Source organism: Ruegeria sp. L12 (assembly GCF_056531745.1).
On record NZ_JBQFMH010000017.1, the window covers coordinates 1 to 53,893 of the forward strand.

The 53,893-nt window shown below is 55.2% G+C and carries 45 protein-coding genes and 2 pseudogenes; 20 read left to right on the forward strand and 27 right to left on the reverse strand.

The genetic code is table 11. The features are described from left to right. From ACR0K9_RS18940 to ACR0K9_RS18960, 5 genes are all read left to right on the forward strand, one after another. Window positions 1-815, forward strand: an 815-nt coding sequence (locus ACR0K9_RS18940) for a type 2 periplasmic-binding domain-containing protein (protein WP_480825513.1), incomplete at its 5' end; no start/stop codon positions are given. A 52-nt stretch (window positions 816-867) separates the two neighbouring features. Beyond that, window positions 868-2,400: a phospholipase D family protein gene (locus ACR0K9_RS18945; protein ID WP_480825515.1), complete on the forward strand. Its 1,533-nt coding sequence runs from the start codon at window positions 868-870 to the stop codon at window positions 2,398-2,400. A gap of 75 nt (window positions 2,401-2,475) precedes the next feature. Then, complete coding sequence (locus ACR0K9_RS18950) at window positions 2,476-3,903, forward strand: alanine/glycine:cation symporter family protein (RefSeq protein ID WP_480581777.1); 1,428 nt, start codon at window positions 2,476-2,478, stop codon at window positions 3,901-3,903. Next, on the forward strand, window positions 3,887-4,828 hold the full coding sequence (locus ACR0K9_RS18955) for a glutaminase (protein ID WP_480581775.1): 942 nt from the start codon (window positions 3,887-3,889) through the stop codon (window positions 4,826-4,828). The genes ACR0K9_RS18950 and ACR0K9_RS18955 overlap by 17 nt, the downstream gene beginning before the upstream one ends. Before the next feature lie 34 nt (window positions 4,829-4,862). Continuing rightward, on the forward strand, window positions 4,863-6,206 hold the full coding sequence (locus ACR0K9_RS18960; protein ID WP_480825517.1) for a hypothetical protein: 1,344 nt from the start codon (window positions 4,863-4,865) through the stop codon (window positions 6,204-6,206). 52 nt (window positions 6,207-6,258) lie between these two features. Here ACR0K9_RS18960 and ACR0K9_RS18965 read toward each other — a convergent pair whose 3' ends face one another. Both ACR0K9_RS18965 and ACR0K9_RS18970 read right to left on the reverse strand, forming a co-directional pair. Continuing rightward, complete coding sequence (locus ACR0K9_RS18965; protein WP_480581770.1) at window positions 6,259-6,942, reverse strand: AIM24 family protein; 684 nt, start codon at window positions 6,940-6,942, stop codon at window positions 6,259-6,261. Between the two features lies 1 nt (window position 6,943). Beyond that, entirely contained in the window at window positions 6,944-7,822 is an 879-nt protein-coding gene (locus ACR0K9_RS18970; protein ID WP_480581769.1) for a bestrophin-like domain, read from the reverse strand. Between ACR0K9_RS18970 and ACR0K9_RS18975 the strand changes: the two genes are divergently transcribed. From ACR0K9_RS18975 to ACR0K9_RS18985, 3 genes are all read left to right on the forward strand, one after another. Then, window positions 7,803-8,750, forward strand: a complete 948-nt coding sequence (locus tag ACR0K9_RS18975; RefSeq protein ID WP_480825519.1) for a TAXI family TRAP transporter solute-binding subunit — start codon at window positions 7,803-7,805, stop codon at window positions 8,748-8,750. The two genes, ACR0K9_RS18970 and ACR0K9_RS18975, sit on opposite strands and share 20 nt — an antisense overlap. 236 nt (window positions 8,751-8,986) lie before the next feature. Continuing rightward, window positions 8,987-10,318, forward strand: a complete 1,332-nt coding sequence (locus tag ACR0K9_RS18980) for a DUF3300 domain-containing protein (RefSeq protein WP_480581765.1) — start codon at window positions 8,987-8,989, stop codon at window positions 10,316-10,318. A gap of 1 nt (window position 10,319) precedes the next feature. Then, window positions 10,320-11,210 carry a DUF2950 family protein gene (locus ACR0K9_RS18985; RefSeq protein ID WP_480581763.1) on the forward strand — a complete coding sequence of 297 codons (891 nt, stop codon included), beginning with the start codon at window positions 10,320-10,322 and terminating at the stop codon, window positions 11,208-11,210. 243 nt (window positions 11,211-11,453) lie between these two features. On the opposite strand, the gene ACR0K9_RS18990 is transcribed toward ACR0K9_RS18985, so the two are convergent. The 6 genes from ACR0K9_RS18990 to ACR0K9_RS19015 form a co-directional block, all read right to left on the reverse strand. Then, window positions 11,454-11,738: a hypothetical protein gene (locus tag ACR0K9_RS18990; protein ID WP_480825521.1), complete on the reverse strand. Its 285-nt coding sequence runs from the start codon at window positions 11,736-11,738 to the stop codon at window positions 11,454-11,456. Between the two features lie 90 nt (window positions 11,739-11,828). After that, window positions 11,829-13,493: a Na/Pi cotransporter family protein gene (locus ACR0K9_RS18995; protein ID WP_480825523.1), complete on the reverse strand. Its 1,665-nt coding sequence runs from the start codon at window positions 13,491-13,493 to the stop codon at window positions 11,829-11,831. Window positions 13,494-13,707: 214 nt separating this feature from the next. Next, window positions 13,708-15,060, reverse strand: coding sequence for a (R)-1-hydroxy-2-aminoethylphosphonate ammonia-lyase (pbfA, locus tag ACR0K9_RS19000; protein WP_480825525.1), 1,353 nt, complete (start codon window positions 15,058-15,060; stop codon window positions 13,708-13,710). A gap of 104 nt (window positions 15,061-15,164) precedes the next feature. Then, window positions 15,165-16,628, reverse strand: coding sequence for a phosphonoacetaldehyde dehydrogenase (gene phnY / locus ACR0K9_RS19005; protein ID WP_480825527.1), 1,464 nt, complete (start codon window positions 16,626-16,628; stop codon window positions 15,165-15,167). A gap of 3 nt (window positions 16,629-16,631) precedes the next feature. Continuing rightward, window positions 16,632-17,876, reverse strand: coding sequence for a phosphonoacetate hydrolase (gene phnA / locus ACR0K9_RS19010; protein ID WP_170744501.1), 1,245 nt, complete (start codon window positions 17,874-17,876; stop codon window positions 16,632-16,634). Between the two features lie 20 nt (window positions 17,877-17,896). Then, the gene (locus ACR0K9_RS19015; RefSeq protein ID WP_480536136.1) at window positions 17,897-19,084 is read right to left on the reverse strand and encodes a 2-aminoethylphosphonate--pyruvate transaminase; all 1,188 of its coding nucleotides are present in this window, start codon (window positions 19,082-19,084) and stop codon (window positions 17,897-17,899) included. 119 nt (window positions 19,085-19,203) lie between these two features. On the opposite strand from ACR0K9_RS19015, the gene ACR0K9_RS19020 reads away from it, so the two are divergent. Continuing rightward, entirely contained in the window at window positions 19,204-20,088 is an 885-nt protein-coding gene (locus tag ACR0K9_RS19020) for a LysR substrate-binding domain-containing protein (protein ID WP_480536135.1), read from the forward strand. A gap of 32 nt (window positions 20,089-20,120) precedes the next feature. Here the strand turns inward: ACR0K9_RS19020 and ACR0K9_RS19025 are convergent, their stop codons facing one another. The 8 genes and pseudogenes from ACR0K9_RS19025 to ACR0K9_RS19060 all read right to left on the reverse strand — a co-directional run bounded on the left by ACR0K9_RS19025 (window position 20,121) and on the right by ACR0K9_RS19060 (window position 31,416). Continuing rightward, the gene (locus ACR0K9_RS19025; RefSeq protein WP_480825529.1) at window positions 20,121-22,142 is read right to left on the reverse strand and encodes a putative 2-aminoethylphosphonate ABC transporter permease subunit; all 2,022 of its coding nucleotides are present in this window, start codon (window positions 22,140-22,142) and stop codon (window positions 20,121-20,123) included. Beyond that, the gene (locus ACR0K9_RS19030) at window positions 22,139-23,254 is read right to left on the reverse strand and encodes a putative 2-aminoethylphosphonate ABC transporter ATP-binding protein (RefSeq protein ID WP_480825531.1); all 1,116 of its coding nucleotides are present in this window, start codon (window positions 23,252-23,254) and stop codon (window positions 22,139-22,141) included. Before ACR0K9_RS19030 ends, ACR0K9_RS19025 begins: the two co-directional genes overlap by 4 nt. 132 nt (window positions 23,255-23,386) lie before the next feature. Next, window positions 23,387-24,406: a putative 2-aminoethylphosphonate ABC transporter substrate-binding protein gene (locus tag ACR0K9_RS19035; RefSeq protein ID WP_170744496.1), complete on the reverse strand. Its 1,020-nt coding sequence runs from the start codon at window positions 24,404-24,406 to the stop codon at window positions 23,387-23,389. A gap of 476 nt (window positions 24,407-24,882) precedes the next feature. Then, window positions 24,883-26,025: pseudogene (locus tag ACR0K9_RS19040) on the reverse strand (sulfatase-like hydrolase/transferase); the annotation flags it as partial. Window positions 26,026-26,186: 161 nt separating this feature from the next. Further along, window positions 26,187-27,026 (reverse strand): EamA family transporter, encoded by an 840-nt coding sequence (locus ACR0K9_RS19045; protein WP_480536127.1) that lies wholly within the window; start codon window positions 27,024-27,026, stop codon window positions 26,187-26,189. Between the two features lie 45 nt (window positions 27,027-27,071). Next, window positions 27,072-27,875 (reverse strand): helix-turn-helix domain-containing protein, encoded by an 804-nt coding sequence (locus ACR0K9_RS19050; protein WP_480825533.1) that lies wholly within the window; start codon window positions 27,873-27,875, stop codon window positions 27,072-27,074. Between the two features lie 236 nt (window positions 27,876-28,111). Continuing rightward, entirely contained in the window at window positions 28,112-30,574 is a 2,463-nt protein-coding gene (locus ACR0K9_RS19055; protein ID WP_480825535.1) for a GcvT family protein, read from the reverse strand. A gap of 86 nt (window positions 30,575-30,660) precedes the next feature. Next, window positions 30,661-31,416 (reverse strand): DeoR/GlpR family DNA-binding transcription regulator, encoded by a 756-nt coding sequence (locus ACR0K9_RS19060; protein ID WP_480825537.1) that lies wholly within the window; start codon window positions 31,414-31,416, stop codon window positions 30,661-30,663. 303 nt (window positions 31,417-31,719) lie between these two features. Between ACR0K9_RS19060 and ACR0K9_RS19065 the strand changes: the two are divergent. Continuing rightward, a pseudogene (locus ACR0K9_RS19065) lies at window positions 31,720-31,953 on the forward strand (transposase); the annotation flags it as partial. Window positions 31,954-32,317: 364 nt separating this feature from the next. Here ACR0K9_RS19065 and ACR0K9_RS19070 read toward each other — a convergent pair. After that, the gene (locus ACR0K9_RS19070) at window positions 32,318-32,917 is read right to left on the reverse strand and encodes an NUDIX hydrolase (RefSeq protein ID WP_480825539.1); all 600 of its coding nucleotides are present in this window, start codon (window positions 32,915-32,917) and stop codon (window positions 32,318-32,320) included. A gap of 1,013 nt (window positions 32,918-33,930) precedes the next feature. Between ACR0K9_RS19070 and ACR0K9_RS19075 the strand changes: the two genes are divergently transcribed. After that, window positions 33,931-34,155 carry a hypothetical protein gene (locus ACR0K9_RS19075; protein ID WP_480825541.1) on the forward strand — a complete coding sequence of 75 codons (225 nt, stop codon included), beginning with the start codon at window positions 33,931-33,933 and terminating at the stop codon, window positions 34,153-34,155. A gap of 119 nt (window positions 34,156-34,274) precedes the next feature. Here the strand turns inward: ACR0K9_RS19075 and ACR0K9_RS19080 are convergent, their stop codons facing one another. Both ACR0K9_RS19080 and ACR0K9_RS19085 read right to left on the reverse strand, forming a co-directional pair. Continuing rightward, on the reverse strand, window positions 34,275-34,544 hold the full coding sequence (locus tag ACR0K9_RS19080; protein ID WP_480825567.1) for a LysR substrate-binding domain-containing protein: 270 nt from the start codon (window positions 34,542-34,544) through the stop codon (window positions 34,275-34,277). Between the two features lie 93 nt (window positions 34,545-34,637). Then, the gene (locus tag ACR0K9_RS19085) at window positions 34,638-35,789 is read right to left on the reverse strand and encodes a glutathione S-transferase N-terminal domain-containing protein (protein WP_480825543.1); all 1,152 of its coding nucleotides are present in this window, start codon (window positions 35,787-35,789) and stop codon (window positions 34,638-34,640) included. A gap of 547 nt (window positions 35,790-36,336) precedes the next feature. Here ACR0K9_RS19085 and ACR0K9_RS19090 point away from each other — a divergent pair. Beyond that, window positions 36,337-36,696: a winged helix-turn-helix transcriptional regulator gene (locus ACR0K9_RS19090; RefSeq protein WP_480825545.1), complete on the forward strand. Its 360-nt coding sequence runs from the start codon at window positions 36,337-36,339 to the stop codon at window positions 36,694-36,696. Between the two features lie 149 nt (window positions 36,697-36,845). Here the strand turns inward: ACR0K9_RS19090 and ACR0K9_RS19095 are convergent, their stop codons facing one another. Continuing rightward, window positions 36,846-37,757, reverse strand: a complete 912-nt coding sequence (locus tag ACR0K9_RS19095) for a PLP-dependent cysteine synthase family protein (RefSeq protein ID WP_480825547.1) — start codon at window positions 37,755-37,757, stop codon at window positions 36,846-36,848. 126 nt (window positions 37,758-37,883) lie between these two features. Between ACR0K9_RS19095 and ACR0K9_RS19100 the strand changes: the two genes are divergently transcribed. Then, window positions 37,884-38,261 (forward strand): winged helix-turn-helix transcriptional regulator, encoded by a 378-nt coding sequence (locus tag ACR0K9_RS19100; RefSeq protein WP_480825549.1) that lies wholly within the window; start codon window positions 37,884-37,886, stop codon window positions 38,259-38,261. Window positions 38,262-38,610: 349 nt separating this feature from the next. Next, on the forward strand, window positions 38,611-40,590 hold the full coding sequence (locus tag ACR0K9_RS19105) for a bifunctional 2',3'-cyclic-nucleotide 2'-phosphodiesterase/3'-nucleotidase (RefSeq protein ID WP_480825551.1): 1,980 nt from the start codon (window positions 38,611-38,613) through the stop codon (window positions 40,588-40,590). A 292-nt stretch (window positions 40,591-40,882) separates the two neighbouring features. Here ACR0K9_RS19105 and ACR0K9_RS19110 read toward each other — a convergent pair whose 3' ends face one another. The 3 genes from ACR0K9_RS19110 to ACR0K9_RS19120 all read right to left on the reverse strand — a co-directional run bounded on the left by ACR0K9_RS19110 (window position 40,883) and on the right by ACR0K9_RS19120 (window position 42,932). Next, window positions 40,883-41,455 (reverse strand): TetR/AcrR family transcriptional regulator, encoded by a 573-nt coding sequence (locus tag ACR0K9_RS19110; protein WP_480825553.1) that lies wholly within the window; start codon window positions 41,453-41,455, stop codon window positions 40,883-40,885. After that, window positions 41,452-41,988 carry a dihydrofolate reductase family protein gene (locus ACR0K9_RS19115; RefSeq protein WP_480536617.1) on the reverse strand — a complete coding sequence of 179 codons (537 nt, stop codon included), beginning with the start codon at window positions 41,986-41,988 and terminating at the stop codon, window positions 41,452-41,454. Before ACR0K9_RS19115 ends, ACR0K9_RS19110 begins: the two co-directional genes overlap by 4 nt. Before the next feature lie 71 nt (window positions 41,989-42,059). After that, window positions 42,060-42,932, reverse strand: a complete 873-nt coding sequence (locus ACR0K9_RS19120; RefSeq protein WP_480825555.1) for a LysR substrate-binding domain-containing protein — start codon at window positions 42,930-42,932, stop codon at window positions 42,060-42,062. A 149-nt stretch (window positions 42,933-43,081) separates the two neighbouring features. On the opposite strand from ACR0K9_RS19120, the gene ACR0K9_RS19125 reads away from it, so the two are divergent. Next, window positions 43,082-44,602 (forward strand): trimethylamine methyltransferase family protein, encoded by a 1,521-nt coding sequence (locus ACR0K9_RS19125; protein ID WP_480825569.1) that lies wholly within the window; start codon window positions 43,082-43,084, stop codon window positions 44,600-44,602. 12 nt (window positions 44,603-44,614) lie between these two features. Further along, window positions 44,615-45,706: an aminomethyl transferase family protein gene (locus ACR0K9_RS19130; protein WP_480825557.1), complete on the forward strand. Its 1,092-nt coding sequence runs from the start codon at window positions 44,615-44,617 to the stop codon at window positions 45,704-45,706. Window positions 45,707-45,984: 278 nt separating this feature from the next. On the opposite strand, the gene ACR0K9_RS19135 is transcribed toward ACR0K9_RS19130, so the two are convergent. Genes ACR0K9_RS19135 through ACR0K9_RS19150 form a run of 4 tightly spaced genes read right to left on the reverse strand, consistent with a single transcriptional unit; the run spans window position 45,985 to window position 49,142 of the window. After that, window positions 45,985-46,782: an ABC transporter permease gene (locus ACR0K9_RS19135; protein WP_480536346.1), complete on the reverse strand. Its 798-nt coding sequence runs from the start codon at window positions 46,780-46,782 to the stop codon at window positions 45,985-45,987. Beyond that, window positions 46,779-47,531 (reverse strand): ABC transporter permease, encoded by a 753-nt coding sequence (locus ACR0K9_RS19140; protein ID WP_319546318.1) that lies wholly within the window; start codon window positions 47,529-47,531, stop codon window positions 46,779-46,781. The genes ACR0K9_RS19135 and ACR0K9_RS19140 overlap by 4 nt, the downstream gene beginning before the upstream one ends. A 9-nt stretch (window positions 47,532-47,540) precedes the next feature. After that, the gene (locus tag ACR0K9_RS19145; RefSeq protein WP_480825559.1) at window positions 47,541-48,305 is read right to left on the reverse strand and encodes a transporter substrate-binding domain-containing protein; all 765 of its coding nucleotides are present in this window, start codon (window positions 48,303-48,305) and stop codon (window positions 47,541-47,543) included. A gap of 39 nt (window positions 48,306-48,344) precedes the next feature. Then, window positions 48,345-49,142, reverse strand: coding sequence for an ABC transporter ATP-binding protein (locus tag ACR0K9_RS19150; RefSeq protein ID WP_480473252.1), 798 nt, complete (start codon window positions 49,140-49,142; stop codon window positions 48,345-48,347). 77 nt (window positions 49,143-49,219) lie between these two features. Here ACR0K9_RS19150 and ACR0K9_RS19155 point away from each other — a divergent pair, with 77 nt between their 5' ends. From ACR0K9_RS19155 to ACR0K9_RS19170, 4 genes are read left to right on the forward strand one after another with little or no spacing between them, the layout of a single operon-like run. Further along, window positions 49,220-49,876, forward strand: a complete 657-nt coding sequence (locus tag ACR0K9_RS19155) for a TetR/AcrR family transcriptional regulator (protein WP_480473254.1) — start codon at window positions 49,220-49,222, stop codon at window positions 49,874-49,876. After that, entirely contained in the window at window positions 49,873-51,057 is a 1,185-nt protein-coding gene (locus tag ACR0K9_RS19160; protein WP_480825561.1) for a pyridoxal phosphate-dependent aminotransferase, read from the forward strand. The genes ACR0K9_RS19155 and ACR0K9_RS19160 overlap by 4 nt, the downstream gene beginning before the upstream one ends. Next, window positions 51,054-52,658, forward strand: a complete 1,605-nt coding sequence (locus ACR0K9_RS19165; RefSeq protein WP_480825563.1) for a 5-guanidino-2-oxopentanoate decarboxylase — start codon at window positions 51,054-51,056, stop codon at window positions 52,656-52,658. The genes ACR0K9_RS19160 and ACR0K9_RS19165 overlap by 4 nt, the downstream gene beginning before the upstream one ends. A gap of 3 nt (window positions 52,659-52,661) precedes the next feature. Further along, window positions 52,662-53,444, forward strand: a complete 783-nt coding sequence (locus ACR0K9_RS19170; RefSeq protein WP_480825565.1) for a dimethylarginine dimethylaminohydrolase family protein — start codon at window positions 52,662-52,664, stop codon at window positions 53,442-53,444. Window positions 53,445-53,893: the final 449 nt, after the last annotated feature.

Here is a 53,893-nt window from a genome sequence, read left to right on the forward strand (position 1 = left end):
GCGTGTCCTGTCTTTCGATCACATCCGAGCGTGAAGAACGGGTGGACTTTTCTCATTCGTTTTTCGAGACGCACAAGGCCATCGGGATCAAGAAAGCCAGCTACCTCAGCTCTATTTGGCAGTTCCTGCTGAGCCCGCGCATTCTGACCGCAATCATCATCGTGCTGGGTGCAGCAGCACTGGTGGGCGGAGTGTTCTACCTGCTTGAGCACAAGATCAACGCAAAGCTCTACGCGATGAAATCGCGCGGCGGCAAGGTGATGGAGGCTTTGGTGATCGGCCTCCTGTTCGTGACGCGCGGTCCCATTCGCTATTACGAGTTCAAAACGCCGACGGCGCGGATACTTTCCGCTTTGTTGGCGGTTGGCAGCACAATCATGGTTGCTAGCATCACGGCCATTCTGGCCAGCGCATTCACACTGGAACAGATCCGATCCGAAATTCGTTCGCCCGACGATCTGGCTAAGGTGCGGGTTGCAACTTTGGCGGATTCAACGTCGGCAGAATACTTACAACGATCTGGCATTGCAGCGCGGACTTATGACACCCTGACCGAGGTAGTCACCAGCCTGGACACTGACCGCGTCGATGCGGTTGTCATGGATGCACCCGCCCTGAAATACGAAATCCTGCGCGGCCGCGAACAGGGCCGCTTCGAAAACCTCGAAGTGCTGCCCTACGAGTTCGAAGAACAGAACTATGCCTTCGCGCTGCTGGATGAAAGCCAATATGTCGAGGTTCTCAATCGCGCCCTGCTGTCTGTCCGCAAGAGCCCAGCATGGGATGCCGAAGTACGAAGGTATATCGGGAAGTGAGATCGACCGACCCCGCCGATTAGGGCTGGTGAATAAGGCTAAAGGAAGAAAAATGATGCCGAGAAAACTACTATGGGTATCGCTGGGACTGATCGCGCTGGCCGCCTGCTCGACGGGACCTCGTGAATTTGTTCAAACCCCGTCGCGTGCGGTCGAGACCCCGTCTAACAGCAGGTTGACGACTGCGGTGCGCAAACTGGGAGATCCGCGCGACGGGCGGTCGGGGGTCAAGCTGATTAGCAACGGCGAAGAGGCATTAGCCGCGCGTCTGGTGTTGGCGGCGCAAGCGGATGTGTCGATCGATGCGCAATACTACCTGCTGCACAACGACCTGACCGGGCAATTGTTTGCCCAAAGCCTGTTGGATGCGGCGGATCGCGGTGTGCGCGTGCGGCTGCTGCTCGATGACATGGACACATCCGGCTATGACGCGATGACGGCGGCGCTGGATTCTCATGAAAACATCGAGATCCGGCTATTCAACCCATTCTGGCGCGATCAGAGCCTGCTGGTTGCAGGTCTGACTGATTTCAAACGCATTAACCGGCGCATGCACAACAAATCCATAACGGCAGACAACACCGTTTCCATCGTGGGAGGCCGCAATGTGGGGGATGAGTATTTTCTGGCCAAGGAAGAGATGAACTATGCCGATTTGGATATCCTCGTGGCCGGGCCAGTGGTTAACGAGGTGTCCGATAATTTCGACGAATACTGGAATAGTGAATTTGCCGTTCCCGCTCATGCGGTGATTGGCGAACCCGAGACTCTGGGGTTGGCAGATGCCCGCGTGCGCCTGAATGCGCGTGTCGATGAAGCGCTGAAAACCCCGTATGCAGCGGCGGTCAAAAAAGCGGCGCAAGAGAACTTTACCCTTAAGACACTCAGGCTGAATTGGGTTCCGGCAAAACTGTATTCCGACCCGCCATCCAAGGCAGCCGGGGCCGATGCTGATCAGCCCATTCTGGCATCGCAAATGGTGCCCTATTTCCGGAACGCCGAAAGTTCGGTCAATATCGTGTCGGCCTATTTCGTCCCCCGTAAGAAAGGGGTCCAATGGCTGAGCGAGCTTGAGGGTCGTGGGGTCGAAGTGCGCGTTGTCACCAATTCGCTGGCGTCAAACGATGTGGCGCCGGTCTATGCCCATTATGCAAAGGAACGACGCGCGTTGTTGGACGGGGGCATCGAACTGTTTGAACTGCGCCCCGATTCCGACCAGGTCCATCAGAGGGGTGTGAACTGGGGTCAGTCGCGCGCGGGCCTTCACACCAAAGCCTTCACGATCGACGACCGTTATCTGTTTGTTGGCTCGTTCAACTGGGATCCGCGATCCGTCAATATCAACACGGAAATGGGCGTCTTGGTAGACTCTCCGGAATTGACGGCACGTGCGGTTCACGTGCTTGATGAAGCATTGCGGGAGAATACCTATTTCGTCCAGCTAGACGAGAATGACCGGGTTACTTGGAAATCCCTTCGCGAAGATGGAGCGATTTCGTTGTACCGAAGCGAACCAACTGGCAGCTTTTTCGACCATCTGAAGGCTGGAATTCTGGCGATCCTGCCAATCGGGTCGCAGCTGTAAATCCAACCGAACCATAAGACACGCCTGGCGACGACCAACAGGAGATTGAAGCTTTTGTTTAGATGAGGATTGAAGATGGAATTTTTTGTAGACGGCCTGAATGGCGTTCTCTGGAACTACGTCCTGATATACGGGCTGTTGGGTGCAGGCGTATATTTTACGATCCGGCTTGGGGCACCGCAGTTTAGGCACTTTGGCGAAATGCTGCGGGTCATAACTTCGGCGCCCAGCACCGACCAACGTGGCATAACACCGTTTCAGGCGTTGACGGTCAGCCTTGCGTCACGTGTCGGTACGGGAAATCTTGCCGGTGTCGCCGTGGCACTGACACTGGGCGGGCCGGGTGCCATCTTCTGGATGTGGATGGTCGCACTGGTTGGAATGGCCACCGCCTATTCCGAAAGCACGCTGGCGCAGCTTTACAAAGTGACGACAAAATCCGGCGAATATCGCGGCGGGCCCGCGTTCTATATCTCTAAAGGTCTGAATGCCCCCTGGGCAGGCGCTTTGTTTTCTGTCTGCCTGATTATCAGTTTTGGGCTGATATTTGTCGCCGTGCAATCCAACTCGATCGCGGAGGCCTTAAACGGAGCTTTTGGCATTGAAAAACTCTGGGTTGGTGTTTCGGTCGCCGCTGCTGCCGCTGTTGTCATTTTTGGTGGGATCAAGGCAATTGCGCGCGTTGCTGAAATTCTCGTTCCGTTCATGGCGTGCGGGTATCTACTGATTGCGATCATCGTGATGATCCTGAACATCACCGAAGTGCCAGCCCTGCTGTGGTTGATCGTTTCAAGCGCGTTGGGTCTGCAAGAGGCGACGGGCGGGATTGCGGGCGGCCTAATGGCTGCGATGCTCAATGGCATCAAACGGGGTCTGTTCTCGAACGAGGCTGGCATGGGGTCGGCTCCGAATATTGCCGCCGTTGCAACCCCGTCGCCGCACCATCCGTCAAGTCAGGGGCTTGTGCAGGCATTCGGGTGCTTTGTGGACACGATCCTTGTCTGCACTGCAACCGCGCTGTTGATCCTGCTGTCAGGTGTGATGAGTGGCAGTGAAGCTACGGGGATGCAATTGACCCAAAACGCGCTGGATGTTCATCTCGGACCTGTCGGCACGTATTTTATTGCGATTGCGATCATCTTCTTTGCATTCACGTCCATACTTGGCAACTATTCCTATGCTGAGAATGCGATGGTCTTTCTCGGCCTCGAGGGCAAAGCAGGTATCACCGCACTTCGCGCGGCCTGTCTGGGAATGGTTGTCTGGGGTGCGCTGCAGACGGTCGCGACGGTCTTTAACTTTGCCGATGCCGCTATGGGTGTGATGGCTGTTATCAACCTGACGGCAATCCTGCTGTTGTCCGGGACAGTATACCGACTGACCAAAGACTATTTCGGTCAGAGGAAAGCGGGACAGGAACCGGTCTTTGTTTATGAGGACTTCAATGGTTCAACCGATGGCGTATCCGAAAAAATCTGGAGCGAAGATGCCCAATCATCCTGACCCTTCCGAGATCCAGCACATTCTTGACGATATTCAGGTGCAAATGGCCGGAGATGCCAATCGTGGTGAGGTGGCAAGTTATATCCCCGAACTCGCGCGCGTACCGCTCAACCGTTTCGGGATCGCTGTTGCGCCACTGGATGGCCCCCCAATCACGGCCGGTGATGCGGAGCTGCCGTTTTCAATCCAGAGCATCTCGAAGGTGTTCGCGCTGGTTGTTGCGCTTGAACATGTTGGTGCCACGTTGTGGCGGCGCGTAGGGCGTGAACCCTCGGGTGATCCGTTCAACTCGATTGTTCAGCTTGAATTCGAACGCGGCAAACCGCGCAATCCGTTTATCAATCCCGGCGCAATCGTGGTGTCTGATGTGATCCTGGCCCATCAATCTGACGTGACAGCACCGCACCCGGTTCTGGATCTGTGCCGGCGGCTGGCAGACGCGCCTGACATATCTGTCGACGAAGAGGTCTTTGCATCCGAGGTCGCAACAGGCGACCGAAACCGGGCGCTGGCCTATTTCATGCAGGCAGAAGGCAACATCCAATCCGATGTGGTCGAAGTCACCGAACGCTATTTCCGGCAATGCAGCATCAATATGAGCTGCCTTCAACTTGCGACCGCCACGCGGTTCCTTGCAACAGGCGGCGTCGGACCAGTCGCAAAATCTGCGGGTGTCACGCCGGAACGTGCCCGTCGCATCAACGCCCTCATGATGACCTGCGGTTGCTATGACGCCTCAGGTGAGGTGGCTTTTCGAATAGGTCTGCCGTGTAAAAGCGGTGTCGGCGGAGGTATTGTCGCCATTGTCCCTGGGGTCGCTTCAATCACGGCCTGGAGTCCGGGGCTGGATGACAAGGGAAACTCGATATTGGCCACCAAGGCGATCGAACAATTGGCGCATAGATTAAATTGGTCGGTGTTTTGACCGGGGTTGAAGAACAAGGGGCAGGGGGGTGAACATGAATTTGAAGCGCGGTAGAGCCATAAGGCTGGTGCCTTTTTTGCTATTGTTCCTGCCAAATGTCACCTGGAGCGCAGAATATGAAGATCCCCCTGTTTTATCGGCGCAAGACGGGGCCAACAATATTCCCCTTGAGGCCAAGATTTATCGCGTGGAAGACCAAGTTCAGACTGATGGTTTCATGGCGACATACGTCATTGAAACCGAGTTCGGTCAGTTTTCAGCTTCGGGGCCCGGTATGCTCGCGGTTCGGCTGAACGAGATCAGAGCGCTTGCCGCGCTGGAGCATATGGAAACCGACGAGCGATTTGTTGAAGCAGCCCAGGATACAGCCGAAGACACGTTTGGAAATCTGCGCCAGCTGGTCAAGAAGCCAAAGGAAACTCTGAAAGGAGTCCCGGACGGTGTTGGTCGCTTTTTCAAGCGCACAGGAAGGTCCGCCAAAACGGGGCTGCAAAAACTGGGCGATACCCGGAATGGCCACCTACCTGGTGTTGATCCCGGCAGTGCATCTGCACTTCCCGGCGGCTCATCCGGGCAACAGGCGATACCAAACGACAGTCTTGCCGAAAGCGTGGCGCGCACCGGCGGAGATGTTGCCGTCAATATTCTTGGGTTTGACAAACAAAGGCGCCGTTTGGCCAAAGAACTGGGTGTTGATCCTTATACCACCAATCAGGCACTGGCGGACAAGCTGGATCAGGTTACCTGGGCTGCTTTTGCTGGTGGTCTTGGCGTCAACGTTCTGACCAGTCTTGTTCCTGGTGGGCTTGTCCTGACGTCTTCCTCGCGGCTCAGTGACTGGGTCTGGGATACGGCGCCCGGCGATCTTCGCGTCGGTGTCGAAGATAGTCTGTTGTCCATCGATGTTCCCCGCGAACAGGTCGATCGTTTCCTCCGCCACAGCTACTATACGCTCAGCATGCAGGTTGTGGTCGCAGATTCCTTGAAATCACTGGAGGGCGTGCAGGGCCGAGCCGAAATAATTCCTTTGGTTTTGAGCGTCGGATCGGAGGGTCAGGCCCGATTTCTGGTGCAGACGCTGGATATGCTCAGGACGTATCATCTCACCAGGACGTCATTGGCCGAACTGCGTGAGCAAGGTACCATTGTTGGCATCACAATTGACACAGGAACAGTGATCATGGCGCCGGTGGACCACCTGAGTTGGACGGCTGTACTTGATAACTTTGCGTCCAAAGTCGTAAGCAATGGTGATGTACCCGTTTCTTTGTATGTCTCAGGCGAGGTCTCCCGTATCGCAGGCGACAATCTTATGAAACTCGGATGGGATGTTGAGGATCACAGCTCGATTTCGCCAGAGGCCTATCCATTGCGGTAATCGGACAACCGAAGGTCATTTTGTCGGCCGCTACAAGACCAAGCGGGCCTTGCTACTCAAACAATGATCCACGAATATGATCGCCTCCGCTCATCTGGTTGTGCAGGTACTCGTTCCAATACGGTGTCCAGGAAACAAGGACCTTTCCCGAGCCTTCAAACAGCCTGAGCCGGGTCTGGCCAGAAATCAGGTTTCTGGGGAACCTTGCAGATCGTACGGACCGAAAGCGCAACCCGGACGTTCGGCCAAGAACCAGTCGTCCCTGAACCTTCAGCTCTCCGTCCGTTATGGATACCTCCTCGACCGGGCCGGGCGCGTTAATTGCCACTTTGCCTGCCCCGCGCAACCTGGTTTTCCAGGCAAGCAGACCATCACCTGCCCACCAGCTTGCAAGAAGCGGGTCGCGATGCAGACCAAGATTGACCGACGCTTCACTGGCCCAGTATTCGCCGGGCTCCAGGATCCACGTCTCGTTGGGTTGGACGTCGAACACATGAAAGCCTGCGAGGGACGGCTGCAGATATACTTTTCCCGTGCCCGAATAGTAGGGTCGTATACGGGACTCCCGTGTGAACATGCTCCGAAAAATATCACCTGGGCCGGGCAGTTTCGGAGTAAAAGAAACATCGCCGTGAAAGTTCGACAGGGCCCCACGTGCGGCTTGGACGGTTTCGTCTTCAAGCCCAATACATAATTGCCGCATCCCTTCGACATTCCTGACATCGAACCGAGCCATGTCAGAACCTCTCTCCGGGTGGTTCATCCCAGACCATGAGGCGGCTCCACAGAAGCTCAAAGGGCTCAGGCTGTAGTGCGGCTTGCCCTCGCAACGGACGATCAAGAGTGACAATGACGAAGAGTATGACACCAAGAAAAACAGCGGTGATGCTGCCCAGAACAATATGTTGGCGTACTCTGATCCGAAACATTGTCATCAACAGAACACTGATCCCAGCTCCAACCAGAACGGCCTGCCAAAGGACGTTCGGGATAGCGGTGCCCACACCAGCCAATCGCAATTGCCGGGCATCGGAGAAATCCTGAAACGACGAAATAACTTCGGTGTGAACAATTTGCTCTGATCGGGTTATCGGTGAGAACTCTGCCAGTTTCTGTCTGATGGATTCCGCGCGATTGTATCCACCATTCAGTATCCCACCTTGCCGGTGTGCCGGCCAATCACTGTGGATTGTATAAAGCACATAGTCCCTCAGGATAAGCTTCACCTCGCTCTGGTAAGGTTCGGGATAGACGTTCAATTGCGCATATAATGAACCCAGCGACGTCGCTTCCAGCAGAATGCTCTCTTTGGCCCGCTCCGAGTTCTGGTAGGCGGCGACGGTAAGAAGACCCAGCAACAAGCCGTAAAAAAGACTGAAACCAGACGTGACATAATTGATTGATGAGTTGAATTCGGGGCCGGTTCCCAGCAGAATTCGAAGAACGGGTTTGACGACAAACAACCCAATTGCCACCGCAGCCAGAGCCACGAGAACAAACCATATAGCCAGCCTGTCTGTAGGGATGTCGTAAACAAAATCAGGCATATCGAAGCGACTTGTTACAATTGCAGTGATAATACGATTGGTCCGAACAATGGTAAAACGCTTATTCACTCTTTTCTTGGCACTTTTCCCTTTATTGCCGTGCTCTGCAGCCGCTGAAGAGGTCAGAGTTTTTAGTATCGGGTCCGGGAGCGTATCTGGGAACTATTTCCCCGTTGCCCGAGCAATTTGCAATGTGTTTAACGCACGTGACGATTCTCGGCGCAGATGTAGCCCTGAACCGACTCCGGGAAGCGTCTACAATCTGACAATGATGAGGACCGGGGAGTTGGATTTTGCGATAGCGCAGTCCGACTGGCAAAAGGCGGCCTTCGACGGTACCGCAGTTTTCGCACAACAAGGCCCGATGAGTGATCTCCGTGTCGTATTGCCCCTGTTCAGCGAAGCCGTAACGATCCTCGCAGCGCCAGGTTCGGGTATTGAAACGATCCAAGACCTGCGCGGCAAGTCAGTGGATATCGGTCGATCCGCGTCGGGTCGGAATGCGACGATCCGAAAATTTCTGCAAGAGTTTGATCTTGAGCTGGACTTCTTCGGTTCAACCTATGAGCTTGAACCGAAGAACGCCTTGGACGAACTTTGCGAGGCCCGGATTGATGCGAGCATCTTCGTATTGGGGCACCCAAATGAACAGATCGGGCGTGTGCTGGCGAAGTGTGGCTTAACGCTGGTTCAGGTTGTCGGTCCAAGTGTTTCTTCGTTCCTGGAAAACAACCCGGTATATCAGAACGCGATGATAGACTTGGACCCGTATGGCTTTCCCGGACAGAAAGTGCAGACTGTATCTGTCATCGCTGCCCTTATTACGCGCGGAGAGGTTGAGAATTCCCTCGTGGCAGACTTGGCCGAAGCGATCAAAATGGAAGCTGCGAAGCTCACCGCTGAGCTTCCTGTTCTTGAGCCAGAGATGATCAGAGGAACAAGTTCTTCCGGGGGTGAAATTCCCAATCATCCCGGAGTGCTTTCTAACAGGAACTGAGGCGATAGTTGGCCTTTGTCGCTTCAATGCTTGCCTTCCTAGCTTGGTTGGAAAATGCATGAAGGCAAGGATCTGCCTTGACGATCGCGGTAAGTCAGCACCTGACTCATTGTCTTCCCCCCCAGTTTTTTTGAAAAAAGATCCGCGCATTTGTCCCGCTACGGCGATCCTTTTGCCCATTTGATTGCCAGAATCGGATTTTTGAGTGATCCTTTTAGAAATTGAAGGATCGCAATATGTTAAGATATCTAATTTTTGCGCTCGGTATTGGTGCATCTACTGCCCTGTTCGCACAAGAGGCATCCAATGACACCGCTGCGACTGATGATGCATCAGCGACTTCCGCCGACCTTTTAACTGACGCTGAGCTACAGACATTGGTCGCTCCGGTGGCTCTGTACCCCGACACATTGCTGATACAGATTTTTGTCGCCGCCACACAGCCGTTGGAGATTGTGAAGGCCGAGCGGTATCTGCTGGACAACGCTGAGCGCGATCCCGTTGAACTTGAGCCGGAAATCGAAGCGATGGGCTGGGATCCTTCCGTCAGTGTGTTGGCGACGGCATTCCCCGAAATCGTTGGTCAGATGGCAACCCATATCGATTGGACCGAGACAATGGGCACAGCCATGCTGGCCCAATCCGATGATGTGATGGATGCGGTTCAGGTCATGCGCGATCAGGCGATTGACAGCGGTGCCCTTGTTTCAGGGCCTGAGCAGACCGTCGAGGTGTCCAATGACGACACGGTAATCATCACCCCGACAGAACCCGAAACAGTGTACGTCCCACAATACAATCCTCAGACAGTCTATACCGGCCCGTCGACCGGAGACGTGGTGGGCGCGGCCCTGCTGACCTTTGGCACTGTGGCGCTGATTGACGAGATTTTTGACGATGACGATGACTGGTATGGCTACTGGGGATGCCGGAATTGCGGCGGGTGGGGCGGTGGCCCGATATACAGAAACCCGGACATCGACATAGACGTCGATGGCAACGTCAATATTGGCAATGAGATCGATCTGGGCGACCGTACCGGTATCGGATGGAACCCCAATCCAGACCGCCAACAAGAAGCCCGGGACAAGATTGCAGATCACAAAAGGCCGGAGGGTGGCCGCGGCGACCTGCCCGTCAATCGCCCCGAAGGTCGAACTGATGAACTCCGCGCGAAACTAAGCCGAGAATCCGGTGCTGCAGACATTAGCCGCGACGGCGCGGCGGCAGTTGCCGCCGGTGCAGGGGCAGGGGCAATCGCAGGCGGTGCTCTAGCAAATCGGGGTGGTGGGGACAAATCCCTGCCGCAGGTGAACCGCGGTAACGTCGATCGGGACAAGGCCGCAGCCAAGCAGCAGGCCATTGACCGCACCAAACGGCCGGATGCGGCGAAGAAGACTGTAAAAAAGAAGCCGCAAGCCGCCAAGAAACCACAGGCAAAAAAGGCAGCGGCTCAGCGCAAGCCCGCAGCGTCCAAAGGTAACGCGATGAAGAAAAAATCGTCAGGCGGCAAAGCCCGCAAGGCGTCCAATCGTGGGCACGCTGCCAAAGGCAAGAGGAGACGGTAAAATGCGTAAATCGGTTCTTTCTATTACACTTCTTGCCATGGCGACCGGACCGGCATTGTCAGACAGTGCTCTTTTCGAAACTCCGCAAACCGCATTGGACGCTTTTGTCCAAGCCCTAAAGGCCGACGACCAGAACAAGTTACTCGAGATATTCGGACCCGAGGCCGAAGATTTGATCGGAACGGGCGATCCAGCGGAAGATCAGCAAAGACGGCGGGACGTGCTTGGCATGTACGCTGAAGGATATCGCTTTCAGCCCGAGAATGATGGGGTCGTCCTTCTGCTGGGCGAAGACAGTTGGCCCTTTCCAATTCCAATACTGCAAGGCGAGACCGGCTGGCGATTTGATTTAGAGGCCGGGATTGAAGAGCTTTCGGCACGTGAAATCGGTTTGAACGAACTGGACGTGATCGAAACGCTTGAGGCCTATGTTGATCTACAGGCAGCGTTCCGTCTCGTGGATCACAATGGTGATGGCGTCATGGAGTTTGCCCGGACCATCATATCGGATCCCGGTGAGCGAAACGGCCTCTTCTGGCCGGATGAAGACAGTTTTGTCGGAGCAGCACTTGCCCGCGCCGCCGCCTCGGGGTGGAGCGACGGTGAGGCCGATTACGAACCCGAACCGTTCCTCGGGTATTACTTCACAATTTTGCAGGGGCAGGGGCAGAATGCTCCTGGCGGAGCATATTCCTACTTTGTAGGCGATCGGTTCGTCGCGGGACACGCCTTGCTTGCGGTGCCTTCGGATTACGGAGAAACAGGTATCCACTCATTTTTAGTGGGCGAAAACGGTATAGTCTACGAGGCGGATTTCGGTCCGGATACACTCGATATTATTGCTGACATCTCGACTTACGATCCCGATGCGAATTGGTCACCAGTCGAGTGAGTGTCTGGTGCTCGCGATTTTTCCAAATAGAAAGGATTCCGATTTGGGGGCATCCTCGGCGTATGAAGACCAGAGTGGCGGCTGCTGTTCCGTACACTTTCTGCGCCGTGAAACATTCTTTCAATTTCATGTTGGGGTAGCAGCGGACCCTTAGTTTCCCTCATGCAAACGTCTACATTGATGGAGAATTTGCACTTCGGATGTGAATCCACCCCGTCTTCAGAATTTGGTGCGTAAGCGAAATTATGGTAAATAAAATGGTTCGGCCCTTTGGGTCTTGCTACTTTCGGTTCCATCCTTATTTTTGGAGGTTGGCTCACTTTGTTTTGATTGAGTTGAGGGAGTGTCGAAGAATCGGAGTTCAAAGTGGCAATCAACGGGCTTCGCTGGTTCGAAGCCACCCGCCTGAGACCGTCTATTAGCAAGGCTTTTAAAAAAGCCTGACAATCCTGAGACAAACTGAAGTATGCGAACGGAATTACTTGTACCTATTTCCTTGTTTCCATCTTCTGATTTGACTTTTTTCATTGAAACTGACTCCTGTGTCAGACCGCCTTACCGATAGTAACACGATTTCGTCGTCCAAGTGCTTAATAAAGTACTCCATTCGGCAACTCGTTAGTCAGCAATCTCGGTGATTAATCGTGTCTCAAGCAACTGACCATTCCGGTACAGGACCGGGTAGGCGATCGAAGCGATGTGGCTGTTGAATTCCCGGAATGCCCGTAAAGTCTCCAGATGAATGTCGCTGGTCTCGAAGCTTTCCGTTGTGCCGTGCTGCAGTCGGCGTAGGTGTCGTTTGCGGCTGTCCCGCTCCACGCGTTTGATTTCGGTTTTTTCAAGGCTGAGAAGCCGGGCGCTTTCCAGATCGTCCGAAATCAGCACATTCGATGCCAGTTTCATATTGGCCAGAATTCCCTCGTGCATCTGAACAAGTTCCGACCAGCCTTCCTGCGAAAAACTTGATCCCTTTGCGCGCATTTCGCCGGCCAAAACTGTCAGGCGTTTGGCGACAACATCCCCTGCCGTTTCAAGCCGGATCGCAAATTCCATTAAATCGCGCGCGGTTTTTGCATCCCGTTTTTCATATAGCTCTGAGGGCATCGCAGCGATAAAGGCTCGAATATCGGAAAGGCATCTGTTTACGTCCTCGTCAATAGCCTGTACCGAGCGGATCTGTTCCTTGTCTCCACTGCGGTACAGTTCCAGGACAGGACGGAACATGGTTTCGAGAAAGTCACTCATCCGCAGAAGCTCACGCTTGAGGCTCGGCATGGCCTGGCTCGGGTTAGCCACGTTTTCCATGTCCAGTGCGCAGGTCAGGCGCGCAGGTCGGGGTTCCTTTTCTTTCTTCTGGTCGGGCAAGAGCCTATCGAACAAGCCCTCCACGCGTCCGCAAATCGGAAGAGCCAGAACCAGAAGCGACAGGTTGAATGCAAGATGTACGTTAACCAGCATCTGGCCCCCTTGCGGGTCGCCCAACAGCCCGGTCCGCAAGGCGAAGTTAGCCGCAAACAATGTCACTAATGCCCAACTGCCCCGTAGCGCCAGATTGGCATAGGGTATACGCCGGGCGGTCACGGGCATCCCTCGCGTCAGCCAGACCGGTATGAAGGCTGAGCCGAAATTCGCGCCAAAGACCAATGACATACCGGCGGCGAACGGGATTGCGCCAATCTGCACAAGCGTCACGCACATAAGGATGGCTGCGACCGAAGAATGCATGACAAAGGCCAGCGCACCTCCGACAAGGAAGGCGGTAATATAGTCCCGGGCCAAATAGTCGGCTACGGCGGGTAGAAATGCGCTGTCGCGAATGGGGTCCATCGCTTCGCGCAGGAACCTGAGCGAGATCAGGATAAAGGCAACACCCATCAGGATACGCCCCAACTGCCGGGCTTTTTTAACCTCGGTCTTGACGAACAGATAGCCGCCAACGGCCAGCAGCAACGGAACAAGCCAGTCCAGTTTGAACGAAAGAATTTGAATGATCAGTGCCGATCCCAGATCGCCACCCAGCACAATGGCCAGCCCAGCCGGAAAGCTCAGCAATCCGCTGGCAGCAAAACCGGAGCTTAACAGAGCTACCGCCGCCGAGCTTTGCAGCACCATCGCCATCACCACGCCCACCAGTGAAGCTTGCACGTAACTGCGTTGTTGCGTCATCACCCGCTGGAACGACGCGCCGTAGCTGCGTTCTATCCCGGTACGCACCATGCGGACCGCGTACAGCAGCAGCATGGTGGCCCCGGCCAGGCTGATCAGGAAGGTGACGATCGCCATACTTCACTCCGACTTCAATATAGGCTCAGTTCACCGCAGCTCTTGTGCGATAATCTGCAAGTAGCTTTTACTTTTTTGACCACGGCGTTAGAGACGTCGGTTTCAATCAACTTCGCGGTGAGCGCTCGCGCCGTGTCATCCGCGTCAGGGTTTGATCGGTTTGGACGGTGCTCCCCCGCGCTAGAGTTTTGCACGGCGTATGCGGACCGACCGGTTAAACCTCGTCTTCAATCGCAGCAACCACGACATCGATTGCCCGGTCTAGTTCACCTTTCGAAATTGTCAGCGGCGGCGACAGGGTCAGAACGCACCCCTGGCTGATCTTGTAGCTCAGCCCCGCTTCGAGACAGGCATAATAGATCCGTTCCGCGCGGGTATTTCCCGGTGTCTTGGTAACACGGTCTTCGACGATCTCGATCCCGAACATAAGGCCACGGCCCCGAATGTCGCCAACGATGGGAACGTTTTGCAATGTCTCCATAAGTCGGCATATTGCGTGTTCGCCCAACTCCGACGCCTGTTCGACCAATCCCTCATCCTCAATGATCTGCAGCGTGGTTAATGCGGCGCGCGCGGTGACAGGGTTCTTTTCGTGAGTGTAGTGCCCGATGGCAAAATCACCGCAAACATCCAGATTCTTGCGGGCGATGCAGGCGGCGATGGGGAGGATACCTCCGCCCAGTGATTTGCCGATGGTGACAATGTCGGGAACGATCTCGTCATGTTGGAACGAGAACATCTGCCCGGTCTTACCCAACCCCGTCGGAATCTCGTCCAGGATCAGCAATGCACCATGGCGGTCGCAGATTTCGCGCACCCGTTTCCAGAAACCCGGCGGTGGCACAATGGGGACGGCGCGCATCGCTTCGGCCACTACGGCGCAGATGTCACCTTCGCGCTCCAGCACATAGTCGATCATGTTGGCGCAGGCTTCGGCGCTGGCCTCAAGCGTTGTGTGCCCATAAGGGCAGCGGGTGGGGTGGAAGGGGGCCACATGCTCGGTTCCCGGCAAAAGTGGCCCGGCAATATGGCTGCGGAACGTGGCCTCGCCGCCAATGCTTGCTGCGCCAAAACCGGCACCATGGAAGGCGTCCCAGAAGCTGAGCGTCTTGAAGCGGCCCGTAGCGGCGCGCGCGATCTTGAGCGCGACTTCATTAGCGTCCGAGCCGCCGGTGGTGAAAAGTATCTTGCCCAGATCACCGGGGGTGATAGCGACCAATTTTTCGGCCAGGTCCACCGCCGGGTCATTGGTGAAGCGGCGCGGGGCAAAGGGCAGGTCGTCCAGCTGATCCTTGATCGCTTGCACCAACCGGGGATGGCCATAACCGATGTGATGCACCGAATTGCCGTGGAAATCCATATAGCGGCGGCCATCGAGGTCCTCGATCCAGATCCCTTCTGCCTTGGCAATCGTGCTGACGCAGGGGCTGGACAAGGATTGATGCAGGAACACATCCGCGTCGCGTTTTAACAGTGGCGAAGATTTGGGGCCGATAGACTTCTTCAGCCAGGTTTTGCGGGCTTCCGAAGTATTCGATTCCCCTTCGGTATGGACAATCTGTGGCATATCCGGTTCTCGCTGTCGCTTCGTAAAAGTTGCGGACCCCGAAAGGTCCGCCAGTAGGGGGAGGAATTTTGAAGCCCCGCCCGCTAACGGGAAGGGCAGGAATGTCAGCCGGGCCAGGGCAGGGAATAGGTCTTGACGTTGGTAAAGAACTTCATTGCTTCGATGACGCCTTCTTTGACGCCGTTACCGCTGTCCTTAATGCCGCCGAAGGGGGACATTTCGATGCGGTATCCGGGCTGTTCCCAGATGTTACAGGTGCCAACATCTAACCCGTTGATAAAGGCAATCGCGCGATTCAGATCGTTGGTGCAGACGCCCGAAGACAGACCAAACTCGGTCGAGTTTGAAATCGCCATAACCTCTTCATCATTGTCGGGCACACGCACAATGGGGACTATCGGGCCAAAGGTTTCCTCCATCACTAATTCGCTGTCATGGGGTACTTTATCGACTACGATGGGTGGCAGTAGCGCGCCCTGACGACCTGGGTGGTAGAGGATTACTGCGCCCTCTTTCTCGGCCTGATAGACACGATTTTCAAAGACTTCTGCCGCCTTGTCGTGGATCACGCAGCCCAGCTCGGTTTCGGGATCCTGCGGATCGCCGAACTTAATCTTCTTGGCTTTTTCCAAAACCAGCGGCACAAACTTGTCCGCCACGCTTTCCTGCACCAAAATGCGCTTGACCGCCGTACAGCGTTGGCCCGAGTTGCCCGTCGCGCCCGCAACCGCAATTGTTGCCGCCTTGTCCAGATCCGCGTCGCTGAGATCATTGAGAATAATTAGGGGGTCATTGCCGCCGAGTTCCAGAGCCTGGCGTTTGTAGACACCCTTTTCGGCGATCATCTTGCCGACCGGTACACCGCCGGTGAAGGTAATGATGTCGATGTGATCGTTGGTGATCATTTCATCACCGATGTCGCCGGGCCAGCCCGTGACAACCTGGAACATCTCCGGCGGCAGCCCCGCTTCATAGAGAATGTCAGCTAAAGTCAGCGCTGTCAGCGGGGTCAGTTCCGTCGGTTTGCAGACCATGCAGTTATTGGTCGCAATAGATGGAGCAATTTTGTGGCTGACCATGTTCAGCGGGTGGTTGAATGGCGTGATCGCACTGATCGCGTTTACGGGTTCTCGCGTCGTGAAAATCTTGCGGGCTTTGCCGTTGTGGGTCAGATCGCACGAAAATATCTCGCCGTCGTCTTTCAGCGCTTCGGCGGCGGCAAACTGATAGACGTCCTGCGCGCGCTTGGTTTCATAGATTGCGTGCTGATGGCAAATGCCAAGTTCCAGCGTCAGCCATTTGGCCAGATACTCACGCTTTTCTCCGATCAGTTCTCCCGCGCGCTGCAGGATCTGGCTGCGTTCATAACGGGTGAGTTTCGGCTTGTAGTTCGCCGCAATCTCGAAGGCCTTGCGTGCATGTTCAGCGGTTCCGGCCGGTACATGACCCACCACCTCGTTGGTATAGGGATACAGCACCGGAACGGTTTCGTCAGTGAATACAACTTCACCACCGATCCGCATCCCTTCGTTTCGTACTTCGATGTTCGACATGGTTTGATCTTTCATGACTTACTGTGCCGCCGCTGTGGTTGCGTAAAAAAAGGCGTCGAAGTTGCGTAAAACCGGCTGGTTCGGCAGGTCAATGACACGGTTCACGATGAACGGAACCTCTTGTTCGGTCAAACCGCCATGGCTGCGCAGCGGTTCTTTCAGGGCCGCCAGATCATGGCGGTGCTCTGATGTGCCAATGCAGATGTTCTCGCCAGAAACCATCACGATGTCGCCAATCCGGTCGCCCGGCAGTTCGAATTGCTCAATGGCCTCGGCCTTGGTCAGCACATGGGTTATACCTTCGGTTGCCCTGAGTTTGGCAATGATGTTGTCCTGATCTGCGCCTTCGGGCAGATAGGCCGTCGCGAACGAGCCCAACGCACCGTGATGCACCACGTACGGGTCGGTGATCGGCAGGATGACGCGCGCTGCGTCCTTACCAAGCCATTCATCCATCAGATCCTGTGCGTAGACAACGGCGGGGGACCCATCAGCTAGGTGCTTTGGCTTCATGCCATGATCGGCGGTCACAACGATGGCGGCACCCAGTTCGTCAAGCTCGCCCAGATAGCGGTCAAACATGGCATAGAAATCAAGCGCACCTTGCTGTTCAGGCGCAAACTTGTGCTGAATATAGTCGGTGGTTGACAGATACATCACGTCGGGCTTGAACTCTTTCAGCAGCTTGACGCCGGCGGCGAATACAAACTCGGACAGTTCGGCCGAATAGACCTCTGGGACGTCCATGCCCAGCCATTTGCTTGCATTGTCGATCCCGTGTTCGGCTAAAGTCGTCTCGCCCGAGCGTTCCGAAGAAAAGGCAACGGCGCGTCCTTCGTCAAATTTCAACCCGGCACCGAGCAAGGCGCGCAGCTTGTCCTTGGCGGTAACCATGGCGACGCGGAACCCAGCATCGTAGAATTGCGAGAAAATGGTCGGCGCGCGCAGGAACCGCACGTCGTTCATCATGACCTCTTCGCCGCTGTCAGGGTCGATCAAATAGTTGCCGCAGATACCATGCACGATAGGCGGCCGGCCGGTGGCGATCGACAGGTTGTTGGGGTTGGTGAAGGAAGGGATCACAGAATGGGCCAACCGGTCGGTACCGGTCTCGCGCATCCGCTTAAGGTTGGGCATCAGACCCTTGGCTATTGCGACTTCCAGATATTCCGGCTCGCACCCATCAAGGCAGATGGCGATTGCGGGCACTTTCGGCGTCGGATAGACGCGTTCGTTTGCTTCAACGGGTGTTTGGATGGTCATCTTATTATGTTCCTTGATAGTTAAGCTGCCAGTTTGGCGCGTTCTTCCAATGCCCGGAGGGGCGGTGCAGCGCTTGTGACACCCATCTCCTCCAATGATTCCTTTGCTGCGGTCACAACTTTACGCATGACGTGTTCGTCCATTTGGCCGATACATCCGACACGGAAACTGTCGACCACTGTCAGCTTGCCCGGGTAGATGATGAAACCCTTAGATTTCATAAGGGTATAGAACTGATCGAATACGAAGTTTTCGTCCGCCGGGCAGAAAAAGGTGACGATAATTGGGCTGAGCCAGCGATTGTCCAGCAGTGTTTCAAAGCCCAACTCGCGCATGCCGGCGACCATGACATCACGGTTGCGGGTATAGCGCTCGCCGCGGCCTGGTACGCCCCCTTCGGCGGAGTGCGCCCTGAGTGCCTCAATGAACGCCGCCACCACATGGGTCGGAGGGGTGAACCGCCACTGACCGGTCTTGTTCATATGTGCCCATTGCGCATGAACATCCAGCGACAAAGAATGGCTGTTGCCCTCGGCCGTCTCAAGTTCGGACTTGCGGGCGACGATGAAGCCGAATCCTGGTACACCTTCGATACATTTGTTGGCCGAGGACACCATCGCCTCATACCTGACCTCGCTTGGTTTTAACTCGATCGCACCGAAAGCTGACATTGAGTCAATCAGAAGCTTACGCCCGGCGGCATAGGTCGCCTCGGAAATCTCTTCGACGGGGTTCAGAATGCCCGAGGAGGTTTCGCAATGGATCGCTACTACATGTGTGATCTCAGGATCTTTAGCCAGAATCTCTGCCACTTCGCTGCCCCGGGGGGGCAGGTAATCACCCTTGTCCAGCACCACATGATCGCGTCCCAGATATACCAGCGTTTGCGCCGAGCGCTGGCCATACGCTCCGTTTGCCAGCACCAGCGCTTTGCCATCGCGCGGAATGAATGACGCAAGCATCGCTTCGACCGAAAACGAACCACTGCCCTGCATCGGGACGCAGTCAAAATCATCGGCGCCCACGCCCAATAGCGCGAGCAGGCTTGTCCGCAGCTCTTGCGTCATGGCACGAAAATCGTCATCCCAACTGCCCCAATCCTTTAGCATGGCTTCTTTTACGGCATAGGATGTCGTCAAAGGACCGGGTGTCAGAAGGTAAGGTTCACCAAGGCGCGGTTGTTCGATTTTGGGAATGGAAGGCGTCATTACCAGGCTCCAGAAAGGTATTTTCAAGAACACAATTGCAGCAAATGTTGCTATATGTGAAATTGCAAATATCAATCTAATTATAAGCACAGCCTATGATCTGATTTCGGAGTACTACTATGCGGCACAGCCAGCTCAAGGCCTTTCATTTTGTAGCCAAGCATGGCGGATTTTCGCGTGCTGCAGAGGCTCTTTTTCTGACGCAACCGGCAATTTCGGAACAGGTGCGAAAGCTGGAACAGGATCATGATCTGTTGTTGTTCCAACGCGAGCGCAAACGTGTGACTTTGACACCCGACGGTGAGCAGCTTTACCGATATACGAAGCAATATTTCGAGATCGAAGGTCAGATCGAGGATTACCTATCCGAGACTAAGGCCGTGGTCGATGGGGAGTTGCGCATCATCGCCGACTCTGCACACCACATGACAGCCTTTCTGGGGCCTTTTCAAAAGAAAAACCCGAATGTCACGATCACCGTACGCTCGGGGAATAGCGAAGAGATCCTGGAAGAGCTCAGGGCTTACAACGCGGAAATTGGCGTAGTGGGCAGCCTGTCTCCCGGCAAGGATATGGATGTCTTAAGTCTTGGTTCCACAGAGATCGTGGCCTTTGCCGCACAGAGTGTTCTTTTGGCGTCGAAGCCGACACTGTCTCTGGAAGAGCTATCAAATCTACCGTTAATTTTCCGCGAAACGGGATCAAAAACGCGCCAGAAACTTGAAGACGAGGCCAAAAAACACGGGATAACGTTGAAACCCGCGATTGTAGCTGAGGGGCGCGAAGCGATACGGGAGCTTGTGGCCTCGGGTGCAGGTATCGGTTTTGTCTCGCAGGCGGAATATGGTCATGATGACCGTCTCCGGCAAATCAAACTTAAAGGCATCAACCTGCAGATGGGCGAGAGCATTATATCTCTGTCTCAGAGGCGCGAAGTGAAGATCATCCGCGCCTTCACAGAGTTTGCGCAACGTACCTTGGAAGAAAACCCCGCCAACGATTGATTGGCGGGGCTTGGTATCAGCAGGAGTGGCCGTCAGCGACTGCGCCAGGCCTGAGTGCGTTTCAATATCCCTTTGGACGCAATCAGGTGAATGATCCGGGCCGCAGCATTGGTGTAAAAGATCATCATGCCCATCGCCGCAGCTGGTGCAATATCCCCGGCATCATCCATGTTCAGCACAGCGATAGACGCGAGCGTCGTTTTAGGCGAGTAGAGGAACACGACCGCTGACACAGTCGTCATTGCATTAACGAACAGATAAATGGATATGTCCAAAACTGCTGGCAGGCAAACTGGAACCGTTACACGCGCAAACAGTTTCATCGTCGGCTGTTTGAGCGAGGCCGAAACTGACTCGAACTCGCGGTCCATTTGTTTCAGCGCGGTCACCGCCGTCAGGTGCGATACAGTGTAAAAGTGCGTCACTGTACAGATCACCAGTATTGCCATGGTGCCGTAGATGCCGTTCAAGGGGTTTGAAGGGTTGTTGAAGAAGAAGATGTAGGACAGCCCCAGCACCATACCAGGAATTGCCATCGGCAACATCGCGAACATCTGAAAAATCGACCTTCCGGTGCGGAACCCTTGCGATTTTTCGACCAGATAGGCACCGAAGAACACAACGGTTGTGCCAATCACTGCGGTCAGCAAGGCCAACCGGATCGAATTGAAATACGATCCCCATCCACCGCCATCCATCTTGTCGAACTGATAGTTCCGCAGGCTCAGGCTCAGGTCATAGGGCCAGAACTTGATCAGCGCCGCGAACTGGCACACCGCCAGAAGGCCGACAATGAACAGGCCGATCAGGCTGCAATAAATCAGGAACAGCCGGTCCGCTTTTGGGTTTGGGGTTGCCTGGTACGGCACCGACCGTGCGGACAGCAGCGCAACCTGTTTGGACTGAACCATACGGTCAATGGCAAAGGCCAGGATTGCCGGGATCACCAGAACCACTGACACAACCGCGCCCATCTCAAAGTTCTGCTGGCCGATCACCTGCTTGTAGATATCCACCGCAAGCACGTTGAACTGTCCGCCGATGACTTTAGGCAGGCCGAAATCGGTAATCACCAGATTGAACACCACAAAGGCGGCTGAGATCAGACCATAGCGGGCACCCGGAACGGTGACCGTCCAGAACGTGCGCCAAGGGGTTGATCGCAAGCTAGCAGCGGCCTCATAAAGCCGGGCATCCGAAATCGCGAGCGCTGTTGAAATAATCAGGAAGGCGTGTGGGAAGGTGAAAAACACTGATCCGATCACAATGCCGATCGGGCCATAGATACTTGCACCGAACAATAGTTCCTTGATCATGCCCTGATTGCCGAACAGGTATACCAAAGCGATACCCGGCAAGAGCGAGGGGACAAGGATCGGTGCCATCGCGATCAGGCGAAATACACCTTTGAACCGCATACAGCTGCGATTGAGCGCATAGGCAAACCAAAAGGCCAGCGTTACTGTTACGATGGTACTTACGACGGATATCCAAAGCGAGTTCTTGATCGAATTGAACAGCGCAGGTGTCGAGAAGTAGTTTACAAAGTTGTCCAGGCCCCGTGATTGAACGGGCCGCAACTGAACCCGGCGGAAGGTGTTGGAATCAAGCTCGATCCAGTCGGTACCGTCCTGCAGAGTTGATCCGACCAGAAAGCGCCCGGAGTCGCTTGTGTTACGGATCTGATACATGACCGGGCTGCGGAAGCTGAAATCCGGGAACAAACCTGTCACAGGCAAGCGCCCGTCCGAGCCTGTCACAAGATCGGTGTCGGCGAATACCTCGGTTTGCCGGTTCAGCGCATCTCCGGACAGAATTGTGCCGTCAAAAACGCCCGCCTCGTCGCTGACCTGAAACTCGTATTGCGACAGTTCCACTCGATAGGTGGAAAACGACTTGGAAAGCATTGTGTAAAGCGGCAGCGCCAGAGTCACGATCAGGTAGAGCACGATGACCATCATGCTGCCACGCATCAGCAAATCGTCACGGCTGAGCTTCGGCTTGATATCCGGTCCGGGGGGCAGCGTACCAGTATTTGTGGAAATCGTGCTCATGCCTCGGTCTCCACAACATCAAACGCCATCAGACGGTTTTCAGGAAGCTCAATCACCATGCTGCACCCCTCTTCCAGCTCAAGACGGCGCACAGCATTGATCGAAAAATCAGCAATCAGTTCTGATGACCCGAACCGCTCGTTGCTTAGACGGCAGCGCCAGAACGAGCCTAGGAACTCCATCTCATCAAGTGTCACTTCGATGCAGTTGCGGTTTCCGCCGGTATCCAGATACCCAGCTTCATGAGGAATTACGTCTTCCGGCCTGATTGCTGCAACAACCGGTGTTCCATCGTTGAACTGATGACCCAGGCAGGCAAAGGTTTTTTCACCAACGCTCAACCGCCCGCCCTTCGTAACTTGAGACTTAATCTGATTCATTTCGCCAATAAAATCGGCCACAAACAGGTTGGCCGGTTCCCGGTAGATTTCTGTGGGTGAACCCACTTGCTCAATAACCCCATGATTCATGACCACGATACGATCAGCCATGGCCAACGCCTCTTCCTGATCATGAGTCACCATCACGGTGGTCACGCCCAGCTTGCGCTGCAATTCCTTGATTTCGTGCCGCAAATGGACACGTACCTTGGCATCCAGCGCCGACAGAGGTTCGTCCAGCAGCAATAATCCGGGCTTGGTAGCAATCGCGCGCGCCAGTGCAATCCTTTGCTGTTGCCCGCCCGACAATTGCGCAGGGTATTTTTTACCCTGATCGGGAAGGCCAACCAGATGCAGCAACTCGTTCACACGGACCGCAATTTCAGATTTGCTGCGGCCCGAGTTTTCCAGACCAAAAGCGATGTTCTTCTCAATTGTGAGGTTGGGAAATAGCGCATAGGACTGGAATACGATCCCAAAGTCACGCTCGGATGGGGGTAGGTTGGACACGTCCATACCGTCCTGCATGACCGTACCTTTGGTTTGCAGGTCCAAACCTGCAATGGCACGCAGCAGAGTTGTTTTTCCACATCCTGACGGGCCTAGAAAGCAGACAAACTCACCTTCGTTAATTTCCAGCGAAATATCCTTGAGTGCAAGAAAGCTGCCAAAGGCTTTCCACAGGTTTTGGATACTGAGATACAGTTCACCGGGTGGCGTTTTCTGAAGCACGGGAGAAGTCCTCATATCTGCACCTCGGGCACGGCCGTACCTGGCCGGTCTGAACCGGGTGAGTAGGTTGTATTGTTGGGAACAAGAGTGTGGTGCGCAGGAGAGGCATGATCGCCCCTCCTGCGAATGGGATTACTTCGCTTCCGACTTTCCGTCATAGCGAGACTGCCATTCCTTCAGAATCGCCGCGCGATTGTTGGCGGCAAACTCAAAATCATTGTCAATCATGGCATCCAAAAGGCCCTCTGGGAAGTGCTCGACCGGCTTTGCGACGCCGGGATAGGCCACAACCGCATAACCGCTGTTGTACATCTCGTTGGCTTCCTTGGTGACCGTGAAATCAACCAGTTTCTGAGCAGCTTCCAGATTTCCTGTGCCGGCAACAATTGCGGTTGCTTCCATGTCCCAGCCGACGCCCTCAGAAGGCACGATGATTTCAAGCGGGGCGCCGTCCGCTTTGGATTTGGCACCGCGGAAAGCAAACGAGATGCCGATCGGGATTTCGCCCGCAGCCGCCAGTTTGCAGGGCTTCGAACCCGAATGGGTATATCGCGCGATGTTTTCGTGCAGCGCATCCATGTATTCCCAGCCGCCGTCTTCACCAAACATCTGCAGCCAGCTTGAAACATCAAGGAAACCAGTACCTGATGAGTTCGGGTTCGGCATGATTACCTGATCCTTGTACATTGGATCGGTAAGGTCCTTCCATGACGTTGGCGGCGTCAGCCCAGCCTTTTCGGCCTCGACTGTATTGTAGCAAACCGACGCAACCCAAGCATCCATGCCAACCCAGGCGGGAGGATTGTCGCCGTCAACAAACTTGACATCAAGTTCTTCAACGCCAACCGGTGCGTAGGGTTCCAGCATGCCTTCGGATTTCAGCAGCAGCAGCGACGTGGCCGCCAGCCCCCAGACGACGTCTGCCTGAGGGTTGTCCCGCTCCGCCAGCAATTTGGCGGTAATGATACCGGTCGAGTCACGAACCCAGTTAATTTTGATATCAGGGTTGCTTTGGTTAAACGTCTCGGCATATCGGGCCAGATCTTCGGCCTCGACGGCGGTATAAACGGTCAGTTCTGTCTCTGATGCCGCTGCCGTTGCAGTCAGTGTGCCGATGGCGAGAGCGGTTAGAAGTGATGTTGTGTGTCTCATTGTCATCCTCTGTTGGTGATTTATTAGACAGGTTCGCCATTCTCGTGCGGCGTTCTCATTCAGATTAGTACCGACAGTTTGACAGATTAAAATTTCAAGAAAAATCGATTATACCTTCAACGTTATAAGTTTGTCCTATGGATAAGAATACTATTTTCCGCAAAGCATTTACGATAGATTTTGGTTTCGCAGCAGCAGGTCTTCAACGTTTAAAATCGCGGGTTTGCATATACTTAGTAAGACCCGGTCTTAACGCCTCTAGGGCGCACAATCGTTTGAGCAAAGGTGGGATCGGCATTTTTCATGCGGTGTTGCAGCATCTTGCGGGCCAGATGAAGCAGCGTTGGTGTGATTTCAGTTTGCGTTGCGATAGACTCTGCTTCCCCACGCTCGCCCATGTCAAAGAGTACTTGCGGCAGCCTTGCCCCAAACTCGACCAGACGGTGTCTTTTTGATCGCAGAATGCCCAGATTGGCCTATCGCGAGATCAGACCCAACTCAGCCATCCATGGAGTCGGCTTTACCGGATTGCCAAAATCGAACTCGGAAAAGCTGTAATCCGCCCCTTCCGTTTCCGTATCGCCCAAAATGCCAAGCAAACTTCGCCCGTTCATCGAAGAGGGGGGCATCGAACCGACTCTTTCGAGAATGGTGACGGATATATCGATGGACTCCGTGAACCCGGAATGCACTCGACCGTGCATATCAGGACGCGCGGGATCGCGCACTATCAGGGGCACATGACAGGCAGCATCATGGAAGGCACCTTTTCCCCACAGCCCGTAGTCGCCCAACATCTCACCGTAATCTGCGGTAACGATCAGAACGGTATTGTCCCACTGGTTGGACGTCCTTAGCCAGTCCACCACGCGCCCAATATGATGATCGACTTCCGTTGCTAATGCCAGATAAGTTGCCCGCAGTTGGACGATGGTTTCCAGATCATTCATCAGATCGGGGAAGCCAACAACCATGCTTGATATCGGTTGCTTATCCTGTGCAGGGGCAAGAAACGGGTGCCAGTGCCGGTCTCCTAAGGGATCGCGGGTTGAACGTGGCGCAGGCATATCCCTTGGGTCATAAATCGTATTGTAAGGTGCAGATGCCACAAGCGGAGGGTGAGGCCGGATATAGGTCAGCGTGGCAAACCATCCCGGCTCAGCATCCTGCATTTTGGATAGAAACTGATCCGACAGAAACGCCGTATCGCTCAGGTCCGCCGGATACAAAGCCGGATCACCGACGTTCGGGCCGTTGGGGCGGTAGGTGTCGGGGTAGGGGGGCAGGTCAATGCCCTGCTGCGACAGATGCGAAAGCCAGGCTCCAACATCTGATTCCATGCGCCTTCTCACCGCCTCCTCAATGCCAGGAAGTAATTCCTCATAGCTTTGAAGCCTTGGGTCATCGGGGGGTAGACCCGTAGGATCGCGGGTCGTGTCGGTATAGCCGAACAAACGTGGATTGTACCCGACCTGTCGCATCGCACGCGCCAGGTTCGGGGTATCGTGCCGGAGCGGAGTGCCGTTTCGGACCGACCGGTGGTTGAAAGCATATTGCCCGGTGAACAGGGAAGCCCGGCTGGGTCCGCAAGGCACTGTGACGGCAAAGTGATTGGCAAAGCTGACGGCGTCTTCTTAAAGTCGCCGAAGGTTGGGCAATTGCGCTATTCGTCCGAGGCCATCCTGACCCAGAAGATCGAAACGGAACTGATCGATGACGATCAGCAAGACATTCGGGCGTGTTTCTGTGTTTTCTGTCTGCAAGTTTCCCCCCAATCCCTTCAACTTGCCATCGCCATCGCCACTATCCCAATCACCACGATGGTCGCAGCTAGAAGCCTGTTGGATTTTGGCCCTTCGCCGAACCACATGACACCAATTATCGACGCAAAGATAACGGAACTTTCTCTAAGCGCGGATACCATGCCCAACGGCGCGATTGTCTTTGCATAAAGTACTAATCCATAGGCCATGCCCGAGATGACACCGCCTGCGAGGCCTGCCCAGACATAACGTCGAGGCAGAGTCACCACGCGCTGCCACCGGGTTGTAAAGATGAATCCGGCCACAAAAATCTCGGCCACAAACAATGCCGCGATATACCCCAGCGTGTTCTCGGACAGCCGGACGCCAATACCGTCTACAAGCGAATAGGACGCAATCATCATGCCGGTGCCAAAAGCAGCCGCGATGGCTATCCAGTTCGTGTGTCTGCCCAATCCGGCAAGGGACAGGCACCCAATACCGAGAGAGATACAGGTAATGCCGATCCATGCCGCGGGTGGCAGAACTTCACCCGCGAACAAGATCGCGCCCATGGCAACCAACATCGGAGTCATACCGCGTGAGATTGGATAGACCACCGACAGGTCGCCATGTTTGTAAGCGGTGTTCAGAAACCAATAGTACCCCCAATGGATCAGGGTCGAGCCTATGATAAAGGGAAAGGCCGCCCATACCGGCAAGCCTGTGAATGGCAATACAAACATCGCTGGTATCGCATGGCCGAGCGAGACCAGCCCCAAAACGACGGCTTTGTCCGGCGCGCCTTTAACTACGGCATTCCATAGCGCGTGCAGAAAGGCTGCGGTCAAAACGATGAGAAACGCGTGGATTGTCATACGAACATGATGTCCCGAGGTAATGTGTTGAACACTAGCAGCGCATCAAGTTTCGAACCTTGAGGCGTTCATCCGGGCGCGTACGCATGCTGGAGTTTGCCCGAACCTTTGTTTGTACTTCCGCGACAGCGTGGCATTGGACCCAAACCCACAGGCCAAGGCAACCTCGGTAAGCGTCAGATTGGTGAACCTGACGATTGCCTGGGCCTTGTCCAACCGTTCTTCCAGGTAGTAGGTTTTTGGGGTAAGCCCTGTTGCTGCTACAAATTTCCTTTCAAGCTGGCGCACCGAAATCCCTACTTCCTCAGCAATGCTCGTAATCTGGAGGGGTTCTTCCAGATGATACCGAAACAGTTCTATAGCCTTGTCAACAACGATGTCGCCAGTAAAGCCATTGTCGACTCGGGCGATGTCGTGTGTGCAAGCGATACACCTGCCGAAATTCGGTCTGTAGCTTAGGAATTTCCGGTCTAACCGGGGTTGTTCCTGCGGAGTAAGGGTGTCGCTTGTAGTCTTGGACAGCAGGTTGAGTAGAGAGAACCTTGATCCTGCAGACCATATCGCTCCACGGGCGTGGCTATCGTTGGATGCGCGCGAGATATCTGGGAACTGTTCCTCCAACACGCTCAGTACTGGGGCTGTTGCGGCGACCGTCGAACCACTGAGAAGCCCGGTATGCGCCAGCGGGATCAAGGCCGCTTCAACCGCGCCCAGAACCCGACCTGCCCTGAGTTGTGCGCGTGCCACGCGGCCGAGGATATTCTGCAGATCAGGAGGAAGGACTGGTCCGCCGACCAGAAACAGATAGCCGCATCGCGCCGTGTGGTCATTGATGCGGGTGGTGCTCAAGTTTACTCCGCATTCGCTCTGCACGTCAGTGCCTGTCAGCGATAGGACTGAGACTCTGAATTGTATGTCAGCGACCAACTGGTTCGCCGCCTTCAGATAGGCCAGCCCCACCGAAAGCTGGTCTAAGGGCAGGCCGTCCCAACACAAAAAGCCAATCTCTGTAGCATGACCCGTGTCGGGTTCGATGACCGAACAGTGTTTCATTCCGGGTTACGTCAACTGCGTGTCATCAACGCCTAGCCGTCCGCTTTGGGCCGTTCGCTTTTTGCATCATAGGGAGTTCGGATATGCGCCGTTGCAGACAGTCGGCTTCCGGCAAGGTCGATCTCGAACCGACCCTTGGCAATGAAATCCGCCGTCACGCGTTCGGGTGCATCCAACTGACACAGGGCAACTGACGCGCCCAGCGTGTGACCGTAAGCGGCCGAGCGGACTTCGCCGATTTCGACGCCATCATACAGCACAGCCTCGCCGCCCCACAGCTGCGGCTCGTCATCGTCCAGTACCAGCTGAACGATACGGGTTTTCAGGTGATCGGGGTCCGCTTTTGCGGCCAGCAGTGCCTCTTTCCCGATGAAGCCGTCGGGTTTGTCATAGTCCACGGCAAAATTCAGACCAGCCTGGATCGGCGTGATGTCCGGGGTCAGCTCGCGGCTCCAGGCGCGGAAGCCTTTCTCGATCCGCAGGCCTTCCAGCGCATAGTAGCCAGCGTCTATCATACCGAACGCGGCCCCTTCGCGCATCAGGTCATCGTAGACGCCTGCCGAAAATTCGACTGGCACGATCAGTTCCCAGCCCAATTCGCCGACATAGGTCATGCGGTTGGCCAGAACCGTGGCATAGCCCAGATCAATTTCCTGAACGGTTGCAAATGGGAAGGCTGCGTTCGACAGGTCTGCTTTCGTCAGGTTCTTCAAAACATCGCGCGACTTTGGCCCCATCACCGACAGCACCGACCATGCAGCCGTGACATCCGTAAGGAAAACATGGGCATCTTCGCTGAAATTCTTGCGGATCCAATCTGCGTCGTGAATGGATTGGGCCGATCCTGTAATCAGCAGAAACTCTTGCGCTTTCAGTCGCAGAACCGTCAGGTCGGATTCATATCCCCCACGTTCATTCAGCAAGCCTGTGTACACTGTCTGACCCACGGGCACGTCAACATTTGCTGCGCAGATTCTGTTCAACTCGCTGCAAGCATCTCGTCCTTGCACCAGAAATTTCGAGAACGAGCTTTGGTCAAACAGCGTTACCGCTTCGCGAGTGGCCTTGTGTTCTTTACCAGCATTTCCATGCCAATTCTGACGACCGAAATTGTATTCAATCTCGGCTTTTTCATCGGCTTCGGCAAAATAGTTCACCCGCTCCCAGCCCATTTTCGACCCGAATACGGCGTTCTTCGCTGCCAGCCGGTCGTACAGGGCCGAGCGGCGGAAAGGACGAGCCGTGTCTAGTTCCCGGTTGGGCCAGGGCATCGCGTAGTGCAGGCCCAGCGTTTCCTTGACCCGGTCATGCAGCCAAGTCGTGTTGTTGTTGAAATTCGCAAACCGTCGGATATCCACTGCAAACAAGTCCGAGGTCGGAGCCCCTTCGACAATCCACTCAGCCAGCGCCCGCCCGGCGCCTCCAGCGCTGGCGATGCCCATGCTGTTGAAGCCAGCGCCGACAAAGAAATTCTTCAGCTCGGGCGCTTCACCCAAAAGATAATTGTTGTCGGGCGTAAAGCTTTCAGGTCCGTTATAGAATTGACGGACGCCTGTCTCGGCCATGCCGGGCACTCTGACTAGTGCGTTTTCCATGAGAATTTCAAATTGGTCCCAGTCATCCTCCAGAAGCTGGAAGAAGAAGTTGTCTGGTATGCCGTCCATACCCCAAGGTTTGGCGTCCGGCTCAAAGCCGCCCATTACCAGACCGCCTGTCTCTTCCTTGAAATAGATATAGCCATCTGGGTCGCGCAGAACGGGCAGGTCGGGCTTCACACCTGCGATCTGCTCGGTCACGATGTAGTAGTGTTCAGCAGAGTGCAGAGGCACATTGACGCCGCACATCTTGCCCAGTTGCCGGGCCCACTGTCCACCGCAGTTCACCACGATCTCGGCATTGATCGTGCCCTGATCGGTGACCACACCGGTGACAGTGCCATCTCTGGTCAGAATGTCAGTGACCTTGATTCCTTCGATCACCTTCGCGCCACCCATGCGCGCGCCTTTGGCCAGAGACTGGGTCAGATCAGTCGGGTTGGCTTTACCGTCGCCAGGCATCCACAGCCCGCCTTTGACGTCATCCACCTGCATCACTGGCCATTTGTCCTGCGCCTCCTGCGAGGTGACGACCTGGACTTCGACCCCCTGCGCCCGCGCAGCAGCAGCGGTGCGCATCAGCATGGTCATTCGGTCCTCAGTCCGTGCCACTGTGACCGATCCGCATTCCATCCAGCCGGTGGCAAGCCCGGTCTCGGCCTCAAGCTGTGAATACAGCTCGGTCGAATAGCGGATCAGGTTGGTCATCGCGGGCTGGCTACGCAGCTGACCGACCAAACCCGCGGCGTGCCATGTGGTGCCGCAGCTCAGCTGCCCCTGTTCCAGCAGCACAACATCTCGATGCCCCATCTTCGTCAGGTGATATGCAACCGAGCAGCCAACGATACCGCCCCCCACGATGACATATTGCGCGCTTTGCGGAAGTTGTATGTCGGCCATTGACTTGCTCCGTATAGAAGGGATCGGGATTGCGCCCACCTTATCTACACTTTGCAAAACTTGGCAATATTTTTCTTTTGTTGGCGTCAAACACTGACAACATCAACAGGTTGATCTCTAATCACTTCCAAAATGCCTTTGGGCAACTCGCCGTCAACCACCAGGGTTACATCCACAGGCAGTGGTTTCATCGCAACTTGCCCCACCACATCGAATTTGCTTCTGTCCGCCAATAGGTACGGGCGCTGCGACCGCTCTATCATCATGTGTCGCAGGTTTGCGCCTTCCAGCGAAAAATCGGTGAACAACGTCCGAGCACTAATCCCACCAACTCCGATCAGTGCAAATTCTGCATTGTATCGGGAAAGGTGGTCCAGCGTGTCCAAACCCATTGTAGCATTCTCCGAAAAATCTAACCGCCCGCCCAGCAAGGTGACCTCTTCTGCCGCTGGCGCAAGTACCGAAGCTATGGTTAAATCATTGGTATAAATTGCTAAATGTTGGCGATTGGTCGCCAGAGCTTGCGCTGCCGCGAGTGTTGTCGAGCCGCTGTCAATGATTACACTCGCTCCGTCTGGAATTATGCTGGCTATGTAATTGCCAATACGCTCTTTGCCTTCTCGATTGGTTTGAGTGCGGTCAACCATGGGGGGTTCGTGTGTACGCACACTCGTCGCTCCGCCGCGCACCTGGTTGAGCTTGTTTTCCTGCGCCAGTTGCTCGATATCCTTGCGTACAGTTTCCCGCGATACGCCAAGCCGTTCGGTCAATGCTCTGATTGAAACCGCAGGTTGACGCGAAACTTCTTCGAGGATTATTGCATGTCGTTCGGATGGTAGCATCGGTTGATCCTCAAGGCCAGGGATGCCCAACTTTGCCAAACTTCGCAAACATCGTCCAGTCCGGTTCAATACAGACGCGTGAATTACGGTGCCAGCTCAACGAAGCCAGTCGAGTTGCGGAAGGCCTGGCTGCCGCTCTGATTAACGGGTGTAGGCTGAACTAGGTTTGGAATGTACCCCCGACTACGGTCCAATACCCGTAAGCAAATTATGTTGAATGTCTGACTTCAGCGCCTACCGGACAGATTTAGGGGTTTGAGCAACGGAGGATATCTGGTTCATCGAAGCCTATATGGAGCGAAGATGAACAAGAAATCCGGAACATCAAAGGACGCCGCTGACAGGTTGGTCAGTGGCATCAAGCGCAAGACGCGCAAGCATTACTCTGCGGAAGAGAAGATCAGGATCGTCCTGGCCGGCTTGCGTGGTGAGGAGAGCATCACTGCATTTTGTCGCCGCGAGGGCATCGCCGAGAGCCTGTACTATTCCTGGTCGAAGGAGTTCCTGGAGGCAGGCAAGAACCGGCTGGCCGGGGAGCCAATACAACACAGACAAGAAGATCAAGGCTGCAGCTCAAAGCCTCGGTGATCGGTAACACGGGATTGGCCCAACTGGCCCGAAGTTGCATATTTGGGCGTTATGAAGAACACGACGTGAACACGCAGCTATAATGTGTAACTTTTGGGTCTGCGAGGCTTGAAAAGTGTCACATTAGGTAGAAATTGACCCATTTAAGACAACGTAATCTGTGACGTTTGCCGTTATTTGGCGCGGTATTTTCGTCGCTAGGCAAACGTCCGAATTGTTTGTGAGTACGAAGAGCCACCCGAATGACGCTCATACGAAGCTACTGATCATTGGTTGGTAAAAAATATATGGGTCCTTTCTGAGCGGGCCCAAGTCATCTATTGGGGTCTGCTTCGCTCAGTGCAGAATGACACCTCAAACTCCGAGAATCCGAACCGATACGTTCAAGCTCGGCCTTTGCCAAATAAAGGCACGCCACATGAAACGCTTGCTCCAAGAAGCCTGGCCTTTCTACGCTAGCAATGGGCATTTTCAGAACCGCGATCTCTTCGTTATCGTCTAGTTTCTGATCTGTGACATGGTGACAATCCAATGCGAGAAAACAATGAATCCGATTGTTATGATTGGACCAATTCGCGTATACGGCACCAAGTGGCACTAGAGACCGACAGTCGTATCCTGTTTCTTCAAGAAGTTCGCGGCGAGCTGCAATCTCTGGCAATTCGTCTGCTTGATCAACGACTCCGCCGGGGAGGCCGTCTACGACTTTCAGAGCTCCATGTCGGTATTCACGGACAAGTAAGACATCCCCTGTCGACTCCACAATTGGGAAAATACACACCCACTCGGCGTTTTCCAAAACATAGTAGGGCGAGATGACAGTTCCGTCGCTGGCAACACAGTGATCCGCTCGCAGCCTGTGCCAACGGTCTTCCGATACAATCTTGCTGCTCTCTACTGTCCAAGGTTGCATATCATTCTCCTGGGTACATAAAAACTTATGATGAGGGTAACGAAATTAGAGCAAGAGAACCGATCAAAAACACCAAGCCAAGTGCTTTCAGACCAATGTTCTTTTCGCCAAATAGGATTACTCCGGCTGGAAAGCGACCAAAAGGCTAATGCGTCTTAGTATTGAAAGTACCGACAATAGGGCATCCGGATCGGAGACAGACTGAAAGACTGGAAACTAGAATGCAGCAGGAGGATGAAAACTAAATCGAGCAGTTAACGGCCCTGTCGGTTGCGCCAACAACTGACAGGGCCAGAGATTCCCCAAAGCCATCCGGGGCAATTCTCGAGCATCAAGAGAAAACCGTAACGATGAAGAGAACAGCAAACCCCGATGCTGTTCCTAAAAAGGACAGCTATGCGGCGGCGTCAATCACATTGACTTCAGTAAATTTGCACACGCCTCGGCCAGCTTTGAAGCCTCTGGTGGGTTTCGAAGATTGCAGGGTGTCAATGTCGGTCAAAACGCTGGGCGGCTGTACCCCGTGTAATCCGTTTTATGTTAATTATGACAGTAATGCTGACCCTTTGAGAACTCTGAATACAGCTGTTCTACGCGTTGGTCCAACCGAAGGATGTCGGCCGGCAGCGCCCCACCAATGTCTGTCCCGGGAGAATGTGCGTGCCCGCCAGTCGTGTTGGGCTCTTTGCGGCCGTTTTCCGCAGGTTGCTTGAACGTCGGTTTTATTGTTCAAGAGCGAGAACTCTAGACCAGTCGAAAAAAGTCGCTCAGCCCACAATCGGCATTTACCACTTTCCGCAGCGAGGGAATTCTCTCTTCGCCCTGCAGACCGGCCAGGACAATCCGGATCTGTTCTTCAGAAGAGAAGTGTTTGCGTGTTTGGCTCTAAACGCCCCTGACTAACTTGCCAGCGGCATATTTCGATGTTCCGGAATTCTTGTTAATCAAAGCCCAAAACCTGTCCGACGAGCGATGACGTCAGACATCCAGGGCAACTATACGACGAGATCGAAATGAGCAATCTTGGCTTCACATTCAGGCGCGCGAAGAATGGCGATGTAGTTGTCGATCATCACGGTCGGCGCGCGACGACTCTTCGGGGCGACAAGGCGGAATGGTTTCTGCAAGACATGAATGGTCTGGATTTCGAGGGCCAGCAGCAGGAAATGGCCCGTGTCACCGGCAACTACAAACGGGGAAATGAACGCAAGGCGCGCAACCATCCCCGCAACCGCTAAGCCTGAAAAAAGATACTGGCCCGGCACCGCGCCGCCGTGTTTGGCGCCCCTCAGGTGATCGCATTAGGCGCTGGCCGCGTGCAGCCCTCGAAGCGCGATCAGATTTTGACTACGGTGAATTAGATATCCAATCCAGCCTCGACATCCCAAAACGGCCTGTCCCTCCCGGTCCGTTCGGCAAGGAAATCCACAAAGGCGCGCACTTTCATTGGCATATGACGGCGTTCAGGAAATACCGCATAAAGCGCCTGTTCCGGCATTGCGTATTCCGGCAAAACCCGGATCAAACGGCCAGCAGCCACATGGGAACCTGCCACAAATGTTGGCAGTCGTCCGATCCCAAGCCCGTCAAGCAAGGCAGTGCAAAGCGTTTCACTGTTGTTTACCAGAACCGTTGCCCGCCCCGTCGAGCAGCAGGGTAATCATCCGGTCAACGGCGTTCACTATCGAGCAGGCTTTTCCATTGCCCTTGCCTTCGAAATTCAAACCGGCGGGCGGTGCGGCCTACCTGTTCCGGTGTCGAGATAGGCTTTGAGGCTGTCGACAAAGAACCTGTCCCATCCTGCTTCGCAAACCTCGTAGCAATGCAGGCTTGGGGAAAGCCCCACATGTTCGAAACGAATTCGCGCGCCGTTTACTTCAGGTGAGATGTTCCAGATCGTCCGCGTGCCGAGCCATTCTGTCTCGATCTCTCTGGGCTTACCTTCATGCAGGTGCTGCGCCTCGACGCACTCCAACTCGACCATTTTACCGGGAACAAGTTTTTTTGCCTCGAAGGTCCAATACGACCGGCCAGGAGGGAAGGTGAACCTGACCCGGTCCCCCTCACTGCAGATCGGCTGATCAGGTGTAGTCCACCAGTGTTCGAACCCTTTCGTCAGTGCATCGAAGGCCTGATCTGGCTTAGCACCAACAATGAGGGACTTTTTGTAGTTTCGCATGGACGGTACTGTCTCCTGTTCTTTCCAATGCGGTGGCAACGTGTCCTCAATACCGGGAAACTCGCTCATCCGTGCCTTCCAGTCGGACACCCGAGGATAAAGGTCAGGCGGATAGCCGAAACCAAGCCGGTCCATTACCTTGTGGTGGTTCTCGACCGCCCGCTGGATGAGGCGGATTTCCGGAAACACGACCGCATCGGCCGCGCTCGGTGCACCACCTGCCAAGTAGGGGCCGTCTGTGAGCAGACTCTCAAGCCAGCGACATTCCGAATGCAGCTTCTCGCTGGCTTCGATCAGCGCCTTTTCTGCTTCGCTGCCCGGTTCCGGGTCGAGGCGTTGCAGCAGGACCGGCACCAGTACGGCGCGGTTGGCCTCGCGCACATAATCGCAGGCTTCCATGGTGATCTGCCAGATTCGCGCGGCCTCGTCCGGTGTTGCGCCAAAGAGTGGAGGCTCGGGATAACGCCGATCCAGCCAGGCAAGGGCGGCGATTGAATCACGGATGACGATGCCGTCGGTTTCCAGAACAGGCACCGTGCCGCGCGGATTGAGCGACAGGAAGGGTTCGGATTTGTGCTCTGCGGCCGAGGCTTGCAGCACGTGCTGTTCCCAAGGGATGCCTTTTAGAGCAAGTGCCACAAGCACCCGCCAGGGTCGTGGTGCGCCGCTGATCGTATGGATGGTCAATGTCATGATTCAGGTCCTAATCCTTAACTGCGAAAATGTTGCGAGTTCGGACGCCGCAAAGGCAATGACCCCGTCGGCATCTTCTGCGGATGGCAGGCGATTGAGTGCAGTCTATTTCTGCACGACAAAGTCTTTCATACCCGCATAGTCGAGGCCGATCTGTCCGCCCATCGTCTTGAATGTGTAGTCGATGGTGAGCGATTCCGACATCGCCTCGGACCGCACCCCGGGACACGAATACCCTCTCTCGAAAAATCGCTCGGCGACATGACGTCCGATGTGCCCATTCACGCCGAGTACGATGGCCGTCCTTCCATCCAGAAGCATGGTTCACCCTTCCCTGTTTCTGTTTGCCTAGCATCAATATGGCGCAAGACAACCATTTGAAAAGAAGGCAGTTTTTTCGTACTTAGTCAGGTTTTTACTACTATTGGCAACAAATTCTCGAACGCGCCTCAGGGCAACCCAACAAATTTCCATGCAAAAAGGTTTGATTTTTAAGGAAACCCAAAAAACAATGGTTGGTAGCAATCTAGTACTGTAGAGGCCCGTCATGAATGTCATGAAAAACGTCACGAACAAATCCGAGCCGTCGAACGAAGCTTTTGCCGAGCGCTGCCCCATGCCCGAAATCGCCCGCCTGATCGGCGGAAAATGGAAACTGATCATTCTTCAAGTGCTGATCTTTCAGGGAACAAAGCGCTTCGGCGAGCTCAAGCGGGACGTGGACGGGATTACGCAGACCATGCTGACCGGGCAGCTTCGGGCGCTGGAAGAAGACGGGCTGGTCACGCGGGAGGTGTTCCCGGAGGTTCCACCACGGGTCGAATACACGGCCACTGAGAAGGCAATGGCCCTGACCAAGATGTTTCACGCAATGCACGATTGGTGGATGCTGGAATGTAAGAAATAAAGACCGCCCAAACCAGACCCTCAGCGCAACCCCATATTCTGCGGTCGTAGCCCGAAATTCAGACATTCGCTGCTGGCACGAAAGGCAGGACCGCCTCAAGTTCAGCAGCGCGAACAAAGCTGGCATCGACAATTCGTGATTGGGACCCACTACCGATGCAAGTCACCGTTCAAGTAGCGCAGACCGGTGTCGATGATCACGGTCACTACGGTTTTGCCCGGTCCAAGTTCCTTGGCCTTTTTCATGGCCGCCCAGATGTTTGCACCTGACGTCACACCGCCAAGCAAACCTTCCTGGCGAGCGAGCGCCCGGCCCCCCCTATAGGCGTCTTCATCCTTCACTGGAATAACATCATCAATGAGGTCCCTGCGCAGGATCTTCGGCACGAAGGACAAGCCTATCCCCTCGAGCTTGTGCGTACCACTGGTGTCACCTCCTGAGAGGTTGCGCACGTCGTAGGGCTCCACGGCGACAATTTCGGTGTTGGGATTGTGCGTCTTCAAGACCTCGGCATTGCCTGAAATGCAACCGCCACCGCCCGCAACCATGACGAAGGCATGTACGGGAGTGTTTACTTGGCGCAGAATTTCCTGAGCCATATCGTGATACCCCAGCTTGTTGTCTAAGTTGTTCACCTGATCCGGCCAAAACGTGCCCGGTTCACCGGCCAATTCCTTTGCGCGCACGATCATCCGGTCGAGTACATCCGCAGTCAGCACGCCGCCCTCGGCGTGAACAATTTCCACTTCTGCGCCGAACGCTCTCATCGTTTGCAGCTTTTCCTCGGAGAACCCGTTTGAAGACACGAAGTAGGCCTTATACCCGCGAGTGGCACAGACCATCGCCAGCGAACTTCCGGTGCTGCCGCCCGTATACTCGACAACGCGCCCACCGGGCTTCAGCTCTTCGCGCCGTTCGGCCCCTTCGATCATCGACAAGGCCATGCGGTCTTTCATGCTGCCCGTTGGGTTGGCACCTTCCCACTTCACATAGATGTCGGCGTGATCGGGTCCGGTCAGGTGGGACAGTTTGATGAGAGGGGTATTGCCGATGGTGGTCATTTTAGAGCCTTTTGCGGACTGTCACTACTAGTGACTTCCATAAATTAAGTCACAATCTGAGTCAAACTTCCATTTCTTAAGTAACTGCGTTAAGTTCAACAAATTGATAGCCAACATGAGGACGAAATGACCCAAGTAGAGCATGAGTTTCGTTCCCGATGCTCGATTGCGCGCAGCCTTGAGATTCTTGGTGACAAATGGACTCTGCTGGTGGTGCGAGACCTGTTGTGGCACGGAAAACATACATTCCAGGAATTGCAGAACAGTGAGGAACACCTGCCCCCGAACCTACTATCGCAGCGTCTAAAGCGGCTAATTGACTGGGGGTTGGTGGAGAGGGAGGCCTATCAGGACAGGCCTGTGCGCTATCGTTACACGCTTACCGACCGCGGTCGAGCATTAGAGCCAACCTTGTTGGGGATCATGAATTGGGGACACTCGCACTTAGGGGGAGGACTGTTTGACCCAACGCTTGGCAAAACAGTCGCCGGAAGTTCGGTCTGAGTTCCTGACCACGCCCGCTCGGGGTTCGTGGCAGACCAAGAGCGAGCGCAGTATTGCCCCCTACCCATTTTGTTGGTCTAACTGTCGGCCCGAACCGGACCTTTACCTATTTTCTTCGACGCTGCGTTGCAGTTCGTCAGTCCGGACCTTCCCCGTGACTGCATGGCCAAGTGATTGAAGGCTTGGATTCCCATCCCGACATACCTTAGCAAACAATTGAAGTTAGGGTATGTTACCGAACATTAACGCCTAAACACGACGCGTCAGCTATTCTGGCAACCCATGTCATACGGTTGTTGTAAAAGCCGATAAAAAAGGCGCGTTGACCAACAAACTTGAAAGGTGACCTATGTCTTTCTCCAACCGCACTTCAATTTCGCGTCGCCAGTTTCTCGCCACAACAACCGCTGGTGCAGCGGCTATCACCCTACACCCGTTCTCGGTGGCAGCGGCCAATAATCAAGCCCATCTGCGGATCATGGAAACCACAGACATCCATGTTCATGTATTCCCCTATGATTATTATGCCGACAAACCCCGCGACACGGTGGGCCTTTCCCGTGCGGCTTCAATCATCAACGAAATTCGATCTGAGGCGACGAATTCGATCTTGGTCGATAACGGCGATTTTTTACAGGGCAATCCGATGGGCGACTACATCGCCTACGAGCGTGGAATGAAAGATGGCGACAGCCACCCCATCATCAACGCATTCAATACTGTCGGCTTTGATGCGGCGACATTGGGCAATCACGAGTTCAACTATGGTCTGGAGTTTTTGGACAAGGCTCTGGCCGGGGCCGAGTTCCCAATCGTTCTTGCCAATGTGACAAAAGAAAAGGGTGCGACCCCTCGCGACGACAAGACCCTGGTGCAACCTTACGCCATTCTCGACCGGGAAATTGAATTGGGTGACGGTACCAGTCTTCCGATCAAAATTGGTGTCATAGGTTTTACGCCACCGCAGATCATGAACTGGGACCGAAGGCATCTGGAAGGTAATGTCGAAACACGAGATATCATTGAAACAGCTCAGGCCTATGTGCCTGAGATGAAAGAACAAGGGTGTGATCTGATTATCGCCTTATCGCATTCGGGGATTGGCGATGCCAATCACGAAGATGGCATGGAAAACGCATCAGTGGTTCTTGCCAGTGTCGATGGGATCGACGCGCTTGTCACAGGTCACAACCACTTGGTCTTCCCGTCGCCGACATTTGCGGACCGCCCCGGGATCGATGTGGAAAAAGGCACGCTGATGGGTAAACCTGCCGTCATGGGGGGCTTCTGGGGATCGCATCTTGGCCTGCTTGATCTTCTTTTGGAACGGGATGGGAACGAATGGCGTGTCGTAACCACCACTTCCGAGGCGCGACCGATTTCCAAACGCAACGAAGACCGCTCAATCACCGCACTGGTCGGCGATGATCAGAAGGTTCTCGACTCGGTTGCTAAGGATCACGACGAAACGCTGGCCTATGTCCGCCGCGCGGTCGGCAAGACATCTGCTCCACTTCACAGCTATTTCGCGCTAGTTGCGGACGACCCATCTGTGCAGATCGTTTCAATCGCACAGAAATGGTATGTCGAAGAAATGCTGAAAGGCACCGAGCATGAAGGTCTGCCCATCCTGTCAGCAGCGGCACCCTTTAAGGCGGGTGGCCGTGGCGGCCCAGAGTACTACACCGATGTCCCGGTCGGTGACGTTGCCATCAAGAATGTGGCGGATCTGTATCTGTACCCAAACACGGTGCGCGCGGTCCGCGTGAATGGGGCTCAGGTGCGGGGTTGGCTGGAACGCTCGGCTGGTATGTTCAACCAGGTTGAGCCGGGCTCCGAGGACGCTATCCTGCTGAATCCGGAATTCCCATCCTACAATTTCGATGTGATAGATGGTGTGACTTATCAGATAGATTTGTCCCAGCCTTCACGCTTTGGACCTAAGGGCGAAGAGGTAAACCGTGACTCGGCCCGGATCGTGAACCTTGCCTTCAACGGTGCACCGGTCACGGATGAAATGGAGTTCATCATCGCAACTAACAATTACCGTGCATCAGGTGGTGGCTCGTTCCCTGGTGCGTTGGGAGACACGATCGTGTTCGAAGCACCGGACACTAATCGCGACGTTATCGTGCGCTATATTGTCGAGCTGGGAACCATCGATCCAAAAGCGGACTCCAACTGGTCGTTTGCTCCGCTTGAGGACACCACGGTGTTGTTCGAAACTGGCCCGAAGGCCCGCGACTACATGGACGACGTTAAAGGTGTCACAATAGAGGACGCCGGAGAAGGCTCGGACGGCTTTGCAGCTTTCCGCATCAAGCTCTGATCCTATCGATTTGTCTCTTCGATAATCTCGCCCGCCACCTTTCTATGCCGGTGGCGGGCTTGCACTGAAAACTTGTACGGCCCAAAGGCGACATCCAACAACCAGCTGAGATGCTGCGTTTGCATCCCGCTTTCCGGACATTCACCGCGGATACGAGACTACTCCGATTCTAAATTCAACTAGCAACGTTTTTCTTGCCCCGGACACGCCCGTGAACACCACGATCAGTTGTTGCTGGAGATCACGATTGAGGTTGTTCTTGTGCACCGCACGGATGCGGTTGTTCTTCACCTTAGATCGCCTCGTTCCTTCCGACCGCCTGATCCAAAACCCAGTCAACGCCGCGCAGAAAGTCGTCGATTGTCAGGGGATTGTTTTCTCCGCTTGAGGCCGAAAGCACAAAGCCATTAGCATAGTCGATTAGGAGGTGAACCAGAACATTGCCACCGTCGCTGTTCTTCAGTTGATCCGTGCTGGCCTTGAGTTCCGCCGCCACACGGGCGAGATCCGCTCTCATGAGCGTCACATCATTAAGGATTGCGCGCAGCAAATTGGCGTTCTGCAAGGCATACTCGAAGTAGGCCGCCAGTATGCTGCGGGCCCGTTTAACCGGAGGGCCGTCTTCAATACCATCTAGGACTCCCTCGAATGCAAGCTCCACCAGATCGGACAAAAGCTGCTTCTTGTTGCCGGCGTGATAGGTGACGGCCATTGGGGTGACACCCAGCTGTTCAGCCAGCACACGAAAAGACAGCCCGTCAACGCCGCCTTTCTGAACGATTGGCAGCGCCGTTTTCAGGACCGCTTGCTTTGACAGGTGTTGCGACGACTTTATCGGCCGTCCAACGGGTGCGACCTTGGTCACTGTTTCACCTTGTATTCAAGGTCCACCAACCCGGACGGGAAGGAGGTCGAGGACACCAGCTCCAGATCGATGTCCGTGTCATTGGAGCCAAAAATACGGATGCCGTCGCCAAGAAGGATCGGCACGATGGATATTTTCATATCCTCGATAAGCCCCGCCTGGATAAAAGACCGAATAACCGCGCCGCCATCGACATATGCCTGTTTCAATCCGCGCTTCTCCAACGAGTCCAACAGGGCTTTGGGCTCAAGTGTCGAAACCTCAACCTTGCCGCGCAGATCCTCCGGAATGTCTTCGTCAGTCATTGTGCGGCTCATCACGATGCAGGGGATGGTGTATGGCCACTCCCCGAAACCTACAACCGTGCGAAACGATCCCGACCCCATGACGATCGCGTCCATCCGGTCCTGAAACGCGGCAAAGCCATGATCTTCATCTTGCGTCGCTTGCTTATTCAGCCAGTCAAGCGCGTGGTCGGGTCTCGCAACATATCCATCGAGGCTCATGGCCATCATGATGTGTCCGGTTGTCATATCGGTGCGTCCGTAAGTCATAATTTATACGGCGTATAAATATTAAGTCGATGATGTTCAAGCAAACGAGGTCAGGATTGGGCTCTTAGCCAGGCCGAGAATGCAGCCACGGCGTCCGTTGCAACGGTGCCGTTCGGCTTAACCAGAAAGTACCCGTAGTTGGGCAGCTCAATTTCGGACAACCGGAACAGCCGTTGGGCCTCCAAATCAGCCGAAACAAGGTCATCCATCAAGGCAATCCCCTGCCCGTCGATGACGGCTTGCACCCGGACATTGGGGTCAGGAACGATCAACACATCCTGCCGCGACTGCTGGGGCAGATGTGCGGCGGTCAGCCAATCGGACCAGGCGTTGCTGTCATCGCGATCTCTGAGCAAGGTGAGTTGTGATATGGCCTCGTCCATTCCCAATTCCTCAACCAATCGGGCTATGGAGGCGTTTCCTACGGGATAGGGCGGTATCGGCATGAAGGGCGTCACACTGCCGTGACTGAACTCGCCGTTTCCCCATCTGATCGCCAGATCAACATCCGGCATCTCGTGATCAGAGAATTCGATCATCGGCTGAATGCGCAGCTGCACATCCGGGTGGCGTTGCATAAAGGTCATCAGACGTGGGGACAGCCACCGCGCCGCGAAATAGGTCGACACTCCAACAATCAGGGATCGCGATACGCGCCCCTTAATCTCCAGAATATCAGCTTCGATTTCCTGATAACGGCTCTGGCAAGCCGCCAGAAGCTTCAACCCTTCATCCGTCAAGGTAACGCCGCGTGTCGTGCGGCGGAACAGGGCCATCCCCAGATCTGCTTCAAGCGTCTTGATCTGATAGCTAATCGCACCCTTGGTCATGTTCAGCGCTGCGGCAGCGTCTGAGAAACTGGAATGCCGGGCAATCTCGGCGAACAACCTAAGCAGGTCATGATGGCGAAAGTGTCGGCGCATACCAAATTAGTACAAAATTTTTGAACGCGTTGGCCAGAAAATTTCGATTTCCAACCGGGCAAAAAACGCCAATCATTTCAGGGAACAAATGAAACGGAGTTTCGCGTTTGGGTGCTTTGAACACCACCACGGACATCTCGAAACCGGCAGTGCGCCGCAGCCGCTCCCGTCGTGATCGACCCTCATGTGGTGACACGATTTCTCCGAGCGCTCCGTTCTCGACGCGAAAGATACCTGCATACGAATTGCTAAATGACGCGGCCTCGGCAAGGATCGAAGACCAGGCGGATTGGATTCTTACAAAGATAGGCGTCGAATTCCGGGGTGATCATGAGGCGCTCGAATTGTTTGCCGAGTCAGGCGCTCACGTTGAAGGTGAGCGCGTTCGGTTTGACCCGGGGCATGCACGCGACCTTTGCGCAACAGCACCGTCCGAGTTCAAATTGCATAGTCGGGATTCCGCCAGAACCGTGACCCTCGGTGGCGACAATATTGTTCTGATGCCGGGTTACGGGTCTCCCTTTGTTAGCGATCTGAGCAATGGAAGGCGATACGCGACGCTCGAAGACTTCCGCAACTTTGTAAAACTCACATGCAGTTCCCCTGCCCTGCATCATTCCGGCGGCACGGTGGTCGAACCAACGGATGTGCCCGTAAACAAACGACATCTGGACATGATGCTTGCCCATCTGACCCTGACGACCAAACCTTTTATGGGGTCCGTCACCGCGCCAGAACGCGCACAGGACAGCATCGACATGGCGCGACTGGTCTTTGGACACGGCTTCATGAACCGCAACGCGGTGATGCAGGCCAATATCAACGTCAACTCTCCGCTCGTGTTCGATGACACCATGTCCTCCGCGCTCCGCATCTATGCCAAAGCAAACCAGTGCGTGTGCGTCTCTCCGGCGATTTTCGCTGGGGCCATGGGGCCGCTCTCTCCTGCGGCAGTGGCAGCTCAAACGCTGGCCGAAGCCATGGTCGGTATCGCCCTGGCACAACTTGCCCGGCCCGGTTGCCCGGTTGTCATGGGGTCGTTTCATTCCAGCATGAACCTCCGCACGGGTGCGCTGACCTTTGGATCAGCAGAAGCGAACATGGTCACCATGACGCTGGCACAACTGGGGCGCAGACTCGGCGTTCCGGTGCGTTCTGGCGGTGGTCAGATCACCGCGTCCAACGCCCCTGACGGTCAAGCGATGCAGGACAGTACGGGGGCCATGTGGTCCACCCTTCTGTCCGGCGCGCATCAGGTCTGGCACGCGGCCGGCTGGCTCGAAGGTGGATTGGTCATGTCCTACGAAAAGTTCATCATGGACGTCGACCATTGCGGCGCGATGCTGAAATTGTTGCAGGGTTTTGAAGTCGACGATGAAGCCTTTGGCCGCGATGCCTATCTCGAAACAGGCCCGGGCGAGAATTTCCTCTCCACCAGCCACACGCTGCGCCACTACAGATCGGCAAATTTTGAACCGCAAATCCCGGATGCCGGCCCTTTCGAGACCTGGAAGGAGAACGGCGCGCTCACGTCAGACCAACGCGCTGCGACGCGGTGGCGCCAAATGCTGGACGACTATCAACAGCCCGACATGAACCCCAGCACAAAAGCAACGCTTGAAGACTTCGTGTCTGAACGCAAATCCCGGATGCCGGACGAATGGTACTAGAAAGGAAGATCCATGACCGAAGCACTTAGCCGCACATCCGCCCTTGCATCGCGCCATACCGCGCTTGGCTCTGGGTTGGAGGACTGGAACGGCATGGGTACGGCCTGGACCTATAACTCGGATCCCAACGATGAGCACGATGCGGTCCGTGAACGGGCCGGTATGTTCGACATGTCTCCCCTGAAGAAAGTGCTCGTGCGAGGCCCCGAAGCTCAGGCAGTGCTGGACCATCTGACCACGCGCGATCTGACCAAAGTCGGAGCGGGCAAGGCTGCCTACCTCTGCGTTCTGACCGATGACGGCGGGATCGCCGACAATGCGATCGTATCGAACAATGGTGGCAACGAATGGATGATCGTGCATGGCTCTGGCGACACTATGGCGTTGCTGGAAGCCTCGGCGGCAGGGCGTGACGTTCAGATCGATTTTACCGACGAACTGCATGACCTGTCGGTACAGGGCCCTGCCTCTTTGGAGATTCAGAGCGCCCACACGGATATCGACCTGGCCGAACTGGCTTATTTCGAACACGCGCCTGCGGTTCTGTTCGGCCATTCCTGTCGTATCTCTCGCACGGGCTATTCCGGCGAACGCGGGTATGAGATTTTCGCAGATGGAACAGTGATTACGGATATCTGGGACAAGCTCGTGCAGGAGGGCGTTATGCCCTGTTCTTTTACCGCTCTGGACAAGGTGCGGATCGAAGCCGGGCTCTTGTTTTATGGCTATGACATGACCGAGGACAACACCCCATGGGAGGTCGGCCTTGGGTTCACCGTCAGCAGCACCAAGGCTGACTATCGCGGCAAAGCGGCTGCCCAGGCTGCGAAGGGAAAGGAGAAGATCGACAATGTGTGCCTGGACATAGATCACCCCGACATGGTCGCCGGTGGTGAAACGCTTTCGCTGGGCGACCAAACTGTCGGCGTGATCAACAGCCCCTGCTATTCACACCGAATGGGAAAATCCCTTGCACTTGCGCATGTTGTTCCAGGACTGGCCGTTGGAACAACGCTGGCAGTCTCAAGCGACGGCCTGAACACGCAAGCAACCATCGCAGCAAGCCCCATCTACGATCCAACGAAACTGCGAGCGCACGAATAGAGGGGTCGTTGCCAGTTGCTGTAGAGCGCGGCCCATTCCTGACATTGGGCATAACAATCATCTTCTGCGGTCGCAGCCCGCATTGCCGCCATTCGCTGCACAAGCAAAGTGAGGAGCCACTCGAACTCTCAGCCTAAAGGTCTAAGCTGACGTTTCATATGCAATTTCGACTAACCACATTGTTTGTCTTCTCGCAATTTCAATAATTCTGGTTAATTCTTTGAGAATTGTTACCTTTCGCGCTGCGAGCATCTGCTCTTTCTCCGCTTCTGTAGATACTATCCGAAGCTGCCATTCCGGCGTCCAGTTCCAAGTACCTTAACTTCTAGCCAGTGGAAGCCCAACGCGATCACTCCCGCCACGAGAATGTAAAAAACCGCCAACAGTAGAAGCGGTTCGTAGATTATGAACGTGTCTGAACGCACCCGAGAAGATACTGCGTAGATATCGACAACGGTGATGGTCGCAACCAGTGGGGTTGCCTTCAATTGCAGGATGGTTTCTCCACCCAGCGTGGGCAATACGTTTCGAATTGCCTGCGGCAACCAGATGCGTCGGAACATCGTCAGCCTTGGCATTCCAAATGATTTGGCTGCCTCAAGCTGCCCCTTGGCGACCCCCTTGAACGCGCCACGCATGACCTCACCCTCGTAGCCGGCATAAGACAGCGTCAGAGCCAGCACCGCATAGGGCCAGGCCTGACGAAGGTAGGGCCAAAGCTCGGATGAGCGTATCCACGGGAATTGGGGGAAGAGCGATCCAAGCCCATAATACAACAACCAAAGTTGCAGCAGCAGCGGCGTGCCACGGATGATGGTACAAAATGCCTTTGCAGGGGCGGCAAGATACCAGGGACCGACCGCCTGTGCCAATCCAAGCGGCACTGCGAGAAGGAAACCGAGAACGACTGTGACGACAAGCAGCCAGATTGTCGTCCAGATGCCCTGAAGGGCCAGCGGGGCGTATTTCGGTATCCAGTCCCACTGCAGCGATACTGCACACCAGATAACGATCCCGGTGAAGATCAGCATCATCACGATGCGATGAGGCTGCATCAATGATTTGAAATCGATCATCTGCTCCCTCCCTTCAGAGAGGGTTGGCCGCGACGGGCCCATTTCTCAATCCGTGCGAAGATACCGCCAGAAAACAGCGTGACCATGAGATAGAGAAAACCCGCCGCCAGAAAGAATGTGAAATAAGCGCGCGTACTGCTGGCGGCCTGTCGCGTTTCCAACGTCAGCTCGTTGAAACCCACGACCGCAAGTAGTGCCGTGTCTTTGGTCGCAATCAGCCACAGGTTAGCCAAACCGGGTACGGCGAAGCTCATCATGGCCGGAATTGTGACACGCCGCATGGTCATAAAGGCGGGCATCCCAAAAGACTTGGCGGCCTCGATTTGACCGGGTGGAACCGCCTGAATGGCACCGCGAAGAATCTCGGTCGCATATGCGCCCTGAACGATGCCCAGCACCCATATGCCTGCGCCAACGCCACTAACCTCGACGCGACCACCACCCATGGCGGCGGAGATTTTGTTGATGATATCCGAGCCCACGTAATACAGGATCAGGATCAGGACCAGTTCCGGTACGGCCCGGATCACAGTCGTATAAATGGCGAGAAGGTCACGCGTGACCTTCCCGCCGTAAAGTTTGCCATAAGCTCCGAACAATCCGATCACGAGCCCCAGCGCATACGCTCCAAAAGCGATCTGCAACGAGTGAGACAATCCGCGCAGCAGGTTGGCTCCCCATCCCGGCGGCGAGAGCGACAGAAGCTCTGCGCTCTGCGCGAGGCCAAGTGAATCTAACAGCCCGGTCACAGCAGCGGCTTAGTAGATGCTGGCTGAGAAGTAGTTCGAGGTGATCTTATCATGCGTACCATCCGCCAGAATGGCCGCGATACCCTTGTTCAGCGAATCCAGCAGGTCATCCTGCCCCTTGCGCACACCTGCGCCAACGCCGCGCCCCAGGATGGCCGGATCGTCTTTGACTGCGCCCTTGATCTCGCAGCACGCGCCCGCATCCGAGTTCACAAAATCCGCCATGGCGATGCTGTCAGCCTGAGTGGCATCGATGCGGCCTGCAAACAGGTCCTGATTGGCCTCATCCTGTGTTTGATAGACGCGCAATTCGGAATCCTTGAAGTATTCCTGCGCGTAAGCCTGGTGAATGGTCGAGGCCTGAATGCCGATCACCTTACCCGCCAGCGACTCGGGTGTGGCTTCGATATCCATCGACTTGTCAGCCACGATGACCGCAGGCGTGTTGTAATACGGATCGCTGAAATCGATGGTTTTCAGCCTCTCTTCTGTGATCGACATCGAGGCCATGATGGCATCGATCTGCTGGCCGGTGAGCGACGGAATGATACCGTCCCACGCAACGGGCGTGATCACACAATCCAGTTCAGCCGCGGCGCAGACCGCGTTGATGACGTCGATTTCCCAGCCGATCCAGTTGCCTGAGCTATCTAGCGAGGCAAATGGTGGATAAGGTTCAGCTGCGATGCCGATCTTGACCTCTTCGGCGCTGGCGATCCCTGCCGAAAGGATGGCCGCGACAACGCTGGATGCGAGCAGTTTCTTGATATTCATTTCTGTGACTCCCAGTTGATTTTGTTGAGTTCTGTTGGATCAGGCGACCGAGCTGAGGAATTGCTTCAACCGTTCTGATTTTGGGTTACCGAAAACCTCGGCAGGCGGACCTTGCTCTTCAATGCGGCCCTCGAAGAGATAGACAACGTGGCTGGCAACTTCGCGCGCGAACTTCATTTCGTGCGTGACCAGCAGCATGGTGCGGCCTTCGGCGGCCAGATCGCGGATCACGGTCAGAACCTCGCCCACAAGTTCGGGATCAAGCGCCGAAGTCGGCTCATCAAACAGCATGACCGACGGGTCCACCGCCAGCGCCCGCGCGATGGCGGCGCGCTGCTGCTGGCCGCCCGACAGATAGGCCGGATAGGTGTCGGCCTTGTCGCCGAGGCCCACCCTTTTCAGCAATTCATGCGCCCGCGCGATGGCCTGAGCCTTAGGCACCTTCAGCACATGCACCGGGACCTCGATCACGTTTTCCAGAAGCGTGCGATGGGTCCACAGGTTGAACTGCTGAAAAACCATGGCCAGCCGGGTGCGGATACGTTCGATCTGTCGCCGGTTGGCGGGGTTGCCATCGGCGTGCATTTCAATCAGTTCACCCCCGATGGTGATCTTGCCCGAGCTCGGCGTTTCCAAGAAGTTGATACATCGCAGCATGGTGGATTTGCCAGAGCCTGATCCTCCGATGATGGCAACAACATCCCCTTTGTTAGCTGTCAGGGACACGCCCTTCAAAACCTCTAGCGAACCGAAGGATTTGTGCAGGTCTTCAACCTTAATCGCCTCATTGGACGCAGTTGCTTCGGGTGGGGATGTTGCTGCTTCGGCTGTGTCCATATCCAACAATCTTCTGATTTCCGCTTGCAGTAAGCCTCGAAAATCGCAATTATGCAAGTGTATAATAACACCCAGCCATGGATGAACCGGACGTGCAGGACCAAATCCGCAAGTTTACACGTGAGTCCGCCGAGTTTCGGCGCGAAGCGCTGATACTGGCGACTCTGAACCTGATAGCTGAGATGGGTGTTCGCGGGGCCACCGTACGAGAGATTGCAGCCCGCGCGAACGTGACCCAAGGGTTGATCCGCCATTATTTCTCTTCAAAGGAAGAACTGGTTCAGGCTGCGTATGAGCACCACATGAATACGCTGACCGATCAGACAGCGGCTTCGTCAGGAACGGGAAGCGCGGTATCTCAGTTGACAAACTTCGTTGACGCGTCGCTGCGACCACCGATCGTTGATCCAAGCGCCGTAGCCTTGTGGGCTGGCTTTCTGAACAAGGTGCAGAATGATCCGAAAATGCAAAGCATTCACCAACAGACCTATGACTATTTCCGGGGTCACCTTGAGGAGCTGATCGTTGCCGCATTGCAAGAAACCGGGCGCTCGGTCGCAGCGTCGGAGGCAACGCAACTGGCTATTGCCTGTAACGCGGTGATCGACGGCCTCTGGCTGGAAGGGGGTGCGCTTCCAGATGCCTTTTCCGAAGGACAACTGGCACAGATCGGACTGGACTCTGTCGGCGCTATTGTCGGGATTCCGTTGACGAAAGAGGTGGAGCAGCCATGAAAACCACATCAGTGACCGAAAGGTTAGCAGGCCTGGGTGGCGCCAAGTGGGGCGTACATCTAAAAGCCCGCGACCTTATCAAAGCCGGCGCGGATATCGTCGAGATGACGATTGGCGAACCGGATGTGCCTGTGCCCGATGTGTTGGTCGAGGCCACCGTGACCTCACTACGTGCGCAGCGGACAGGGTATTCCAACGGACGCGGTGAAGCTGGACTGCTCGACGCGCTTGCCGTGCGCTATTCAACCTCTCGCGGGCGGGCTTTTTCACTCGAGAACTTTCTCTGCTTTCCCGGGACACAAACCGCCCTGTTCACAGCGATGGCTGGAGTTGCTGAGGCAGGTGATGAAGTTCTGGTTGGTGACCCGATGTACGCAACATACGAAGGGGTCATACGCGCCTCGGGTGCGGAAATGGTTCCCGTTCCACTGCATCCAGAGCACGGGTTTCGCATGCAGGCCGGAGATATCGCGGCGCGGATCTCGCCGCGCAGCCGCGCCATTCTTCTAACCACGCCCCATAACCCAACAGGTGCAATCCTGACTGCTACGGAAATTGCCGAAATCGGACAACTCGCGATAGCGCATGATTTGTGGATCATCTCGGACGAAGTTTATGAAGATCTGATCTTTGACGGTGCCCAGTTTGTTTCACCATTGGCAGCCCCGGAACTGGCGGATCGGGTCATAGTCGTATCCTCCATCTCGAAATCACATGCGGCCCCAGGTTTCCGCAGTGGTTGGTGTGTTGGACCTGCAGCATTTTGCGAAGCACTGCTGCCCTATTCTGAAACCATGCTTTTTGGCAATCAGCCTTTCATCGCAGACATGACAGAAAAAGCGATCCGTGACGGGTCCGAGGTTGCTCTAGGCATGGCCGCTCGTTTTTCCGGCCGCGCCGCCCTGCTGGCCGATCGTCTTGAAGCAGAAACGGATCTGACCGTTCACCGGCCCGAGGCAGGAATGTTTGCCCTCATCAACGTTTCGGCGACCGGCTTGGATGGCGAAGCCTATGCCTGGGACCTGCTACAAGCCGGAGTAGCGGTAATGCCGGGATCCGCCTTTGGGGAGAGCTTGAGAAACTGGGTCCGCATTGCACTGACGATCAGCGACGCAGACTTTGCCACTGCAGTCTCGCGCATCATTGATCACGCCAACAGCAAATCACGCGAGGTCGCATGAGCGGAACGACAATCGGCGAAGCTCTGGTTGCTAAGCTTCGCCAAAGGGATGTGAGCTGCGTATTCGGAATTCCGGGAGTTCATACTGTCGATCTGTACCGCGGGCTTGCGGCTTCGGGCATTCGACATGTGACGCCAAGGCACGAACAGGGCGCGGGCTTTATGGCTGATGGTTATGCTCGTGTGTCGGGCAAACCGGGTGTAGCCTTTGTAATCACCGGTCCCGGATTGACCAATACGCTGACGCCGATGGCGCAGGCCCGCGCTGATTCAGTTCCAATGCTTGTGGTGTCCGGTGTCAATAAAACCGCATCACTCGGCAAGGGCTTGGGGCATCTGCATGAATTGCCTGACCAACTGGGGCTGGCAAAAACTGTTGCGCTAGTGTCCGAACAAGTCTCCGACACCAATGCTCTGGACCCGGTCTTAGACCGTGTTTTTCACAGCCTCACAAATGGTCGCCCAGGACCGGTGCATATCGAGGTTCCGTTGGATGTCGCGGCGGCTGAATATCAGGAAACACCCGCTGAGACGCGCGATCCAGCACCGCCGGTTGACCCGGCAATGATCACACACGCCGTTAAGCAACTGACTGAAGCGCAGAATGTTGTCATTTTGGCGGGCGGCGGTGCGAAACGAGGTGAGGCCGGACTGCAAGCTCTGTCCGAAGCCCTGGATGCTCCCGTGGTGCAAACCGTCAACGCGCGTGGCTTGATGCACGGACACCCTCTGACCGTTCCGGCCAGCCCCAGCCTGAATGCAGTACGTGCGCTGATAGATAGTGCCGATTGCGTACTGGCCTTGGGAACCGAGCTGGGGCCAACCGATTTCGATATGTATGCCACCGGTCAACTGGCAAAAATGTCAAACCTTATCCGAGTTGATCGGTGCCGCGATCAACTAGCCCGACATGAAGCAGCGCTCACCATTCAAGGTAACGTTAACGTGGTTGTACCGAAGCTGATGGAGGTTTTGCCGCATGAGGCAAAGCAAAGCGAAGGTGCGAACCGTGCCAGTGAAACCCGCGACGCCGCTTGGGAGGAAATTGGCCCGGGTTATCGCCATCAGGTGGAAATCCTGAATGCAATACGCTCTGCGGCCCCGAACGCGCTGATGGTCGGAGACTCCACCCAACCAATTTACGCAGGCAATCTTTATTACGACCATGACAGAGCAGGAGGCTGGTTCAATGCCGCGACGGGATATGGCGCGCTCGGCTTTGGGATACCTGCAGCCATCGGTGCGTCGATCGCCGATCCGACAGCACGGGTAATCTGCATTGTTGGCGATGGAGGCGCGCAGTTTTCATTGCCTGAAATCATGGCCGCGGTAGACGAGAACCTGCCCGTCACCTTCGTGATCTGGAACAATCACGGGTACCGGGAAATTGCCTCATCGATGCAAGACGCGGGCGTCACAGTCACAGGATGCGATCCCTCGCCACCCGATTTTGCAGCTACCGCCAAGTCATTTGGCATCCCATTCACTTCGGTTCCAGCTGAACCACAGGTTGTGGCGCCGGCGTTGCGCGAAACCGTGGCCTTGGATGGTCCATCATTGATCGAAGTCACCGCTCCAAAATTCGAACCTCAGAAAGATTGAAACATGTCAGACCCGACCTTTGAGTTTTCTCGCGCTATCACCCGTCGTCCGGCCCCAACCATCGCTGGCGGATTGCGCGCAGAAGATGTCGGAAACCCGGATTTCGACGGGATGCTGGCGGCGCATAAAGCATACGTGTTTGCATTGAAGAGCACCGGGGCTGAGGTGATCGAACTTGATCCCCTCGATGCGTTCCCTGACGCGCAGTTTGTCGAAGATACGGCCCTTTGCCTGCCGCAAGGTGCTGTGCTGATGCGGCCGGGTGCACCTTCGCGAATGGGTGAAGTGGCCGAAATCGCTCCGACACTTCGCGACTGCTACGAAACAGTTCTTGAGATCAATGGCCCCGGCCATATCGAGGGGGGAGACATCCTTGTCACCGGGCGTGAGTTATTGGTGGGCAGGTCCGACCGAACGGATGCTGAAGGTGTCGCCGAGCTGGCTAAAATCATCTCCAACTGGGGTCACGAGCTGAGGGAGGTATTCACGCCAGAAGGGGTTTTACACTTCAAGACAGATTGCTCACTGATGGATGCCGAGACAATCCTGTCGACCCGTCGGTTGGATGCATCAGGTTGCTTTGAAGGCTACCGTGTGTTGCATGTAGCCGACGGCGAAGAAGCTGCTGCCAACGCAATCCGCTTCAATAATCTGGTGCTGATGGCCGCAGGTTTTCCACGCACCGCAGAGATGCTGGATCGTGAAGGATTTAATGTCGTTGAGATCGACAATACCGACTGCGCAAAGTTGGATGGAGGTATGTCATGCCTTTCGTTAAGGTTTTGAAGAGGTTGTAGCAAACTTTTGGCCATTGGCGCTCTTGAAGTTAATAAACAGTTGAACCGTCCAAATTTGTTCCACTGGCCGGATATCTGTAGATCACGCGGCAATCGACATATTGGGCTCATTCCGGACCTCGGTACCATTGCAGCACAGTTCCCTGCTCCGCCGTCAGCTCATTGCGACGAACGGCCCAGAGCTGCCGTTGGCCAATTGGTCAATATGCTGCGATTGCAGCCCGCATTGCCGCCATTCGCCGCAACCGCAAAATCTGGGTAGGGTCGAACTTACAGATCGCGGGATATTTCGTTGAAAAACTCGCCCTTGATCGAGGGCTGAACTGCTGATTCAATTCCTGTAGTGTAGGGGAGGATCAGCCATGATGGGACCAAGGCAAGAGGCTCAAGCTGCGCTGTTCTATGAGTTCTCGCTGGAAGATCACGTGCCTCAGGACC

Bases quoted from the DNA above. Each gene is read 5' to 3' on its own strand.
- pbfA (WP_480825525.1), bottom strand. From the start codon at position 15,060: ATGCCACAGATTGTCCATACCGAAGGGGAATCGAATACTTCGGAAGCC.
- ACR0K9_RS19135 (WP_480536346.1), bottom strand. From the start codon at position 46,782: ATGATCGATTTCAAATCATTGATGCAGCCTCATCGCATCGTGATGATG.
- ACR0K9_RS19025 (WP_480825529.1), bottom strand. From the start codon at position 22,142: ATGAGCACGATTTCCACAAATACTGGTACGCTGCCCCCCGGACCGGAT.
- ACR0K9_RS18965 (WP_480581770.1), bottom strand. From the start codon at position 6,942: ATGGCTCGGTTCGATGTCAGGAATGTCGAAGGGATGCGGCAATTATGT.
- ACR0K9_RS19130 (WP_480825557.1), top strand. From the start codon at position 44,615: ATGACCGAAGCACTTAGCCGCACATCCGCCCTTGCATCGCGCCATACC.
- ACR0K9_RS19045 (WP_480536127.1), bottom strand. From the start codon at position 27,026: ATGACAATCCACGCGTTTCTCATCGTTTTGACCGCAGCCTTTCTGCAC.
- ACR0K9_RS19095 (WP_480825547.1), bottom strand. From the start codon at position 37,757: ATGACCACCATCGGCAATACCCCTCTCATCAAACTGTCCCACCTGACC.
- ACR0K9_RS19120 (WP_480825555.1), bottom strand. From the start codon at position 42,932: ATGCGCCGACACTTTCGCCATCATGACCTGCTTAGGTTGTTCGCCGAG.
- ACR0K9_RS18980 (WP_480581765.1), top strand. From the start codon at position 8,987: ATGTTAAGATATCTAATTTTTGCGCTCGGTATTGGTGCATCTACTGCC.
- ACR0K9_RS19150 (WP_480473252.1), bottom strand. From the start codon at position 49,142: ATGGACACAGCCGAAGCAGCAACATCCCCACCCGAAGCAACTGCGTCC.
- ACR0K9_RS19035 (WP_170744496.1), bottom strand. From the start codon at position 24,406: ATGAGACACACAACATCACTTCTAACCGCTCTCGCCATCGGCACACTG.
- ACR0K9_RS19075 (WP_480825541.1), top strand. From the start codon at position 33,931: ATGAGCAATCTTGGCTTCACATTCAGGCGCGCGAAGAATGGCGATGTA.
- ACR0K9_RS18960 (WP_480825517.1), top strand. From the start codon at position 4,863: ATGAATTTGAAGCGCGGTAGAGCCATAAGGCTGGTGCCTTTTTTGCTA.
- ACR0K9_RS19090 (WP_480825545.1), top strand. From the start codon at position 36,337: ATGAATGTCATGAAAAACGTCACGAACAAATCCGAGCCGTCGAACGAA.
- ACR0K9_RS19070 (WP_480825539.1), bottom strand. From the start codon at position 32,917: ATGCAACCTTGGACAGTAGAGAGCAGCAAGATTGTATCGGAAGACCGT.
- ACR0K9_RS18995 (WP_480825523.1), bottom strand. From the start codon at position 13,493: ATGGCGATCGTCACCTTCCTGATCAGCCTGGCCGGGGCCACCATGCTG.
- ACR0K9_RS19055 (WP_480825535.1), bottom strand. From the start codon at position 30,574: ATGGCCGACATACAACTTCCGCAAAGCGCGCAATATGTCATCGTGGGG.
- ACR0K9_RS18975 (WP_480825519.1), top strand. From the start codon at position 7,803: ATGGTAAAACGCTTATTCACTCTTTTCTTGGCACTTTTCCCTTTATTG.
- ACR0K9_RS19085 (WP_480825543.1), bottom strand. From the start codon at position 35,789: ATGACATTGACCATCCATACGATCAGCGGCGCACCACGACCCTGGCGG.
- phnY (WP_480825527.1), bottom strand. From the start codon at position 16,628: ATGAAAGATCAAACCATGTCGAACATCGAAGTACGAAACGAAGGGATG.
- ACR0K9_RS19015 (WP_480536136.1), bottom strand. From the start codon at position 19,084: ATGACGCCTTCCATTCCCAAAATCGAACAACCGCGCCTTGGTGAACCT.
- ACR0K9_RS18990 (WP_480825521.1), bottom strand. From the start codon at position 11,738: ATGAAAAAAGTCAAATCAGAAGATGGAAACAAGGAAATAGGTACAAGT.
- ACR0K9_RS19105 (WP_480825551.1), top strand. From the start codon at position 38,611: ATGTCTTTCTCCAACCGCACTTCAATTTCGCGTCGCCAGTTTCTCGCC.
- ACR0K9_RS19145 (WP_480825559.1), bottom strand. From the start codon at position 48,305: ATGAATATCAAGAAACTGCTCGCATCCAGCGTTGTCGCGGCCATCCTT.
- ACR0K9_RS19020 (WP_480536135.1), top strand. From the start codon at position 19,204: ATGCGGCACAGCCAGCTCAAGGCCTTTCATTTTGTAGCCAAGCATGGC.
- ACR0K9_RS19170 (WP_480825565.1), top strand. From the start codon at position 52,662: ATGTCAGACCCGACCTTTGAGTTTTCTCGCGCTATCACCCGTCGTCCG.
- ACR0K9_RS19165 (WP_480825563.1), top strand. From the start codon at position 51,054: ATGAGCGGAACGACAATCGGCGAAGCTCTGGTTGCTAAGCTTCGCCAA.
- ACR0K9_RS19155 (WP_480473254.1), top strand. From the start codon at position 49,220: ATGGATGAACCGGACGTGCAGGACCAAATCCGCAAGTTTACACGTGAG.
- ACR0K9_RS18945 (WP_480825515.1), top strand. From the start codon at position 868: ATGATGCCGAGAAAACTACTATGGGTATCGCTGGGACTGATCGCGCTG.
- ACR0K9_RS18950 (WP_480581777.1), top strand. From the start codon at position 2,476: ATGGAATTTTTTGTAGACGGCCTGAATGGCGTTCTCTGGAACTACGTC.
- phnA (WP_170744501.1), bottom strand. From the start codon at position 17,876: ATGACCATCCAAACACCCGTTGAAGCAAACGAACGCGTCTATCCGACG.
- ACR0K9_RS19115 (WP_480536617.1), bottom strand. From the start codon at position 41,988: ATGACAACCGGACACATCATGATGGCCATGAGCCTCGATGGATATGTT.
- ACR0K9_RS18955 (WP_480581775.1), top strand. From the start codon at position 3,887: ATGCCCAATCATCCTGACCCTTCCGAGATCCAGCACATTCTTGACGAT.
- ACR0K9_RS19160 (WP_480825561.1), top strand. From the start codon at position 49,873: ATGAAAACCACATCAGTGACCGAAAGGTTAGCAGGCCTGGGTGGCGCC.
- ACR0K9_RS19060 (WP_480825537.1), bottom strand. From the start codon at position 31,416: ATGCTACCATCCGAACGACATGCAATAATCCTCGAAGAAGTTTCGCGT.
- ACR0K9_RS19100 (WP_480825549.1), top strand. From the start codon at position 37,884: ATGACCCAAGTAGAGCATGAGTTTCGTTCCCGATGCTCGATTGCGCGC.
- ACR0K9_RS18985 (WP_480581763.1), top strand. From the start codon at position 10,320: ATGCGTAAATCGGTTCTTTCTATTACACTTCTTGCCATGGCGACCGGA.